We start from the raw sequence: 40,624 nt of genomic DNA, 5'->3' as shown, positions 1-40,624 counted from the left end.
CTGGCACAGGTGCCGCAGGCGCTCACGCGCCAATCCCTGCGGCGCACGCTGCAGATCCTCGACCACGACCTGCGCACGCGCTTCGCGCTGGCCGCACCGCGCATCGGCGTGCTCGGCCTCAACCCGCATGCGGGTGAAGGCGGGCATCTGGGGCGCGAGGAGATCGAGGTGATCGCGCCCGTGCTGCACGAGCTGCGCGCGCACGGACTGGACCTGCACGGCCCACTGCCGGCCGACACCGCATTCGTGCCGCAACAGCTCGCGCAGCTGGACGCGGTGCTAGCGATGTACCACGACCAGGGCCTGCCCGTGCTCAAGTACGCGGGCTTCGGTCACGCGGTCAACGTGACCCTGGGCCTGCCGTGGATCCGCACCTCGGTCGACCATGGCACCGCGCTCGACCTCGCCGGCAGCGGTCGCGCCGACCCCGGCAGCCTGTTCGCCGCGACCCGCCTCGCGCTCGATCTGGTGGCGCGGCGCAGCCGCTGAGCGCGGCCTACACCTGCCCGAGCAGGCCCTGCACCGCGAGGCTGGCCAGCGACACGGCGACCCATGCGCCGAAGCCGAGCAGGATCGGCCGCGCGCCGCTGGCGAGCATCCTGCGCAAGTCGGCCGACAGGCCGATGGCCGTCAGCGCGACGATGATGAGGAAGCCGGCGGCGAGGTGCAGCGGGGCCAGCAGGGCGGTCGGAACCAGTCCCGCCGTGCGCAGTGCCGAGGCGGCGAGGAAACCGAGGATGAACCACGGGAAGATGTGGCGCAGGCTGAACTCGGCCGCGCCGTCGTGCTTCGCCCGCGCGGCCACCACCAAGGCAAGGATCAGGCTGATCGGAATGATCAGCGTCGCGCGCGTCAGCTTGACGATCGTCGCATAGTCGCCCGCCGCATGGCTGTAGCTGTAGCCCGCCGCCACCACCGACGAGGTGTCGTTGATCGCGGTGCCGGCCCACAGCCCGAAACCGAGGTCGGACAGGTGCAGCAGGTGGCCGAGCGGCGGGAACACGAGCACGGCGACGACGTTGAACAGGAAGATCGTCGATACCGCCAGCGCGGTGTCGTGCTCGTCGGGCTTGATGATCGGCGCCACCGCGGCAATCGCCGAGCCGCCGCAGATCGCGGTGCCGACGCCGATCAGGATCTTCAGCTTGTCATGCACGCCGAGCCAGCGGCCGAGCACCCACGCGCCGAGCAACGCGACGGTCAGCGTCACCAGCGTCACCGCCAGCGATTCCAGACCCGTCGCCGCGACCTGGGTGAGACTGAGACCGAAGCCCAGCACGATGACCGACCACTGCAGCACGCGATGGCCCGCAAACGCGATGCCCGGCGTGAAGCGCGCCCGCGGCGAGGCGAGATTGCGCACGGCAATGCCGAGCACGATGCCGATCACGGGACCTCCGACCAGCGGCAGCAGGCTGCCGAGCCACCAGGCGAGCAGCGCGATGGCCAGCGTGAGCAGCAGGCCGGGCGTGCGGCCGTGCGGTTCGCAGCGGACAGCGGCGGGCTCGCGCATCGGGGGCTCCTGCATGGACCGGTGTATTGTCCGCGCCGGCACGATCGAACGAAACCGGCCACCTCGGCTGGCCGGCATCGGCCTTGCCGACCGAGCGCTGCGCCGGCGCGTCGCAGCGAGCGCGAGCGGGCCGACTGCGGCCAGGCGGGCATCGGCTACGATGCACGCATGAACGACACGCGCCACGTCCACAAGAAGCAGTTCGGCCAGCACTTCCTGCACGACGCGCAGATCGTCGCGCGCATCGTGCAGGCGATCGCAGCGCGCGCGGGCGAGCGCGTCGTCGAGATCGGGCCCGGCGATGGCGCGCTGACGCTGCCGCTGCTGCGCGCCCTCGGACGCCTGACCGCGATCGAGCTCGACCGCGACCTCGTGCCGCGCCTGCGCGCGGCGGCGCAAGGCGTGGGCGAGCTCGAGATCATCAACGCCGACGTGCTCGGAGTGGATTTCACCGCCCTGGCCGCCGGCGCCCGGCTGCGCCTGGTGGGCAACCTGCCCTACAACATCTCCTCGCCGATCCTGTTCCACTGCATCGATCATCTCGACTCGATCGGCGACATGCATTTCATGCTGCAGAAGGAAGTCGTCGACCGCATGGCTGCCGCGCCCGGCAGCAAGGTCTACGGGCGACTGTCGGTGATGCTGCAACTGGCCTGTCGCGTCGAGCCGCTGCTGCACGTGCCGCCGCAGGCGTTCCGACCACCGCCCAAGGTCGAGTCGGCAGTCGTGCGACTGCTGCCGCGGCCGCCACAGGAACGCCCCGCGGTGGATGCCCAGACGCTGGCGCAGGTGGTGCGTGCGGCGTTCGGCCAGCGTCGCAAGACGCTGGCCAATGCGCTGCATGGACTGCTCGATGCGGCGCGCATCGAGGCCGCCGGCGTCGATCCGCGGCTGCGTGCCGAGCAGTTGGCGCCGGCGGCGTTCGTGGCGCTGGCGCAGCAACGTCAGCACAACGCGGGCTGACGCCGCGCCGGCACCCGCTGCGGCCGGCCTTGCCCCTGCCCAGCGCGTCCCCGACAATCACGCCCATGAGCAACAAGAAACCCTACGACATCGCAATCTCGGTCGACAGCCAGTTCCTCGACGAGCAGTCGGTGCCGACCGAAAACCGCTACGCGTTCTCCTACACGATCACGATCGCCAACCACGGCACGGTCGGCGCGCGCCTGCTGTCGCGCCACTGGGTCATCACCGACAGCAACGGCAAGGTCCACGAAGTGCGCGGCGATGGCGTGGTCGGCGAGCAGCCGTGGATGCGTCCGGGCGGCGGCTTCGAGTACACCTCGGGTGCCGTGCTCGAAACCGAACTTGGCACGATGCGCGGCAGTTACCAGCTGATCGCCGATGATGGCACCCAGTTCGACGCAATGATCCCCGCCTTCGTACTGACCACACCGCGGACGCTGCACTGATGGCCACGTGGGCGATTGGCGACGTCCAGGGCTGCCACGACGAACTCTCCCGCCTCATCGACACGCTCGCCTTCGACCCCGCGCGCGACACGCTGTGGTTCTGCGGCGACCTCGTCAACCGCGGCGGGCAATCGCTGGCGGTCCTGCGCCTGGTGAAGTCGCTCGGCGAGCGCGCCGTGGTCGTGCTCGGCAACCACGACCTGTCATTGCTGGCGATCGCGCAGCGCCGCCGCGAGGACCAGGCGCGCGTCAACGCCGAGCTGCGCGAAGTGCTGTTCGCCGACGACCACGAGGAACTGCTGGGCTGGCTGCGCACGCGCAAGCTCGTTCATGTCGATCGCAACCTCGGCTACCTGCTCGTGCATGCCGGCCTGTTTCCGCGCTGGAGCACGCAGGAAGCCGAGTCGATCGCCGGCGAGATCGAGGACAAGCTGCACGGCGAAGGACATCGGCGTCTGCTCAAGCAGATGTTCGGCAACAAACCCGACCTGTGGAGCCCGCGCCTGCGCGGCATCGACCGCTGGCGTGCCGGCATCAACGTGTTCACGCGCATGCGTTACGTCGACCCGCGCGGCCGCATCGCGTTCGGTGCCAAGGGTCGCCCCGGCACGCAGCGCCCGGGCTTGTACCCGTGGTTCTCGGTGCCGGGCGTGGCCGAGCGTGACCTGCGCGTCGTCTGCGGCCACTGGTCCACGCTGGGCCGCTTCGCGGGCCTGGGCGTGCACGCGCTCGACACCGGCTGCGTGTGGGGCGGCCATCTCACCGCGATGCGGCTCGATGGCGAGGAGCCGCAATACGTGGCGCTCAAGTCCGACCGGCAACCGCTGCCGGGCAAGGAGATCGATTGAGCATCACCGCGTCGCTGCCGCCGACGCGCTCGTAGGCGACGAAATCGAATGGCCAGGCGTGACGCGCGTCGGCGCCATGGTGCTCGCGCGCATGCTCGCGCCAGTCGCACGCAGCGAATGGCGGAAACCAGGTGTCGGCATCGGTGACCGCGGTGTCGATCCAGGTCAGGTGCATCCGGGTCGCGCGCGGCAGCGCCAACGCATAGACCTCGCCACCGCCGATCACCGCGAGCTCGCCCGCTGGCTGGGCGAATTCGATTGCTGCATCGAGCGACGGCACCGCGACCTGGCCGTCGAACGGCGCCGCCGTGCCGCGCGTGAGCACGAGATTGGGCCGCCCTGCCAGCGCGCGTCCGATCGCGAGCGCGGTCCGGCGCCCCATCAGCACGGCCTTGCCAAGCGTGAGCGCCTTGAAGCGCCGCAGGTCGTCGGGCAGATGCCACGGCATCGCGCCGGCGCGGCCGATTGCGCGGTTGCGGTCGAGCGCCGCGATCAGCGTGATCCGCACGGGCATGCCTCGGCTCGATCGTTGCCGCCGCTCATACCGCAACCGGCGCCTTGATCGCCGGGTGCGGCGCATAGCCTTCGATGCGCACGTCCTCATGGCGGAAATCGAACACCGACTGCACCTCGGGGTTGAGCACCAGCCGCGGCAGCGCGTGCGGTGTGCGCGAGAGCTGCTCGCGCGCCTGTTCGAGATGGTTGTTGTACAGATGCGCATCGCCCAGCGTATGGATGAAATCACCCGGCGTGAGGCCGGTCACCTGCGCCACCATGTGGGTTAACAGCGCGTAACTGGCGATATTGAACGGCACGCCGAGGAAGATGTCGGCCGAGCGCTGGTAGAGCTGGCACGACAGCCGGCCTCCGGCGACATGGAACTGGAACAGCACGTGGCAGGGCTGCAGCGCCATGCGCGGCAATTCGGCCACGTTCCACGCGCTGACGATGAGACGGCGCGAGTCAGGATTGCGCCTGATCTCGTCGATCACGGCGCTGATCTGGTCGATGTGGCTGCCATCGGCCGCGCCCCAGGCCCGCCACTGCTTGCCATAGACGGGGCCCAGCTCACCGTCGGCCGCGGCCCATTCGTCCCAGATCGACACGCCGTGCTGCCTGAGCCAGCCGACATTGGTGTCGCCGCGCAGAAACCACAGCAGTTCGTAGATGATCGACTTCAGGTGCAGCTTCTTGGTGGTGACGAGCGGAAACCCGGCGGCGAGATCGAAGCGCATCTGCCAGCCGAACACGCTGCGCGTGCCGGTACCGGTGCGGTCGGCCTTGGCGACGCCGTGGTCGAGCACGTGGCGCAGCAGGTCGAGATAGGCGCGCATCAACGCCCTCCGGTTGGCTTGCCGTTGTGCTTGCCGGGTGCAGGAACGGCCGTCGCGGGCGCCAACACGGGCGCGTGGCGCGACCGCGCCAGCAGCAGCACACCGACCACCACCAGCGGCAACGACAACACCTGCCCCATCGTCAGCCAGCCGAAGGCGAGGTAGCCGAGCTGTGCGTCGGGCACGCGCACGAACTCGACCGCAAAGCGGAACACGCCATAGAGCAGGGCGAACAGGCCCGACACCGCGTAACGCGGGCGCGGTCGACGCGAATACAGCCACAACACCGTGAACAGCACGACCCCTTCGAGCAGGAATTCGTAGAGCTGCGAGGGATGGCGCGCGTAGCGATCGAGCTGGCCGCTGGCATGAAGCGCGTGCAACTGCTCGCGCGTCATGTCGATGAGCTCGGGCGCGCTCGGGAAGATCATGCCCCACGGCCGCGTGGTCGGCGCGCCCCACAGCTCGCCATTGATGAAATTGCCGAGCCGCCCGAAGCCCAGGCCGATCGGCACCAGCGGCGCGACGAAATCGATGGTGTCGAAATAGTGGATGTGGTGGCGTCGGGTCCAGATCCAGCCGGCCAGCAGCACGCCGAGCAGGCCACCGTGGAACGACATGCCACCGTCCCACACGCGCAGGATGTCGAGCGGATGCGCGAGGTATTCGCGCAGGTTGTAGAACAGCACGTAGCCAAGCCGCCCGCCGAGGATGACGCCGAGCATGACGTAGAACGCCAGGTCGCCGAACGCCTCGCGCGTCACCGGCAGGCGCCCGCTGGCGAGGCGCCGGCTGCCGAGCCACCACGCGCCGGCAAAACCGAGCAGATACATGAGACCGTACCAGTGCACCTGCACCGGACCGAGCGCGACCGCCACCGGATTGAAATCGACGAGGTAATGCATCGGTGAATTATGCCGGCAATACGCGGCAGACGAAGCCTTTGAGATAGTCGGTTTCGGCGATCGCCGGATGCACGGGATGGTCGGGCGCCTGCTGCAGGCCGATCAGCATCTGCACGTGGCGGTCGAGGTGGCGCGCGCCCTGCTGCACGCCATCGAGCAGCGCCGCACGCGGCATGTGGTGCGAGCACGAGCAGGTGATGAGGATGCCGTCGCGCGCGAGCACCTGCATGCCGAGCTCGTTGAGGCGCCGGTACGCCAGGCGCCCTTCGGCGGCATCCTTCTTGCGCTTGATGAAGGCGGGCGGATCGAGGATCACGACGTCGAAGCGCTCGCGCTCCTCGCGCAGCGCCCGCAGGTGGTCGAAGGCATCGCCGCGCACCGCGCGCACGCGGTCGGCCACGCCGTTGCGCTGCGCATTGGCATGCGTGGCCTCGACCGCACTGGCCGAGGCATCGACGCAGCAGACCTCGGCGGCGCCGGCAGCGGCGGCATGGATGCCCCAGCCGCCGAGGTAGGCGAACATGTCGAGCACGCGCTTGCCGGCGACCAACCGCGCGAGTTGGGACCGGTTCTCGCGCTGGTCGTAGAACCAGCCGGTCTTCTGGCCCTCGCGCGGATCGATGAGGAACTCGAGCTCACCCTCGCGCGCGAGCACCTCGCCGCCCGCATCGCCATGGGCGAGCTCGACGTAGGCAGGCAACTGCTCCAGCGCGCGGATGCCGGCATCGTTCTTCCACCACAACTGGCGCGGACGCAGGACCTTGAGCAGGGCCTGGGCGATCGCCTCCTTGCGCCGCTCCATGCCGGCGGTGGTGATCTGCGCCACCAGCACGTCGCCGAAGCGGTCGACCGTGAGCCCCGGCAGGCCGTCGGATTCGCCGAACACGAGCCGGTAGTACGGATGGCTGTACAGGCGCTCACGCAGCGACAGCGCCACGTTGAGCCGATGCACGATGAGCGATGCATCGATCGCGTGGTCGAGCCCACGCGCAACCAGGCGCGCCGCGATCAGCGAATTGGGATTGACGTAGCCGACCCCGAGCGCCTTGCCGCGATGATCGACGATCGCGCAGGCATCGCCGGGCGCGAACGCCGTGAGCGGCGAACGCGCCACATCGACCTCGTTGGAGAACACCCACAGGTGCCCGGCGCGCAGGCGCGCCTCCTCGCCGCGCTTGAGAACCAGGGCCGGGTATTCGATCGATTCGGTCACGGACATGCGCTGCGGACGAGGGGCGTGCACGGTAGCGCCGTCGGCGCCGCGCCACAACCGCCGCAGCGCGCCGCCCCGTCTACAGCAGCACGGGACGGTTGGGCAGTTCGTCGCTGCCGCCGCCGGTGCAGCCCGGGAAGTGGTGCTCGATCAGCGCACTGACGGCGGCAACGCCGGCCAGCGCGCCGGCCTCGTAGTGGCCGGTGCTGAAGTGCTGGCGCATGAGGTCGCACACCGCCTGCCACTGGCTGGCATCGACGCGCGCGGCAATGCCGCGGTCGGCCACGATCTCGATCGCGCGATCGGCCAGCAACACGTAGATGAGCACGCCGGTGTCGTGCTGCGTGTTCCACACGCGCAGATGCGCGAACACCTCGTGGGCGCGCTCGCGCGCACTGCGCCGGCGCCACAGCGCGGGCAGGCCCAGCGCGCCTTCGACCGCAAACACGATCTCGCCCGGCTGGCGCTGCTCGCTCGCCGCGATCGCGTGCTGGATCGCATCGAGCGTGCGCGGCGGAAAACGCCTGCGCACCGAGCCCGCATCGAACAGATGGCGCAGCGCCCGCATCACCAGCTCCCCGAGGCGCCGCCGCCGGAGAAGCCTCCGCTGGAGCCGCCACTGAATCCGCCGCCACTGAATCCGCCGCCACCGAAGCTGCCGCCACCGAAGCCGCCACCGCCAAAACTGCCGCCACCAAAACCGCCCGAGCCGCCGCGACCGGCGAAGCCGCCGCCACTGCCACTGCCGGCCAAGCCGAACACCAGGCCAAGCACGCCGAGGATCAGCGCCAATGGCAGCAGGCCGCTGAACAGCCACACCGCCACGCCGGTACCGGTGCCGACCAGCAGTGCGCGCAAACCGGTCGCCAGTCGCGCCAACACGGCGCTGAGCAGCATTGCCGCGATCCAGCCCGCGATGAAACCATTGGTGAGGCGCTGGTCGCCGTTGGCCTGCGGTTCGTCGGTCAGCGGAGGCGGCAACGGTTCGTCGTTGATGAGGCGTGTCAACGCGCCGATGGCGTCCTCGATGCCACCGTAGTAGTCGCCGGCGCGGAACTTCGGCGTGATGTACTCGCGAATGATGCGCGCAGCGGCGGCATCGGGAATCGCGCCCTCGAGATCCTGCCCGACCTCGATGCGCACGCGACGATCGTCCTTGGCCACGATCAGCAGCACGCCATCGTGCGTCCTGGCATCGCTGCGCGAGAGTTTCCAGGCGTCGGTCACGCGGATGCTGTACTGCGCGATGTCCTCAGGCGCCGTGCTCGGCACCAGCAGCACCGCCACGCGCGAACCCTTGCTCTTTTCCAGCGCCTCGAGCTGCGCCTCCAGGGCCTGCTGCTGGCGCGCGCCGAGCGTGCCGGTGAGATCGGTCACGCGCGCACCGAACGGCGGGATCGGCCGCAGCCCGTCGGCGGCGATCGCCGTGACCGAGGCCAGCAGCAGGCACAGCAAGCCGAGCAACAGACCACGCAGTGCGTGCACCGCCGCCATCTCCTGCGCGCTACGGCTGCGCCGGCGCGGGCTTGCTGAAATCGACGGTCGGCGCGGTCGATATCTGCTTTTCGTTGTCGACCGCGAAATTGGCCTTGGGCTTGTAGCCGAACACCATCGCGGTCAGGTTGGTTGGAAACGAGCGGATGTAGGTGTTGTAGTCCTGCACCACCTGGATATAGCGGTTGCGCGCCACGGTCACGCGGTTCTCGGTGCCCTCGAGCTGGGCCTGCAGGTTCTGGAACAGGCCATCGGCCTTGAGCTGCGGATAGTTCTCCGACACCGCCATCAGCCGTGACAGCGCGCTCGACAGCTCGCCCTGCGCCTGCTGGAACACCTTCATCTTGTTCTCGTCGGCGAGGTCGTCGACCGTCAGGTGGATCTGGCCGACCTTGGCCCGCGCCTCGGTGACCTGGGTGAAGACCGCTTCCTCGTGCTGCGCATAACCCTTGACCGTGTTGACGAGGTTGGGCACGAGGTCGGCACGGCGCTGGTACTGGTTGAGCACTTCGGACCAGCCGGCCTTGACCGCCTCGTCCTTGGCCTGGATCTGGTTGTAGCCACAGCCGCCAAGGCCGAGCAGCACGAAGAACAGGGTGAACAAGCCAATTGCGCGCATGATGCCTCCGCCAACGATGCCGGCCATGCCGGATGCGCGCACTGTGCGGCCGGCGGCGGCGGCATGCAAGTGAGTCCGGGCGACAGGGGATGGACCTGCGACGCCGGGCGCTGGCCGCGGCAGCGAGGCGCGCGCCGCGGCGCTCAGCCCAAGCCGCGCCCGAACAGCACCAGGCCCCAGCACAGCACCACGTTGAACATGAGCAGCAACACCGCCGCCGACCCCATGTCCTTGGCGCGCCCGGCCAGCTCGTGGAACTCGGGCGTGGTCTTGTCGACGATCGCCTCGACCGCCGAATTGAGCAGCTCCGCCGACAGCACGAGCACGAGGCTGCCGACGAGGATGGCCTTCTCGACCGCGCCGTGGCCGAGCCACAGTCCGAGCGGACACAGGATCACGAACAGGTAGCCCTCGAGCCGGAACGAGGCCTCGTGGCGCCAGGCCGCACGCAGGCCCTGCATCGACCACTTGAACGCTCGCGCGATCTGGCGCGGCCCCCTCGGCTCGGTGCTCGGCATGCCCGTGGATCTCCCCTGCCTCAATCAACGCCCGCGGCGCGCACCGCCGCGGGCAGCCCCGCACCGGCAGCGGCCGGCGGCGCGACTTGAACAAGGGCGCGCCAATCGTCGAAGATGACCCGATCGGCCGCGTGCCGCAGATCATTTTCGATCATGCCACAGGCGCCATCACTTGGGCGCAGGCGGCAGTTTTTTCGTCGGGGGGAGTACATGGACAGCAGCCACTCGCGCCGGCAGCGCGCGATGTCGACCGATCGGCCGCCCGCAGCGGCGCACGCGGTGCGCGCATGAGCCGGCGCTTCCTGCTGATTGCCGCCGGCCTGTTCGCGGTCCTGACCGCCATCGGCCTGCTCGGGCTCGATCGCCCGTTGGCCGAATCGATCCGCGCCAGCGGCCTGGAACAGGCTGCCTATTTCGCCACGCCCCTGCGCATGCTCGATACCGCCTCCGGGCTCCACACCTGGTACTGGCTGGCCGGTTGGCTGACGCTCGCGCTCGGCCTGGTCGGCATCGCGCTGCGCCGCGAGGCGCGCTGGCCGCGCGTACTCGTGCTGGCCGCGCTGGTCCAGTTCGCGACGATCGGCGCGATGATCCTCGGCAAGAACAGCTTCGGCCGGTTGCGTCCCGAGCAGGTGCTGGCCAGCGGCGACTGGTCGCAGATCTGGTTCGCCGGCGGCGGCAGCTTCCCGTCGGGCCACTCGGCGTTCTATTTCGGCCTGCTGCTGCCGATCGCAGCGGCCTGCCCGCGGCGCTGGCAGAGTGCGCTGCTGCTGTTGATTCCGCTGTTCGCGATCTGCGCGCGCCTCGACCTGGCCAAGCACTTCCTGTCCGACGTGATGGCCTCGGGCCTGCTCGCCGCACTGCTTGCACTGGTGGCGGCGACGCTGTCGCGACGCTGGCTGCCGGCGCCGGCCGTGCGCACCGCATGAACGTGGGCGCTGCGTGCAGCGCAGCACGCAGCCGCATGCCCATGCGCTACCCTTGCCTTCTTTTGCCTGCACGGAGCTGCCCATGAACAGCCTGCCTGCCCGACCGAGCCAGACGCGCTCGTTCACCACGGTGTTCCTCATCGAGATGTGGGAGCGCTTCGGTTACTACGGCATGCAGGCGCTGATCGTGTACTACATGGTGCAGCGCCTGCGCTTCGACGATGACCGCGCCAACCTCGTCTGGGGCGCGGCGGCGGCGCTGATCTACGTGGCGCCCGCGATCGGCGGCTGGATCGGCGACAAGATCCTCGGCACGCGGCGCACGATGCTGATCGGCGCCGTGATCCTCGCCATCGGCTATGCGCTGATGGTGGTGCCGACCGAGAGCGCCTGGTTCCTGTTCTGCGCGCTCGGCGTGATCGTGGTCGGCAATGGACTGTTCAAGGCCAACGCCGGCAACCTCGTGCGCAAGATCTACGAGGGTGACGACTCGCGCATCGACAGCGCGTTCACGATCTACTACATGGCCGTCAACCTCGGCGCGATGATCTCGCAGCTCCTCACGCCGTGGCTCAAGGATTACGTCAACAGCCACTACGGCAACGAGCTGGGCTGGCACGTCGCGTTCGCGGTGTGCTCGGCCGGCCTCGTGGTCGGACTGTTCAACTACCTGGCGATGCGCGCCAGCATGACCCACATCGGCTCGGCACCCGACCAGCAACCGGCCAGCGTCGGCAAGCTCGGCGCGGTACTGGCGCTGGGCGTGGCCGCGATCTTCGTCTCGGCCTACATCCTGCAGCACCAGGCGGTGGCGCGCGCCTTCGTCTACGCCGCGGCGATCGGCGTGCTCGGCATCTTCGCCTACCTGATCGCGATCGGGCGCAAGGAAGAGCGCGCCGGCCTCATCGCCGCGCTCGTGCTGACCGTGCAGACGGTGTTCTATTTCATCTTCTACCAGCAGATGTCGACCTCGCTGAACCTGTTCGCGCTGCGCAACGTCGACTGGACCTTCAAGCTGTTCGGCGCCGAGCTGTTCACGTGGTCACCGGCGCAGTTCCAGGCGCTCAACCCGATCTGGATCTTCATCCTCAGCCCGATCCTGGCCTGGTGGTACACCTGGTCGGGCAAACGCGGCCGCAACATGTCGATCGCCACCAAGTTCGCGATCGGCTTCGTCATCATCGCGCTCGGCTTCTTCATCTACGGCGCGGCCGGCAACTACGCCAATGCCGACGGCAAGGTGTCGTCATGGCTGATGGTGTGGGGCTACGGCGCGATCTCGCTCGGCGAACTGCTGGTCAGCGGACTGGGCCTGGCGATGATCGCGCGCTACGTGCCCGAGCGCATGGGCGGCTTCATGATGGGCGCCTACTTCGTCGCCTCGGGCGTGTCGCAGTATCTGGGCGGCGTGGTGGCGACCTATGCCAGCGTGCCCGAGGACATCACCGAACCGCTGCAGACGCTGCCGATCTACACCAACCTGTTCAACAAGCTCGGTGTCGCGGCCATCATCTGCACGCTGATCGCGATCGCGGTGCTGCCGCTGATGAAGAAGCTGTCGGCCGAACACAGCAGCCACGCGCAATGACCGCGCGCCGAGCAGGCGCGCTGCCGGCCGCTGCGGTTCAATCGCCGAGCGCGCGCACGAACGGCACCGTGACGCGGCGCTGACTCGCCAGCGAGGCGCGGTCGATGCGTTCGAGCCACTCCAGCAGCGTGCCTAGATCGCGCTTGCGGCGCGTGAACAACCAGTCCAGCACGGCCTCGTCGAGTTCGAGGCCGCGCTGACGCGCGCGATCGCGCAACAGCGCGCGGCGCTGCGCTTCGTCGAGCGGCTTGAGCGTGACTTGGGTGCAGGCAGCCAATCGCGACACCAGATCGGGCAATGCAATGCCGAGCTGCGCCGGCGGCGCGCTGGCCGCGAACAGCAATGCGGCGCCGTCGCTGCGACAACGGTTGTAGAGATCGAACAGCGCCTGCTCGGCAGCGGGCCGGCCGGCAATGACGTCGACATCGTCGATGGCCAACACGGCGCTGCCACCGCAGCCACGCAGCGCCAGCGTCACGTCGGGCACGCGCGCCAGCGGCAGGTACTGCGCGCTGCGCCCGGCCGCCTGCGCCGCCGCGCAGGCCGCGACCAGCAGATGGCTGCGGCCGCTGCCGAGCACACCGCCCAGGTACAGCCACGGCGCATCCGGCTCGCTGGCGAGGCGGCGCACGAGTTCAAGCGCAAGCGCATTGGCGCCGGGCACGAAACCGGCCAGGCGCTGGTGCGCGGGCCAGCGCAGCACCAGCGGCAACTGCGCATTCATGGCGCGGCGTCGGGCGTGGTGCCGGTCGCCGCGGCCGGCTGCGCGGCCGCAGCCGAAGTGACCTCGCCCGCGCCCGCCGCCGCAACAGCCTCGGCTGGCGTCGCCACCGCCGGCCGCTCGCCGTGCCGGTACAGCGCGCTGCCGGTGTAGCGTTGGTGCAGGTAGCGCAGCAGCACCATCACCACGGCCGCCACCGGCAATGCGAGCAGGATGCCGAGAAAACCGAACAGCTCGCCGCCGGCGAGCACCGCGAAGATCACCGCCACCGGATGCAGGCCGATGCGGTCACCGACCAGGCGCGGCACCAGCACGTAACCCTCCAGCGTCTGCCCGACCACGAACACGCCGAGCACGAGCATCACGTGGGTCCAGTCCTGGTACTGCACCAGCGCGGCGATCACGCCCATCAGCACGCCGGCGATCGCGCCCAGGTACGGCACGAAGCTGATGAGGCCCGCGATCATGCCGATCAGCGGCCCGACATTGATGCCGACCAGCCACAGCGCCACCCCGTAGAAGAGCCCGAGCACGATCATCACGCTGAGCTGGCCGCGCAGGAACGCGCCGAGCACCTCGTCCGATTCGCGCGCAAGCCGCGACACCACCGGCTCGACCGAGCGCGGAATGAGCTCGTGCACGCGCGCGACCAGCACGTCCCAGTCGCGCAGCAGATAGAACCCGACCACCGGAATCATCACCAGGTTGAGGCCCCAGCCGACCAGGGCCATGCCCGAACGCGACACCTGGCCGATCACGCTGGCGGCGAGCCCGCCGGCCTCCTTCCAGTGCTTCTGCAGCGCATCGAAGATGCTGCGCGTATCGAGCAGTTCGGGGGTGACGCCGAAGCGTTCCTGCACCCACGGCAAGGCATGGGTCTGCAGCCATGCCACCCACACCGGCAACTGGCCAAGGAAATTGCCGATCTGGTGCTCGATGAAGGGCACCAGCAGCAGCACCGCCGCGACCAGCACGATGCTTGCCAGCGTGAACACGAGACTGACCGCCCACGAGCGGCCGAGGCGGCGCTCGAGGCGGTCGACCAGCGGATCGAACAGGTAGGCGAACAACGCCGCCACCGCAAACGGCATCAGCACCGGCCGCAGCCAGTACAGCAGCGCGCCGAGCGCACCGAGCAGGACGAGCCACTGCCAGCGCAGGTCGCTACCGTGCTGCGGGCGGGATTCGTTCAAGGCCGGCTCCTTCGTTGCATGATCGCGCGCTGGCCCCAGACGATGACATAGTGCAGGCCACTGGCCAACGTCAGCGCCACGGTCAGCGCGACGAGTGCGGCATCGAGCTCGGGCACTTGCGCAATCCACTGCGTCAGGCGCAGCAGCGTGTACAGCACGAAGGCGATCTGCACCACCGTGGTCCACTTCGACAGCCGAGTCGGCGCGGCATCGAAGCGGCCGATCAGCGCGTGGTAGCCGATCGCGCCGACCACGATCACCAGATCACGGGCGACGATGAGCACGGTCAACCAGGCCGGGATCGCCGCCACCAGCGCCAGCGTGACGAAGGCGGCGGTCAGCAGCAGCTTGTCGGCCAGCGGATCGAGCATGCCGCCGAGCCAGCTCTGCCAGCCGAAGTGCTTGGCGAGGAAGCCGTCGAGCGCATCGCTGGCGCCGGCGATGAATGCCACCGCCAGCGCCTGCGGCCACTGCCGGTCGAGGATCAGCAGGCACAGCGGCACCACCAGCGCGATGCGCAGCAGCGTGATCAGGTTGGGCAGGTGCCGCAGCATCGCGTCATGGCACGAGAACCAGCGCCGCATCGGCGCCGGAGGGAGCGGCGCCGGCATCGACCGCGAGCACCTGCCCGGCCGCGAGCGTGTCGAGGAACGGTGCCAGACCGCCATCGAGGCTCAGCCGCATGAGCACGCCGTCGTCGTGCGCGGCGAGCGGACGACTGGCGCGCAGCCGCGGCTGGCGCGCCAGGTAACCGGCCAGGCGCAGCCAGTCGTCGACGCCGCGCAGGCCACCGATCCACACGCTCACCTCGCTCGCCGAATCGCCGCCGGCCAGCGGCGTCGAGGCACGCAGGCCCAGCCGCTGCAGTAGCGCGTCGACCGCGGCGGCGTCGAACTGCGCCACCAGCATCAGCGGCGCGGCGCCGGCTTCGGCGTGGTAGCTGTACTGGACCACGTAGCGATCGGCCTTGGCCACCGCGTTGGCGACATCCTCGCGGGCAAGGATGCCGGCGTCGCCGCTGCGTTCGATCACGACCTTGGCCAGCGCGCTGCGCAGCGCGTCGGCACGCTCGGCCTCGTCCTGCGAACGCACCGCCACGCTGCCGGTGTAGACGATCGGCGCAGCCGCCACGGCGGCGCTCGGCGCCAGCGCGCACAGGATGACGGCAAGCTGCAACAGGCGAAGCACGGACACGGGCGGCGTCGACTCGGGAAAGGACGTCGCAAGTCTGCCCAAAGCGCGCCAGCGCGTCCAATCGCGACGCCGGCCCAGCCCGCACCGATGCTAGAATGCGCGGCCGCGAACCACGCCCTTGGCCATGTCCACGCATCCCGAGCCCTTGAGCTACCGCGCCGCCGGCGTCGACATCGATGCCGGCAACGAAGTCGTCGAGCGCATCAAGCCGCTGGTCAAGCGCACCTTCCGTCCCGAGGTGATGGCCGGCCTCGGCGGCTTCGGCGCCCTGTTCGAGCTCGGCGGTCGCTACCGCGAGCCGGTGCTGGTGTCGGGCACCGATGGCGTCGGCACCAAGCTCAAGCTCGCGCAGATGCTCGGTCGCCACGACAGCATCGGCATCGACCTCGTCGGCATGTGCGTCAACGACGTGCTCGTGCAGGGGGCCGAACCGCTGTTCTTCCTCGACTACTTCGCCACCGGCAAGCTCGACGTCGCCACCACGGTGGCCGTGATCGGCGGCATCGCGCGCGGCTGCGAACTGGCCGGTTGCGCGCTGATCGGCGGCGAGACCGCCGAAATGCCCGACATGTACCCGCCGGGCGAATACGATCTGGCCGGCTTCACGGTCGGCGCGGTGGAAAAGTCCGCGCTCATCGACGGCAGCCAGATCGAAGCCGGCGACGTCATCGTCGGCATCGCCTCCAGCGGCGCACATTCCAACGGCTATTCGCTGATCCGCAAGATCGTCGCCCGTGCCGGCAACCCCTGGGACCTCGATCTCGGCGGCGTCAGCCTCGCCGATGCGCTGCTGGCGCCGACCACCCTCTACGTCAAACCGATCCTGACCCTGCTCAAGCAGTTGCCGGTGCGCGGCATGGCCCACATCACGGGCGGTGGGCTCAAGGAAAACATCATCCGCGTGGTGCCCGCAGCGCTCGGCATCGCGCTCGACGGCAGCGCGTGGAAGCGCCCCGCGCTGTTCGACTGGCTGCAGCGCGAGGGCAACGTCGCGCGTGAGGAAATGCTGCGCACATTCAACTGCGGCATCGGCTACACGCTGATCCTGCGCCGCGACCAGGCCGGCCACGCGATCGACGTGCTCGAAGGCCTGGGCCTGCCGGCGTGGACGATCGGCGTGGTCGAAGCCGCACGCGGCGACGAGCGCGTCCACATCGCATGAGCGCGGGCCAACCGCTGCGCGTGGCCGTGCTGGTGTCGGGGCGCGGCTCCAACCTGCAGGCACTGATCGACGCGCGCGACGCCGGCACGCTGCCGATCGAGCTCGTGCTGGTGGCCAGCGACAAGGTGGCAGCGCAGGGCCTGCGCCGCGCCGAAGCCGCCGGCATCGCCACGCTGGCGCTGGCGCCGCGCAGCTACCCCACGCGCGCCGCGTTCGACCGCGAGCTGTTCGCACGCATCGCCGCGCATGCGCCCGACCTCATCGTGCTGGCCGGCTTCATGCGCATCCTCGACGGTGCGGTGCTGGCGCCGTGGCAAGGCCGCATCATCAACATCCATCCCTCGCTGCTGCCGAAATATCCCGGCCTGCACACGCATGAGCGCGCGCTGGCGGCGGGCGATGCCGAGCACGGCAGCAGCGTGCACTTCGTCACCGCCGAGCTCGATGGCGGGCCGCTGATCGCGCAGGCGCGCATCGCGATCGAGTCTGGCGACACGCCCGATGCGCTCGCGCAGCGCCTGCTGCCGCACGAACACCGCCTGCTGGTGGCCTGCATCGACCTCATCGCGCGGCGCCGCCTCGCCCTGCGCGAAGGCCGCGTCATGCTCGACGGCCAAGCCTTGCCGCACCCGCTGCAACTGGCTGCCGGCGCCACGCGCCTGGCGTGAGCATGGGTTCAGGCGCCGCATCCGACACTGCCGCCTGGCCCCGTTTCCGGATGTCGCGATGAGAGTCCTGCTGTTCGCGCTCGCCTGCGTCGCCCTGCCCGCCCGCGCCGATGCGCCGGCGCCGGTACCCAAGCCGTTCCACGCCGAATACCTCACGCTGCGCAACGGCAGCGAGGTCGGCCGCACCACACTCGACCTGCGCGACAACGGCGACGGCAGCTGGACGCTGCGCAGCCATACGCGCGGCACCTCGGGACTGGCGCGCCTGGCCGGCATCGACGTCACCGAGACCTCGCGCCTGCGCTGGCGCGACGGCCGCCCCGAAGCACTCGCCTACGACTACCGCCAGGACAGCGCCCTCAAGCAGCGCACGCGCCACGCCGAATTCGACTGGAATCACGGCCAGGTGCAGGTCAGCGAAGGCGGCGAGGATCACCGCTACGCCACCGTGCCGGGCCTCATCGACCGCCAGTGCGTGACGTTGGCGCTGGCCGCCGACCTGCTGCGCGGCGCGAGCCACTTCGACTACGCCGTCGCGGTCAAGGACCGCGTCGAGGCGATGCGCTACGAACGCGGCCCGCTCGAGACCCTGCACCTGCCCGCCGGCGACTACGAGGCCCAGCTCATGCGCCGCGCCGGCGAACCCGGCGCCGACCGCAAGCGCGTCGCGCGCAGCTGGTTCGCACCCGCGCTCGGCTACCTGCCGGTGCAGATCGAGCAGACCCAGAAGAAAGGCGACACGATCACGCTGCAGTTGCTGCGTCTGGACTAGCGCCACGGCGCGGCCGATGCGGCAGACACGATGCGCAGGCGTGGAACCCGCCGGGCAGCTGGCACGCAGCTTGGGAACCCACGGTCCAGCGCCGCGCTGCAACAGTCATCCACGCCGCTGGGCTGGCGACACGACGCTTCACCGCTTCAGTCGCCGTCGTCGGCGCCGTCGGCTGGGGCGTCCGCGGGCGGCTGCTCTGGCGTGACCAACGCCAGCTGCGCGCGGTGGGCGAGGCGGGCCATCTTCGTGCGTGCCTGCCGCGAGCGCAGCGACAGGATGTCGCCGAGGATCTCGGCTTCGAGCTCGGCACGGTGGCCGGCAATCACGGCAAGCGTTTGTTTGGGCATCGCAACCGATACTCCGAACCGTTCGCAGGCTTCAGGCGGTGCCCGCCACGCTGGCGTGACGTCGCCCGGCCTGCTGCGTCGCACTCAGTTGGGCAGGCGGCGGATGTGCGCGCCAAGTCCGCCGAGCTTTTCCTCGATGTTCTCGTAGCCGCGATCGATGTGGTAGATGCGGTCGATCTGGGTGTCGCCCTCGGCGACGAGGCCGGCCAGCACGAGCGAGGCCGAGGCGCGCAGGTCGGTCGCCATCATCGGCGCGCCCGACATGCGCGGCACGCCGCGGATGATCGCGCTGTTGCCTTCGATGTGGATGTCGGCGCCGAGCCGCTGCAGTTCGAGGGCATGCATGAAGCGGTTCTCGAACACGGTCTCGGTAATCACGCCCACGCCCTCGGCCACGCAGTTGAGCGCGGTGAACTGCGCCTGCATGTCGGTCGGGAAGGCCGGATAGGGTGCGGTGGTGATGTTGACGGCGCGGGGCCGGCGTCCGCCCATGTCGAGCTCGATCCAGTCGGCGCCGGTATTGATGTGCGCACCGGCTTCCTCGAGCTTGGCCAGCACCGCGTCGAGCGTGTGCGGCCGCGCGTGCTTGGCCAGCACCTTGCCGCCGGTGATTGCGCCAGCGACGAGGAAGGTGCCGGTCTCGATGCGATCGGGCAGCACATCGTAGGTCGTACCCGACAGGCGTTCGACGCCCTCGATCACGAGCGTGGCGCTGCCGGCGCCTTCGATGCGCGCGCCCATCGCATTGAGGCAATGCGCGAGATCGACCACTTCGGGCTCCTGGGCCGCGTTTTCGATCACCGTGGTGCCCTGGGCAAGCGCGGCCGCCATCATGAGGTTCTCGGTGCCGGTGACGGTGACGAGGTCGAGGTGGATGCGCGCGCCCTTGAGTCGCTTGGCGTAGGCCTTGATGTAGCCACCCTCGACCGACACTTCGGCACCGAGCGCCTGCAGGCCCTTGAGGTGCAGGTCGACCGGCCGCGAGCCGATCGCGCAGCCGCCCGGCAACGACACCACGGCCTCGCCGAAGCGCGCCACCAGCGGGCCGAGCACGAGGATCGAGGCGCGCATCGTCTTGACGAGGTCGTAGGGCGCGAAATAGCGCCGCGCCGGCCGCGGATCGACATGGATCTTCATGCGCTCGTCGATGACGAGGTCCACGCCCATCTGGCCGAGCAGCTCCATCGTCGTGGTGACGTCGTGCAGATGCGGCACGTTGCCGATCGTGACCGGGCCGTCGGCCAGCAGCGTCGCGGCGAGGATCGGCAGCACGGCGTTCTTGGCGCCCGAGATCGTCACGTCGCCGTTGAGCGGTTGTCCGCCGTTGATGAGGATTTTGGCCATTGCAGGGCAGGAACCGGTATTGGGTGGGGAAAGGCGGCGACGGCAACACGGGGTGGACGGCGCGGCGGCTGCCCGTTGCGCCGATGCCGGCGTCAGGGCCGGGCCGCCGCCTCGGCAGGGGTCAAGGCACGCACCGACAGCGCATGGATCGCGCCGCCCATGAGATCGCCGAGCGTCGCGTAGACCATGCGGTGGCGCGCGAGCGGCAACTTGCCCTCGAACGCCGCGCTGACCACGCGCGCCTCGAAGTGCACGCCGTCCTCGCCGCGCACCTCGACCTGCGCATCGGGCAGTCCCTGCGCGATGAGACTGTGAATGACGGAACTGTCCATTTGGGGCACTTTTGCGGGCCGGTGGGAGGCGATTGCGCAACGCGCTGGCCGGCAGGTCGGCGCCGGCGCTGCCCCGGCGGCCGGGCCGCGGGGGAACAGGTTACAATCGCAAGCTGCCAATGGTACCCAATTTCGACACCCGCACGAAAGCAAGGACGCACACCCTGCGCTGACATGAACGCCACCCACCCCAACACGCCCACGGGCGGCCACAGCCTGCTCGACGCCACCGCCCTCATCGCCAGCGCGCAGGCCGTGATCGACATCGAGGCGCAGGCGATCGGCGCGCTGCGCGGGCGCATCGGCGCCGACTTCCTGCGTGCCTGCCAGCTCATGTTCGACTGCAATGGCCGCGTGGTGGTGTCGGGCATGGGCAAATCGGGCCATGTCGCGCGCAAGATCGCGGCTACCATGGCCTCGACCGGCACGCCGGCGTTCTTCGTGCATCCGGGCGAGGCCAGCCATGGCGACCTCGGCATGATCACGCGCAAGGATGTGGTGCTGGCGCTGTCCAATTCGGGCGAAACCGACGAACTGCTCATGATCGTGCCGCCGATCAAGCGCCAGGGCATTGCCCTGGTGGCGATGACCGGCAACCGCGACTCCTCGCTGGCGCGCCTGGCCGACGTGCATCTGGACACCAGCGTGCCGGCCGAAGCCTGCCCGCTCGGCCTCGCCCCGACCTCGAGCACGACCGCAGCGCTGGTCATGGGCGACGCGCTCGCGATCGCGCTGCTCGAAGCGCGCGGCTTCACCAACGAGGATTTCGCACGCTCGCACCCGGCCGGCAGCCTCGGCCGCCAGCTGCTGCTCAAGATCAGCGACGTCATGCACACGGGCGAGCAGATGCCGTGCGTCCATGCACGGGCGAGTCTCAGCGAGGCGCTGGTCGAGATGACGCGCAAGGGCCTGGGCATGACCGCGATCGTCGACGACGAGGGGCGTCTGGCCGGCGTGTTCACCGACGGCGACCTGCGCCGCGCGGTCGACGACGATGACATCGACCTGCGCAATACCGCTGTCACGCGGCTCATGACCGCGCGGCCCAAGACGATCAGTGCCGACCGGCTTGCGGTCGAAGCCGCCCAGCTGATGGAAGCACACAAGATCCACGCCCTGCTGGTGGTCGATGCCGAGCAGCGCCTGGTTGGCGCACTCAACATCCACGACCTGCTGCGGGCGAGGGTCGTCTGAGCATCGTGATGGGTGGTCGGGCATCCGTGATCGGACATGGCGCCACGGTCGGCGCGGCCGGCAGCGCGGCAGGAATGCCTCGCAAGATGGCGCCCGTGGCGCCGAAGCGGCGCTGACCGGGCAGCCACGGCCAGACACCACTCACCCATCTCCAAGCACGGCCATCCGGTTTCCACCATGCTCCCGACCGACCTTCCCGCCGACCTCAAACAACGCGCCGCGGCCATCCGCCTGGCGGTGTTCGACGTCGATGGCGTGCTGACCGATGGCAAGCTCGTCTACGGCGCCGATGGTCACGAGCGCAAGGCCTTCCACGTCCATGACGGGCTCGGCATCAAGCGCCTGCTCGCCAACGGCATCGAGGTGGCCGTGATCACGGCGCGGCTCAGCCCGATCGTCACCGAGCGCATGGCCGAGCTCGGCGTGGTCCACGTCTACCAGGACCAGAAGGACAAGCGCGCCTGCCTGCAGCGGCTCATGGCGGCGCTGCGGCTGCAGCCGGCGCAGGTCGCCTACACCGGCGACGACCTGCCCGATCTGGCGCCGATGTGCGCGGTGGGCCTGGCCATCGCGGTTGCCAACGCGCATCCGTGGCTGGGCGAGCGTGCGCACTGGCGCACGCGCCACGCCGGCGGCGACGGCGCTGCACGCGAGGTCTGCGACCTGCTGCTCGCCGCGCAGGGCAAGGCTGCGGCCGAACTGGCCGCCTTCCTCGGCTGACGACTGCGATGGAGCGCCGCTACTGGCTCGTGCTCGGCGTGCTCGCGGTGAGCGCGACGCTCACCCAGTATCTGGTGTGGCTCAATCGCGACCGCACCAATGCGCAGACCTTCGCCGGCCCACCGCGCTCGGACTACACCCTGACCGACTTCACGCTCGATGCGCTCGACACCGAGGGCCAGCGCACGTTCCAGGTCAGTGGACCGGCCCTTGCGCGGCGCGGCGACAGCGACGGCTCGATCTACGTGGCGAGCCCGCAGTACCTGCTCGTCGACGGCAGCGGCAAGCCCTGGCACGGCCGCTCCGACAGCGCCTGGGTCGACAAGACCGGCGAGCTGATGAAACTGCAGGGCGCGGTGGAGCTGCATCGCGCCGCCGAGGGGACGGACGGCCCGCTCGACATCACCGGCCACGACCTCAGCGCCTGGCCGCGCGAACGGCGCGTGGCCAGCGACGCTGCCGTCACGATCAGCGAACCGGGCTCTATACTCAGCGGCATCGGAATGCGCGGTGACCTCAATGCCAAGACCCTCGAACTCCTCGCCGACGTCCACGCGGTCGTGCAGCCCGCGCGCAAGCAGGCGCGCTGAACCGGCCCGCCTGCTGCTGGTCGCCTGCGCGCTTGCCACCACGCTGGCGGCCGCGCGCAGCGACGACCGCGAGCAGCCACTCGACATCCGCGCCAATCATTCGCAGATCGTGCAGTCGTCGGCCACGGCGCCCGGCGTGACCACGTTCACCGGCAACGTGCGCATGACGCGCGGCACGATGCAGGCCACTGCCGCGCAGGCCAAGCTCTACCAGCACCCGGCCAAGGCCAAGGACGCGCAGGGCCGCGACGTGTCCAACGAGGTGCAACGCGTCGTCCTCACCGGCAAGCCGGCCCATCTGGAAGAAGTCGGCGACGACGGCGACCGCGTGACGAGCGAGGCCGAACGCATCGACTACGACGCCGATACCGGCGTGGTCGTGCTCGACGGCAACGTCAGCGTGGTGCGGCAGGGCCACAGCGAGTTCCATGGCCAGCACATGACCTACAACACGCAGACCGGCGCGATGGAAAGCGGCGACGCCAACGGCAGCGCCCCCGTGCATGTGATCATCCAGCCCAAGGCCAAACCCGCGCCCAAGCCGGCCGCTGCGGCAACGCCCGCCGGCGACGCCTGATGCTGAGCGCCAGCGGCCTGCGCAAGAGCTTCCGCGCGCGCGCGGTCGTGCGCGATTTCTCGTTCATGCTCGCGGAAGGCGAGATCGTCGGCCTGCTCGGTCCCAACGGCGCCGGCAAGACCACCTCGTTCTACATGATCGTCGGCCTGGTCGGCGCCGATGCAGGCTCGGTCCGCATCGACGAGCGCGACGTGACCACGCTGCCGATGCACGCGCGCGCGCGCCTGGGGCTGGGTTACCTGCCGCAGGAGCCGTCGGTGTTCCGCCGCCTCAGCGTCGCCGACAACATCCTGGCCATCCTCGAACTGCGCAGCGACCTCGACGGCGCGGCACGGCGACTGGAACTGGACCGGCTGCTCGACGAACTGCAGATCGGCCATATTGCGACGCAGCAAGGCGTCAGCCTGTCCGGCGGCGAACGCCGCCGGGTCGAGATCGCACGCGCGCTGGCGGCGCGTCCGCGCTTCATGCTGCTCGATGAGCCGTTCGCCGGCATCGACCCGATCTCGGTGCTCGACATCCAGCGCATCGTGCGCCAGCTCAAGCAGCGCGGCATCGGCATCCTCATCACCGACCACAACGTGCGCGAGACGCTCGGCATCTGCGAGCGCGCCTACATCATGAACGAGGGCGCCGTGCTGGCCCAGGGGGCTCCCGCCGAGCTGCTGGCCAACGATGCGGTGCGCGAGGTCTACCTGGGCCACGAATTCCGCATGTGACGCCCTGCCGCGGGCGGCATCGCCGCCCCGTGCAGCAAGTGCTGCCCTCGCGCCCGCTTTGGCGCTAGGATGAATCTCAATGACAGCCAACGCCGCATGAAACCCGCCCTCCAATTGCGTCTGGGCCAGAGCTTGGCACTGACGCCACAGTTGCAGCAGGCCATCCGCCTGTTGCAGTTGTCGCGCCCGGAGCTCGAGCTGGAACTCAATGCGGCGCTCGAAGCCAATCCGCTGCTCGAGACCGAGGAGCCCGACGCGGACGAAGCCGAGCTCGAAGGGCTGGATGACTACGCCACCGAGGCGAGCCAGGACGAAACCGGCGACGACGCCGTGGAAGCGTACGACGAGGTACGCGCCGAAGAACCGCTCGACCTCGACCGCGGCGACTACCGCAGCAACAGCGGGCCGGGCGAGGACGGCGCGCTGCCGCAGGATGCGGCACCCGAGGACCTGCGCGATCACCTGCTGTGGCAGCTCAACCTCACGCCGATGCCGGAGCGCGATCGCGCGATCGCCACCGCCATCATCGATGCCATCGACGACGATGGGTACCTGGTGGAGAGCGACGAGGCACTGTGCAGCGCGGTCGCCGCGCTGCATGCGGTCACCGCCGCCGAGGTCGAAGCCGTGCGCCGCCGCGTGCAGCAGTTCGACCCGCTCGGCGTGGGCAGCCGCAACCTCGCCGAATGCCTCACGGTGCAGCTCGGCGCGCTCGAGCACGACACGCCGGGCCTGCCGCTGGCAAAGACCCTCGTCGGCGAGCACCTCGAACTGCTCGCGCGCAAGGACCGCGCGCAGATGTGCCAGCTGCTGCATGTCGGCGACGCGGACTTCGACACCGCGCTGGCGCTGGTGCGCTCGCTGTCACCCAAGCCCGGCGCCGGCCATGCCACCGGCAAGGCCGAGTACGTCGCGCCCGACGCCTATGCGCGCAAGATCGGCGGCCGCTGGCAGGTCGTGCTGGCCAGCGACTGCCAGCCTCGGCTGGGCATCAACGAGCACTATGCCGGCCTCATCGCCAAGGCGCAGCGCGACGATGCCAGCTACCTCAAGGGCCAGTTGCAGGAAGCGCGCTGGCTCATCAAGAGCCTCAAGACGCGCGCCGAAACGATGCTCAAGGTGGCGCGCGCGATCGTCAGCGCGCAGGAAGCCTTCCTCGAATTCGGCCCCGAGGCGATGCGCCCGCTCGTGCTGCGCGACGTGGCCGAGGAACTGGGCATGCACGAGTCGACGATCAGCCGCGTGACCACGCGCAAGTACCTGCACACGCCGCGCGGCACCTTCGAGTTCAAGCAGTTCTTCTCCAGCGGCGTCACCACCAGCGATGGCGGCGTGGCTTCGGCCACCGCGATCCAGGCCATGATCCGCAAGCTCATCGACGAGGAACGGCCGTCGCAGCCGCTGTCCGACCAGGGCCTGACCGTTGAACTCAACCGCCGCGGCATCAATGTGGCCCGACGTACCGTGGCCAAGTATCGGGAGGCGCTCAACATTCCATCGTCCAACGACCGCAGCCGCATCGGCGCGCGCTGAACCGCGTCGATCGCGCCACCGCCATCGAGCCGCGCCCGCTCAAGGAGGGAACCGCAAACCCAAACCGCGTGTCGAAACCCATGGACCGCGCCGATCGCCATCCCGGCGAGCCGTGCGGCAGGTATGACCGGCAGCACCGATGCTGTCGCCTTGCGAGGAAATGAGCCATGCAGATCAACGTCAAAGGTCGTCAAGTCGAAGTCACCCCCGCGCTGCGCGACTACGCGCAAGCCAAGTTCGAACGGGTCACGCGGGTGTTCGACCAGCTGCATGATGTTTCCGTGGTGCTCGGCGTGGAGAAACTCCTGCACAAGGTCGAAGTGACGATGCAACTGTCGGGCAAGACCCTGCATGCCGACGCCACTGCGCACGACATGTATGCCGCGATCGACGTGCTGGTCGACAAGGTCGAAACGCAACTGCGCAAGCACAAGGAAAAGATCACCGACCACAAGGCCGACGCGGTGCGCTCCACGCGCTACGCCTGAAACACCGCGCCACCACGGTCGCTGTGCCCGCAGTCCGGCCCTCGCAGGGCCTGGACTGCGGGCCCGATGAGCCGGATCGCCGCGCGATCGGCTGCACGCGCCGCGGACGCCTGCCGCGCACAGCCTGCTAGACTGGCCGGGTTGCCCGCTGCTGCAGACCGCGCCACCGCACATGCCCTTTCTCGATCTGCTCCCCGTGGAACGGGTCCGTACGGATCTGCTGCCCCGCGACAAGAACGACCTCATCGACCAGCTCGCCGCGCTGCTGGCCAACGGTACCGACGTGACCGCCGTGCGCGATGCGTTGCGCGCGCGAGAGCGGCTCGGCGGCACCGGGCTCGGCCATGGCGTGGCGATCCCGCACGGTCGCAGCAGTGCCGTCGAGCATGCCAGCGCCGCCTTCGTGCGTCTGGCCACCCCGATCGACTTCGGCGCCGACGATGGCGTGCCGGTCGATCTCGTCGCGGTGCTGCTGGTGCCGGCCCATTTCACCGACCAGCACCTCAAGCTGCTGGCCGAACTGGCCGAGCTGTTCTCCAACGCCGCCGTCACCAGCGAACTGCGCAGCGCGCCCGATGCCGCCGCGCTGCGCGAGGCGCTGCAGAAAGGGCTGCGGGCCTAGCTCGAGCGCGCCCGGCACCACCACCGCGCGCCGTCCCTGCGCCGCCTGCGGGCCGCGCCACGGGGCAACCACCGCCACGCCGCGCCGGTTCGACCGGCCCTGCCCTGCCATGTGACGCGATCGGCGCTGCCCCGTACACTGGCGGCAACCAGCCGCCGTTGCGACACTCCATGGCCAACCACCGCCCACCGCAGAGCCGCGCCCCATGGACCGCCTGACCGCCCGCCAGCTGTTCGACGCGATCGGTGCCCGCTTCGACCTGCGCTGGGTCGCCGGCATGCGCGGCGAGGAGCGCGCCATCGAGATCGACAGTTCGATGGATCGGCGGCCGTCGATGGTCGGCTACCTCAACATCATCTATCCCAACAAGGTGCAGATCATCGGCACCGAGGAACTGCGCTACCTCGACGCGCTCGAAGCGCGCCAGCGCTGGGAGACGGTGCAGAAGATCTTCGCCTCCAAACCCACCGCGCTGCTCGTGACCAAGGACCAGGCGATCCCGTCGGACCTGCGCGAGAGTGCCGAGGAAAGCCACACCCCGCTGTGGATCAGCCCCAAGCGCGGCCACGAACTGCTCACCTACCTGCAATACCAGCTCGCGCGCATGCTGGCGCGGCACACCACCCTGCACGGCGTACTGATGGAGGTGTACTCGATCGGCGTGCTCATCACCGGCGAGAGTGGCACCGGCAAGAGCGAGCTCGCACTCGAACTGCTCACGCGCGGCCATCGCCTGGTGGCCGACGACGCACCCGAGTTCACGCTGATCGCCCCCGACGTGATCGACGGCACCTGCCCGGAGATGCTGCGCGACCTGCTCGAAGTGCGTGGCCTGGGGGTGCTCAACGTGCGCGAGATGTTCGGCCATACCGCCGTCAAGCCATCCAAGTACCTGCGCCTGATCGTGCACCTGGAGCCGCAGCGGCTCGATGCCCCGCCGAGCGATCCGATGATGCGCCTGACCGGGGATGTCGGCTATCGCGAGGTGCTCGACGTGGCGGTGCCGCAGATCGTGATTCCGGTGGCCCCCGGCCGCAACATCGCCGTGCTGTGCGAGGCCGCCGTGCGCAGCCATCTGCTCAAGAGCAAGGGCTTCGATCCGGCGCAGACCTTCATCGACCGCCAGGCGCACCAGATGCGCCGCCTGCCGCCATGGTAGACGCCACCACCACGGCCGCGCGCGACGACGCGCGCCAACTCATCATCGTCAGCGGCCTGTCGGGCTCGGGCAAGAGCGTGGCGCTGCGCACGCTCGAGGATCTGGGCTACTACTGCGTCGACAACCTGCCCGCGGCCCTGATCCCGGCGCTGGCCGAGGCCGGCGCGCCGGGACGCCTGGCGGTGGGCGTCGACGTACGCAACCGCGCCGACCAGCGCGATCGGCTGCCGCACGTGCTCGGCGAGCTGGCGCGCCTGGGTGTGGCCTATCGGCTCATCTTCCTCGACGCCGCCGACGAGGTGCTGATCAAGCGCTATGCCGAGACGCGGCGCCGCCATCCGCTGTCGGAACAGGGACTGAGCCTGGCCGAGGCCCTGCTCGAGGAGCGCCGCCAGCTGCGACCGCTGGTGGCGCTGGCCGATCACGTGGTCGACACCAGCCAGCTCAACGTGCACCAGCTGCGCCGCATGGTGATCGCCGAGATGGATCTCACGCCCGGCATCATGACCTTGCTGTTCGAGTCCTTCGCCTATCGCCGCGGCGTGCCCCCCGAGGCCGACTTCGTGTTCGACGCGCGCAACCTGCCCAACCCGCATTGGGACGCACAGCTGCGCCCGCTGTCGGGGCGTGATGCGCCGGTCCGCGACTGGCTGCAGGCACGGCCCGACGTGGTGGCCTACGCCAACGACCTCGAATCGCTGCTGCAGCGCTGGCTGCCGGGCTTCGACAGCGACGGCCGCAGCTACGTGACGATCTGCATTGGCTGCACCGGCGGCCGGCATCGCTCGGTGTACCTGGCCGAGCACCTCGCCGAGCGTTGCCGCGGCGAGCGTCGCCAGGTCCTGACGTATCATCGTGAGCTGTCGTGACAGGTAGGCTGGCATGAGCGTTGGCGTGTTGTTGATGACCCACGAATCGATGGGGGCGGCGCTGGTCAACGCCGCGCGCCATGTGCTCGGCCGCCTGCCGCTGCCGCTGCAGGTGCAGGAAGTCGGCGCCGGCGACGATCCCGAGCAGCGACTGCGCGCGGCAGCCGCCAGCGCGCGCGAGCTCGACCACGGCGATGGCGTGCTCGTGCTGTCGGACATCTACGGCGCCACCCCGTGCAACATCGCCCAGCGCCTGCCGCAACTGGGCGTGCACATGCGCTGCGTGTCGGGACTGAACTTGCCGATGCTGCTGCGTGTCCTGAACTACCCCGAACAATCCCTCGACGAACTGGCCCAGACGGCAGCCCACGGCGGCCGCGGCGGCATCGTCGTCGATCACCCTTGAATCCCTTGCCAACACGATTCCACGGAGCCATGGTCGAACAGGACATTGTCATCACCAACAAGCTCGGGCTGCATGCGCGCGCCTCGGCCAAACTCGTGCAGGCGCTGCATGGTTTCCAGGCCAGCGCCTTCATCACCTGCCGCGGCAAGGAGGTCAACGCCAAGAGCATCATGGGGGTGATGATGCTGGCGGCGGGGCTGGGCGCGCCGCTGCGGCTGCGCGCCGACGGCCCCGACGAAGCCGATGCGATGGCGGCGATGATCGACCTGTTCGAACGCAAGTTCGACGAGGGCCAGTAGCAAGCCACGGCCATTGGCGGCAGGCCGTTGCCGCCACCCCTGAATGAACCACGCCGCGCGCGGAGCGCCGCGGTGCCGACCACAAGGAAAACGCTCGCGTGCGACTCGTACTGACCGGCAGCGGTGCTTCTCGCGGCATGGCCCTGGGTCGCGCGCGCCTGCAGCAGCCCAGCCGCTATCTCGTCGACGAGCGGCCGCTGCCCGCGGACGAGGTCGAAGCGGAGGTCGAGCGGCTCAAGCGCGCGATCGAGATTGCCCGCGACGAACTCGCCGCGCTGCGCGACAAGCTGCATGGCTCGATGGCGCGCGAGGTGGCCGAATTCATCGACGCGCACAGCCTCATGCTGGCCGATCGCGAACTCACCAGCGGCATCTACGAACTGGTCCGCCAGGGCCGCTACCGCGCCAGTGCCGCGCTCAAGCTGCAGCGTGACCGCCTCGTCGCCGTGTTCGAGGCGATGGACGATCCCTACCTGCGCAGCCGCAAGGAAGACATCGAGCACGTGATCGCCCGCGTGCAGGCCGGCCTGCTGCGCGAGGCAAGCAGCGAGGAGCGCAAGCTCGCCGCGCGCGTGGGCGAAATCCTTGTCAGCGACAGCGTGGCGCCGGCCGAACTGGTGCCGCTGGCCGAGCATGGCGTGCTCGGCGTCGTGCAGACCGCCGGCAGCCGCGTCTCGCACGGCGCGATCCTTGCACGCTCACTGCACCTGCCGATGGTGGTCGCCGCGCACGATGCGCTGGGCGCGATCCAGGACGATGATCTCGTCCTCATCGACGGCGAAGCCGGTGAAGTCATCGTCCACCCGGCGGCGCCTGACCTGGCGCGCTACCGCGCCTGGCAGCGTGACAGCCTGCAGCGCAGCAAGCAGCTCGCCCTGCTCGCCGACCGCGACACGCGCACGCGCGACGGCGTCGCGATCGCGCTGTACGCCAATGCCGAATCGGCCACCGACATTGCGCTCGCGCGCGCCAGCGGCGCTGCCGGCATCGGCCTGTACCGCACCGAATTCCTGTTCATGCAGCGGCGCGAACCACCGAGCGAGGACGAGCAGTTCCAGGCCTATTGCGATGTCGTGCTCGGCATGGGCGGCCTGCCGGTGACGATCCGCACGCTCGATCTGGGCGCCGACAAGGCCGATGCCAGCGGCCTCACGCTCGACGATGAGGACAACCCCGCACTGGGCGTGCGTGGCGTGCGCCTGTCGCTGCGCCATCCCCAGCTCATGCGCACGCAACTGCGCGCGATCCTGCGCGCGTCGGCGTTCGGCCCGGTCCGCGTGCTGGTGCCGATGGTATGCGCAGCCGAGGAAATGTCGCAGATGCGCGTGCTGCTGCGCGACTGCGCACGCGACCTGCGCAGCGCCGGGCACGAGATCGCCGACAACGTCGAGCTCGGCGCCATGATCGAAGTGCCGGCGGCCGCGATCGCGCTGCCGAGCATGATCCGCAAGCTCGATTTCGTTGCCATCGGCACCAACGATCTCGTGCAGTACACGCTGGCGATCGACCGCAACAACGACCACCTGGCCGACCTGTATGACCCACTCCACCCGGCCGTGTTGCGCCTGCTCGCGCAGACGATCACCACTGCCCAGCGCGCCGGCAAGCGCGTGAGCCTGTGCGGCGAGATGGCCGGTGATCGTCGCTACACCGCGCTGCTGCTCGCGCTCGGCCTCACCGACTTCAGCATGCACCCTGGCGTGCTGCTCGAAGTGCGTGAACTCATCGCCACGCTCGACCGTGGCGAGCTGCGCAAGCACACCGCCGCATTGCTGCGGGCGCCGACCCGCGAGCGCATCGAGCGCGTGATCACACGCATGCACGCGCCCTGACCGGCCGGCGCATGATCGCTGCCACCTCACGCAGGCCCGTCGATCGACGCCGGCTCGCCAACCCGAGCGCAGCCTGCGCGCCCGCGGCCCCGAATCATCGGCGCCCGATCTGCAGATGCCACTGGCGCTGAGCCTCGATGCTGTTCAACTCATTCCACTTCGTGGCGTTCTTTCTCGTGGTGCTGGCGCTCAACCAGACCCTGCGGGCGTGGCCGTTCGCGCAGAAGCTCATGTTGCTGGCGGCGAGCTATTACTTTTATGGCCAATGGCAGTGGCACTACCTTCTGCTGGTGTGGTTTTCCACACTCGTCGACTACGCGATCGGCCTGCGCCTGCCACACACGCCGCGGCCACGGCGCCTGGTCGTCCTGAGCGTGATCGTCAACCTCGGCTTTCTCGCTGTCTTCAAGTACGCGAACTGGCTCATCGCCACGGTCAACGACGGCGCGCAGGCCTTGGGCAGCGTCTGGCACCTCACACCGATCGACCTGTTGTTGCCGGTCGGTATCTCCTTCTACACCTTCCAGAGCCTGTCCTACACCATCGACGTGTACCGGCGCGAACTGCCGCCGCGCCGCAACCTGCTCGATTACGCGCTCGCAGTGGCTTTTTTCCCGCAGATCGAAGCCGGGCCGATCGTGCGTGCACGCGAGTTCCTCGCCGAACTCGACGGCGAACAGCGGGTCGGGTTGGCCGACATCCGCCGTGCGCTGGTGCTGATCGCGCTCGGCTACGTCAAGAAGATCGTCCTCGCAGACAACCTTGCCCTGCTGGTCGACCCGGTGTTCGACACACCGCTCGCGCACGGCTTCTGGGATTGCCTGCTCGCGGTGTACGCGTTCGCATTCCAGATCTATTGCGACTTTTCGGGCTACACCGACATCGCGATCGGATGCGCGCTGTTGCTCGGCATCCGCTTTCCACCCAACTTCGACTATCCCTACGCCGCGCGCAGCCTGCAGGAGTTCTGGCACCGTTGGCACATGACGCTGTCGCGCTGGCTGCGTGACTACCTCTACATTCCGCTGGGCGGCAATCGCAAGGGACATGGCCGAACCTACGCGAACCTCATGCTGACGATGCTGCTGGGCGGCCTGTGGCATGGCGCCAGTTGGAACTTCGTTATCTGGGGCGGGCTCCACGGGGCGTACCTGGCAGGAGAGCGTGCGTGGCCGGCCAACTTGGCCATCCCGCTGCCACGCGCGATGGCCGTCGCGCTGCGCGTACTCATCACGTTCCACCTCACCTGCCTGGCCTGGGTGTTCTTCCGCGCACGTGATCTTGACCTCGCCATCGACATGCTCGGACGGCTGGCACAACCGCAATGGCGCGCGTTCGCGCTCGACGCGCAGGGCACCACGGCCGCGCTGCTCGTCGGCCTGTTCGCGGCCCAGCAGCTCGGCGCGCACCTGCGCTACAAGGAGCGCATCGCCGCCCACGATGGCCTGCTCGTCATCATGCTGGGCCTGGTGATGGCGGCGCTGATCCTGTTCGCACCGAGCCACAGTGCGCCGTTCATCTACTTCCAGTTCTGACATGCGGACCCGCCTGCGCCAACTTGCGTTCCTCCTGTTCGCCCCGTTCGCAGTGCTGCTGGCGGTCGAAGCTGCATTCCACAGCGGGCTGTACGAACGCTGGGCCCAACCGTCCAGCCATGCCGGCACCAGCGTGCGGCTCAAACAGGCACTGCTGATGCCGCTGGCAAGACACATCGACTTCGTCACGCTGGGCAGCTCCCGACCGCAGTTCGGCCTCGACCATGCCGCTTGGCGACAGCGCGCGGCACAGCATGGCTACGTGCACGCCAACCTGACGATGCCCGGCACGCACTGGATGACGATCGAAGTGCTGCGGCGCTGGCTCGTCCGCACGCACCCGGAAGTCCGAGGCGCCGTCATCGCCATGTCGATCCAGGACTTCAACAATCCCGGCAATGGCAGCTACGAGCTCGGCATCGTGCAGCCGTTCCGCGAACTGGCCGATACGGCGTGGATCGCCAACCACGTCGCATTCGACGCACACGACGCCGCAACCTGGGGCGTCTACTCGGCGATGGCGCAGTGGCGCAGCGACCTGCGCGCGTTCCTTGCCAACCCAAAGCAGCGCCTTGATTCGATCGCCTGGTTCATCACCAACATGACGCCTGAGCGGATCCTGTTCGAGAACGCCGCGCCGCATGCCGACGCTTGCCGGCACGGGATCGCGAGCCTCGACGCCTGCGCCGCACTGGAGCAGGCGACCGACGAAACCGGCCGCGCGCTCGCCCGCCAGTGCCGCGAACTGCAGGCGATGGCCACCTATCGCCCCAACTACGTCGCAATGCTGCGCGGCGCGGCGGTGCCCGAGCCCGTGTCGCGGGCGCGCGCGATGGTTCGCGCACAGCTCGGGGCGAGCACTTGGCCGCAGCCCACGGTCGTGCTGCTCATGCCTGCGCCGTCGGTGTGGCAACGCGAGGTGCTCGGCAACGGCCTGCACGCATGGGCACTGGACGTATTGCAGCCGCTGGTCGATGAAGGTCGCATCCACGTGCTCGACGCCACCGACCTGCTCGCCGATGGTGCGGACGAGTGCGCGAACTACTTCGACTTCTACCACCAGAGCAGTCAGGGGCGTGCGAAGCTCGATGCGTGGCTCGAACCGCGCCTCGCACCACTGCTGTACGGCGCGCCATCGACGGGCCGCTGAGTCGCATCGCCGACGCGATCAACTGGCCGCGGTGACGTCAGGAGCGCGGCACCGGTCGCGCTCAAGCGGGCGACTTGGCTGCTGCACGACCCGCCTGCTGCTCGGCCAGCGTCAGCGCCACCTTGTCGCGCAGGTACACGGGCAGTGCCTGCTCGGGCGGCACGCCCTGCCCGGCGCGCAGCAGCGGCGCGGCAAGCACGGCGACATCGGCTGCTTGCGGATGGCACGCGGCATCGGCCCAGCGTGGCGCCGCCGGCAGGCGTTCGCGCAACGCCGGCGCATAGGTCGCCCAGCCGCTGCCGATCACGTTCCAGGCCGGCGCGCGCGGCAGCTCGAGCTCGGCGGCACGACCGACGCTCTCGGCGCCAAGTGCAGTCACGAGCCCGTCGCTGCCGCGGCGGAATGTGCCGGCGTAGATCTCGCCCATGCGCGCGTCGATGACGGCAAGGATGGCCGCATCGTCGGGCGGCGCCTGCAGCGCGAGCGCGGCAAGCGAGGACACCGGCACCACGGCGATGTCGAGTGCGAGCGCGATTCCTTGCGCCGCGGCGATCGCCAGGCGCACGCCCGTGAACGCGCCGGGGCCGCGTCCGACCGCGACGCCATCGAGCGCGCTGCGCGCCAGGCCCGCCTCGGCCAGCACCGCGTCGCACATCGGCAGCAGCAGCTCGGCATGGCGGCGCGGCGCCAACTCGCTGCGCGCGATGATGCGTTCGCCGCAGAGCAGGGCCACCGAGCAGCTCTCGGTGGCGGTTTCGATCGCGAGCAGGTTCATGCGCCGATTCTAGCAAGCGGTGGCCGGCTCACCGCTCGGACTGGCGATACCAGTCGACCTTGCGCGTCAGCAGCATCACCGCTGCCAACGCCGCCAGCAGCGCGAGTGCGCCCATCAGCAGCGCATAGTCCTCGCTGGAGATGAGGCCATACAGCAGAAGGTAGACGAGGCCGATGAGCCCGCCCAGGCCAAGGCCGATGCGCCGCTGCCGCAGCACCGAGGCCGCGTAGCCGCCAAGCACCACCGCGATCGTGGTCGCGGCCACGGCATAGGCGGCGGCGAAGCCGACATGCTCGGACAGCGCCAGCAGCAGCACGTAGAACATGCACAGCGCCGCCCCGACCAGCAGGTACTGCAGGGGATGCAGGCGCAAGCCGCGCAGAACCTCGAACAGGAAGAACGCGGTGAAGGTGAAGACCACGAACAGCACGCCGTACTTGCCGGCCCGCGTGTTGCGCTGGTACGGATTGGCCGTGCGCAGCAGGCTGACGCCGAAGTCGCCGCCGGGCGCCGCGAGCGTCGCGGTGCCATCGTCGACCCAGTGCTGCGGCAATCGGCGATTGAGGTCCAGCACCTGCCAGTCGGCATTGAACCCGGCCGCATCGACCTCACGCCGGGCCGGCAGGAAGTCGCCATCGAATCCGGGATCGGACCATGCGCCCTCGATGTGGGCCGTCGTCTTGCGCGCGAGTGGCACCACGCTCAAGCGCTCGCTGCCGGCCAGCGTCAGCTCGAACGAGAACGGCAGTTTGGGCTGTGATGCCACGCGCGCCAACTCGGGGAACGGCAGCATGATCGCGGCCGACCCGGCCACGCCGCCCGCGCTCGGCCCGAACTCGCGCTCGAGGGCGCCGATGCGCGCAGGCGAGGCCCGGCGGATGCCGTGCACGTCGGCGATCGGCACCCGCAACTGCGCGCGCTGCCACTGCGGCTCGCCGCCATCGCGCGCGAACACGGCAAGATCGGCGCCGCTGAAGTGGCCCTCGACTTTCAGCTCAGCCAGATAGACCACGCTGGTGTACAGGCCGTAGCTGCGCAGTTCGGGCTGCAGCCGCGCGTGCAGCACCAGCTCCTCGGGCAGAACGTAGTGCATGTCCTCGACACGGCGCATGGTCCGCGCGGCGGTCTCGCCGGCCGCGGCAGTCGACGCCGGCGCCAGCGTCTCGATCGTGCGCTGCACCGGCACCACGACGACCGCACCGGCCACCGCTTGCGCATCACCCCAGCGCAGCGCGATCTGGCGAGCGGCGTCGGCGGCGCGCGCGGCGCGCTCCTGCACGAGGCCCTCGACCTGGGCGAGCGGAATCAGCATGAGCAGTACGAGCACGCCGATGCCGAGCACCTTGAAGCCCACGTTGCCGGAAAGAGTCAGGTTCATGCCGGGTTCTCATGACGGGGTCGGCGCATTGCAACGGCGCCGGCGGGCATGGTGCGGCGCGCGATCGGGCCGTTTGCGGCCAAGTCGGGCGCTGCCGCGGGCAGCGCCTGCCGCCGCCGCGCTGTCCTATGATCGACGTTCCGACCACGGGAGCCAGATTGATGAACGTCCAGGACAAGCGCATCGCCATCACCGGCGCCTTCGGCGCGCTCGGCAGCGCCGTGGCGATGGCCGCGCGCGCGGCCGGCGCCAGCGTCGCCGCCATCGACCACGCCGCCGACATGCCGCAGGCCTTGCGCGATGCCGGCATCCACGCCATCGGCGGCGTCGACCTCGGCGATGCGGCGACGGCGCAGCGCGCGATCGATGCTGCCGCCAGCTCGCTCGGCGGCCTCGATGCGCTCGTCAACATCGCCGGCACGTTCCGCTGGCAAACGCTCGACGGCGGCGACCTCGATACCTGGGACTTGCTCTACCGGGTCAACCTGCGCACCGCGGTCGCGGCCAGCAAGGCCGCCCTGCCGCATCTGCGCCGCAGCGCCGCCGGCCGCATCATCAACATCGGCGCCAATGCGGCGCACAAGGCCGCCGCCGGCATGGGCGCCTATGCCGCCTCGAAGGCCGGCGTTGCACGCCTCACCGAGGCGCTGGCCGAAGAGCTCAAGGACAGCCGCATCACCGTCAATGCCGTGCTGCCGAGCATCCTCGACACGCCGCCGAACCGCCGCGACATGCCCGACGCCGATTTCGCGCGGTGGGTGCAACCGGCCCAGCTCGCTGCCGTGATCCTGTTCCTCGTCTCCGACCAGTCCAGCGCCATCACGGGAGCGCTGCTGCCGGTGACCGGGCGCGTGTAGCGTTCCAGGCGGCGTCGCTGCACGCTCGATTGGGATTTGCGTCGCGGAGTTGCGTTGTGGTGCGTGCCGCCTCCCAACCCGTCGAGCGAGTCATGCCAGCATCGTTGCGCACCACCACGCGACACCTGCCGCACCGGCCACTGCCGCGGGCCATCGTCGGCGTCTGTCTGGGCGCATTGGGCCCGACGCTGGCGACGGCCGCCGCCATCGTCGTCACGAGTCCCGGCGACCGCGCGCCGACGGCGCCGAACACCTGCACCTTGCGCCAGGCGATCCTGTCGATGAACGCAGGCATGGCGATCGGCGGCTGCAGCAACACCGGCGAAAGATTCGGCAATCGCGATCGCATCACGTTCGCCCGGTCGGCGCTCACCGACCCGCTGTGGCCCGGCACGATCGTGCTGGCCGACAGTGCCGACACCACCGGCAACGTCGGCGGCACGCTGCTGGTCACGGCCGGGGACCTGACGATCGACGGCAGCCAATGGCGCGGCGGACATGCCAACCAGTTCGCCAATGGCGTGACCATCGCGCGACGCAGCAGCGCCAGCAACCCGTTCGGCATCCTGCGCAACATCGCCCCCGCTGGCAGCCGGCTCAGGCTCAATGGCATGTCGCTCCGCAATGGCAAGGCTCTGCCGGCCCTATGCGGCGGCCTCGGCGACGGTGGCGGCATCTGCTCGCTCGCCGCCGACCTGACACTGATCGACAGCTACATCAGCGACAACACCGCCGACAACGGCGGCGGCATCGCATCCAATGCCGGCACGACGACGCTGACGAACTGCGAGTTCAACAACAACGTGGCCTACCGTGGCGGCGCAGTGCTGTCCCGATCGGGTCGCCTGACGATCACCGGCAGCAGGTTCACCGGCAACGGGGCCTGGACGGTATCGCGCGGCGGCGCGATCAGCGCCGAGGCGGAATTGACCCTGGTGGCCAGCACCATCAGCGGCAATAGCGGCAAGCGAGGCGCCGCGTTGCATGTCGGCGGCACGGCGCAGATTGCCGGTACCGTGGTGGACAACAACGCGTCCTACTACTTCTGCGGCGGCCTGTACGTGGCAGATGGCGGCATCGCCACGGTGACCGCCAGCACCTTCCACCACAACTTCGCGCGCTACGACGGCGGCGCGATCTGCGTGGCCGGCACCCTCAACGCGAGCAATGTCACCATCACGGGCAACTCGGTCTACGGCGGTGGTGGCGGCATCACCCTCTGGGGCAGCGGCATGCTGTACCTGGATCATCTGACGGTAGCCCAGAATCAGGCGAACGGCAGCGGCGGCGGTATCAGCCACCGTGCCGCGCCAGCATGGACCGGCAGCGCCACGATCGACGGCTCGATCATCTCGGGCAATATCCAAGGCGCGGGATCGGATCTGAACCTCGGCAGTCAATGGAGCGGTACGTCCAATCTGATTGCCAGCTCCGATGCCCGGCTTGGCCCCCTGCAGGACAACGGCGGCGCCACTCCGACGATGCTGCCCGGCCCCGACAGCGCCGCGCTCGATGCGATCGCGCCGCAGGATTGCACGCTGGCGGTCGACCAGCGTGGCGTCGCGCGTCCACAGGGTGCCGGCTGCGACATCGGTGCGGTCGAAGTGGTCACCGACTCGATCTTTGCCAATGGTTTCGACGCGACGCCTTGACGGCGTGGTTGCAGTGGCAGCGGCCCGAAGCGCAGTGGCGGCGGTGCCGCGCCCGCCCGCGCGAGGCGCCGCGCCAGTTCGTGCAGGTGGCAGGTCGGCACCGCCGCAAACGCATGGTGCTCGGCGTGGTGGAACATGCCCAGGCTGAGTCGTGCCAGCACCGGCGAGCGCGTGCTCGCCGCCGCGCCGTGGGCCGCGTGTCGATCACCGCGATGCACCATCCAGGCTCCCGGCAGTGCCGCGATCAGGTTGGCCAGGTAAAACCACACCCATACACGCTGCCACGGCCCGGCATCGCTGCTCCACACCCAGCCATGCAGCAGGGCGCAAAGCACGAGTTCAGCGCCGATCCACCGCCGTTGCCGCGCCGAACCGCGCCGCCAGCCGGCACGGTGCACTGCAAACGGGTACAGCGGGGCATGCAGCAACGCGCTCCACAGGTCGCGTCGCGCGATGGCACCTTCGACATCATCGGCGGCGAGGCAGGCTCGGTGATGATGTCGGTGGGTCACCGCCATCGCGTGCAGCGAACCCCCGAGCAGCAGGCTGAGCAGGCCCAGCACCACGTCATTGGCGGCTCCGCGCAGACCGATCGCATGGTGGATCGCACCGTGGGTGAGGCGCAGGCTGGCCAGAAAGGTCGCCGCGCAGGCGAGCGCGGTGACGGCCCAGTGCGCATGCATCGCCGTGAACAGGGCCAGCGCGAGAGCCGCACCGGGCAGCATCAGCTCGCGCAGCGTCTCCCAGCGGCTCATCGCCACCAGATCACGCCACGGCACTTGGGCTCGGTGCAGCTCAGTCATCGGCGTGGTCCTGGCGCTGGCGCCGGCGCAGGCCCGGACGATGCGCCGTGAACAGGCGATAGATGCGCTCGAACAGCCGCCGCGCGCGATCGCTGCGACGCAGCGCCCAAGCCAGGTGGCGCCACGCGGGCAAGCGCTGCCACAGCAGCAGGTGGGCGTCCAGGCCGATCTGCAACGCACCGTTTTCGTCGCGCACGTGGAGCAAGGCCAGCGCGGCGGTCAGATCGAAGTCCTCCTCGCGCAGCACCTCGGGTCCGACCGCCAGGTTGCGCCAGCACACCGCATCGGGCGCGACCAGGCGCCGGTACAGCGCCACCTCGCGCCCGCACAGCGGACACTGCCCGTCGTAGTACACCGTGATCGCCGCCATCGTCGCCTCCGTGGTTGCCGCTGCCGCAGCATGGAGGTGGCGCGCGGCGCGCGCTTCCGGTTTGGTCAAGGCGGAACAGATTCCGGCGTGCACGCCGGCCGATCAATCACTTGCCCAGTTGCAACTGGATCATTGCGGAACCTTCAGCAACGCTCGCCGCGCTGCGCCGCCTGGCGACGATAACGGCCCGGCACCTCGCCGGTGATCTCGCGGAACGCCGCATAGAAGGTCGATTGCGAGGTGAAGCCGACCGCCAGCCCGACCGCCAGCACCGACGCCGTCGGTTCGGCCAGCAGCATGCGCCGCGCGGCCTCCACGCGATGACCTCGCACGTAACGGGCGAAACCGAACTGGAACTGGGTGTTGATGAGCTCCGACAGTTGATGCGGCGTCAGCTCGACCAGGGCCGCCAGGCTGGACAGGCTGAGGTTCTCATCGAGCCAGGCCCGGTCCTGCTCCATCACGCGGCGCAGGCGTGCGAGCGCCGCCTCGCGGTCGACCCGCGTGAGCGTGGAAACCGCGTACGCGCCTGCCACCGCCTCGGCGGCGCGCGCAGGCAGATCGGGGAAGCGCAGCAGCAGGTACAAGGCCGCAAACAGGCCGGCGCCGATGAGGATCGCGTAGGCGACGCGAAACCAGTGCAGGCCAATCCAGGGCGCAGCCAGGCCGCAGACCAGTACCAGCAACGCGATCAATGCTTGGGCGATGAAAACGCCGCGTTCGAGGCGGAAGCGCCGGCGCTGCTCGCGCAGTCGATGCGCGAGCAGCGCAAGCCAGGCCGCATACCCCGCGCCACAGGCAAACGCGAGCGGCAGCGCCACTGCACCCGGCAGCAGCCATGCGCACAGGACCGGCAGCAACGCCAGCGCGTGCCATGCTCGCGCATGGTCGCGCGGCTGCAGAACGCCGCGGAAGAACAGCAGGAACGATCCTGCGGCGACGAACAGGCCGGCCACGTACAGGGACGACGGCCCCGCCGCCACCGGCTGC

At 69.5% G+C, this 40,624-nt stretch carries 48 protein-coding genes (1 of these 48 running past the window's edge); 27 read left to right on the top strand and 21 right to left on the bottom strand.

Annotated elements, in window-relative coordinates; translation table 11 throughout:
* The coding region (locus KF903_RS08650; RefSeq protein ID WP_291213681.1) for a 4-hydroxythreonine-4-phosphate dehydrogenase PdxA at positions 1–489 on the top strand (489 nt) is incomplete at its 5' end.
* Positions 490–496: 7 nt separating this feature from the next.
* On the opposite strand, the gene KF903_RS08645 is transcribed toward KF903_RS08650, so the two are convergent.
* Positions 497–1,513 (bottom strand): YeiH family protein, encoded by a 1,017-nt coding sequence (locus KF903_RS08645; RefSeq protein WP_291213679.1) that lies wholly within the window; start codon positions 1,511–1,513, stop codon positions 497–499.
* 168 nt (positions 1,514–1,681) lie between these two features.
* On the opposite strand from KF903_RS08645, the gene rsmA reads away from it, so the two are divergent.
* The 3 genes from rsmA (at position 1,682) to KF903_RS08630 (ending at position 3,773) form a co-directional block, all read left to right on the top strand.
* A complete protein-coding gene (gene rsmA, locus KF903_RS08640) occupies positions 1,682–2,476 on the top strand; it encodes a 16S rRNA (adenine(1518)-N(6)/adenine(1519)-N(6))-dimethyltransferase RsmA (RefSeq protein WP_291213677.1) in 795 nt (264 codons plus the stop codon).
* Between the two features lie 65 nt (positions 2,477–2,541).
* Positions 2,542–2,925: a Co2+/Mg2+ efflux protein ApaG gene (gene apaG / locus KF903_RS08635; protein WP_291213675.1), complete on the top strand. Its 384-nt coding sequence runs from the start codon at positions 2,542–2,544 to the stop codon at positions 2,923–2,925.
* On the top strand, positions 2,925–3,773 hold the full coding sequence (locus KF903_RS08630; protein ID WP_291213673.1) for a symmetrical bis(5'-nucleosyl)-tetraphosphatase: 849 nt from the start codon (positions 2,925–2,927) through the stop codon (positions 3,771–3,773). Before apaG ends, KF903_RS08630 begins: the two co-directional genes overlap by 1 nt.
* Here KF903_RS08630 and KF903_RS08625 read toward each other — a convergent pair.
* The 9 genes from KF903_RS08625 to KF903_RS08585 all read right to left on the bottom strand — a co-directional run bounded on the left by KF903_RS08625 (position 3,730) and on the right by KF903_RS08585 (position 10,011).
* The gene (locus KF903_RS08625) at positions 3,730–4,281 is read right to left on the bottom strand and encodes a dihydrofolate reductase (protein WP_291213685.1); all 552 of its coding nucleotides are present in this window, start codon (positions 4,279–4,281) and stop codon (positions 3,730–3,732) included. The two genes, KF903_RS08630 and KF903_RS08625, sit on opposite strands and share 44 nt — an antisense overlap.
* Positions 4,282–4,312: 31 nt before the next feature.
* Entirely contained in the window at positions 4,313–5,107 is a 795-nt protein-coding gene (locus KF903_RS08620; protein WP_291213671.1) for a thymidylate synthase, read from the bottom strand.
* On the bottom strand, positions 5,107–6,012 hold the full coding sequence (lgt, locus tag KF903_RS08615; RefSeq protein ID WP_291213669.1) for a prolipoprotein diacylglyceryl transferase: 906 nt from the start codon (positions 6,010–6,012) through the stop codon (positions 5,107–5,109). Before lgt ends, KF903_RS08620 begins: the two co-directional genes overlap by 1 nt.
* A gap of 7 nt (positions 6,013–6,019) precedes the next feature.
* Positions 6,020–7,213, bottom strand: a complete 1,194-nt coding sequence (locus KF903_RS08610) for a class I SAM-dependent rRNA methyltransferase (protein ID WP_345777752.1) — start codon at positions 7,211–7,213, stop codon at positions 6,020–6,022.
* A 91-nt stretch (positions 7,214–7,304) separates the two neighbouring features.
* Positions 7,305–7,793 (bottom strand): TPM domain-containing protein, encoded by a 489-nt coding sequence (locus KF903_RS08605; protein ID WP_291213665.1) that lies wholly within the window; start codon positions 7,791–7,793, stop codon positions 7,305–7,307.
* Positions 7,793–8,719, bottom strand: coding sequence for a TPM domain-containing protein (locus tag KF903_RS08600; protein WP_291213663.1), 927 nt, complete (start codon positions 8,717–8,719; stop codon positions 7,793–7,795). Before KF903_RS08600 ends, KF903_RS08605 begins: the two co-directional genes overlap by 1 nt.
* 10 nt (positions 8,720–8,729) lie before the next feature.
* A complete protein-coding gene (locus KF903_RS08595; protein ID WP_291213661.1) occupies positions 8,730–9,338 on the bottom strand; it encodes a LemA family protein in 609 nt (202 codons plus the stop codon).
* A gap of 143 nt (positions 9,339–9,481) precedes the next feature.
* Positions 9,482–9,856 (bottom strand): diacylglycerol kinase, encoded by a 375-nt coding sequence (locus KF903_RS08590; protein WP_291213659.1) that lies wholly within the window; start codon positions 9,854–9,856, stop codon positions 9,482–9,484.
* Between the two features lie 20 nt (positions 9,857–9,876).
* Complete coding sequence (locus KF903_RS08585) at positions 9,877–10,011, bottom strand: hypothetical protein (RefSeq protein WP_291213657.1); 135 nt, start codon at positions 10,009–10,011, stop codon at positions 9,877–9,879.
* Between the two features lie 132 nt (positions 10,012–10,143).
* On the opposite strand from KF903_RS08585, the gene KF903_RS08580 reads away from it, so the two are divergent.
* The gene (locus tag KF903_RS08580) at positions 10,144–10,785 is read left to right on the top strand and encodes a phosphatase PAP2 family protein (RefSeq protein ID WP_291213655.1); all 642 of its coding nucleotides are present in this window, start codon (positions 10,144–10,146) and stop codon (positions 10,783–10,785) included.
* Positions 10,786–10,867: 82 nt separating this feature from the next.
* Complete coding sequence (locus tag KF903_RS08575) at positions 10,868–12,373, top strand: oligopeptide:H+ symporter (RefSeq protein WP_291213653.1); 1,506 nt, start codon at positions 10,868–10,870, stop codon at positions 12,371–12,373.
* A gap of 37 nt (positions 12,374–12,410) precedes the next feature.
* Here KF903_RS08575 and hda read toward each other — a convergent pair whose 3' ends face one another.
* From hda to KF903_RS08555, 4 genes are read right to left on the bottom strand one after another with little or no spacing between them, the layout of a single operon-like run.
* Positions 12,411–13,097 carry a DnaA regulatory inactivator Hda gene (gene hda / locus KF903_RS08570; RefSeq protein ID WP_291213651.1) on the bottom strand — a complete coding sequence of 229 codons (687 nt, stop codon included), beginning with the start codon at positions 13,095–13,097 and terminating at the stop codon, positions 12,411–12,413.
* Positions 13,094–14,287 (bottom strand): AI-2E family transporter, encoded by a 1,194-nt coding sequence (locus KF903_RS08565; protein WP_291213649.1) that lies wholly within the window; start codon positions 14,285–14,287, stop codon positions 13,094–13,096. The genes hda and KF903_RS08565 overlap by 4 nt, the downstream gene beginning before the upstream one ends.
* The gene (locus KF903_RS08560; RefSeq protein ID WP_291213647.1) at positions 14,284–14,841 is read right to left on the bottom strand and encodes a CDP-alcohol phosphatidyltransferase family protein; all 558 of its coding nucleotides are present in this window, start codon (positions 14,839–14,841) and stop codon (positions 14,284–14,286) included. The genes KF903_RS08565 and KF903_RS08560 overlap by 4 nt, the downstream gene beginning before the upstream one ends.
* Before the next feature lie 4 nt (positions 14,842–14,845).
* Positions 14,846–15,481 (bottom strand): DUF2066 domain-containing protein, encoded by a 636-nt coding sequence (locus tag KF903_RS08555; RefSeq protein ID WP_291213645.1) that lies wholly within the window; start codon positions 15,479–15,481, stop codon positions 14,846–14,848.
* Positions 15,482–15,605: 124 nt separating this feature from the next.
* On the opposite strand from KF903_RS08555, the gene purM reads away from it, so the two are divergent.
* The 3 genes from purM to KF903_RS08540 are packed head-to-tail and all read left to right on the top strand — an operon-like array spanning position 15,606 to position 18,083.
* The gene (gene purM, locus KF903_RS08550) at positions 15,606–16,643 is read left to right on the top strand and encodes a phosphoribosylformylglycinamidine cyclo-ligase (protein WP_291213643.1); all 1,038 of its coding nucleotides are present in this window, start codon (positions 15,606–15,608) and stop codon (positions 16,641–16,643) included.
* Positions 16,640–17,311, top strand: coding sequence for a phosphoribosylglycinamide formyltransferase (purN, locus tag KF903_RS08545; protein WP_291213641.1), 672 nt, complete (start codon positions 16,640–16,642; stop codon positions 17,309–17,311). The genes purM and purN overlap by 4 nt, the downstream gene beginning before the upstream one ends.
* Positions 17,312–17,369: 58 nt before the next feature.
* On the top strand, positions 17,370–18,083 hold the full coding sequence (locus KF903_RS08540; protein ID WP_291213640.1) for a DUF3108 domain-containing protein: 714 nt from the start codon (positions 17,370–17,372) through the stop codon (positions 18,081–18,083).
* A 146-nt stretch (positions 18,084–18,229) separates the two neighbouring features.
* Here KF903_RS08540 and KF903_RS08535 read toward each other — a convergent pair whose 3' ends face one another.
* From KF903_RS08535 to KF903_RS08525, 3 genes are all read right to left on the bottom strand, one after another.
* A complete protein-coding gene (locus tag KF903_RS08535; RefSeq protein ID WP_291213638.1) occupies positions 18,230–18,430 on the bottom strand; it encodes a hypothetical protein in 201 nt (66 codons plus the stop codon).
* 84 nt (positions 18,431–18,514) lie between these two features.
* Complete coding sequence (gene murA / locus KF903_RS08530; protein WP_291213636.1) at positions 18,515–19,774, bottom strand: UDP-N-acetylglucosamine 1-carboxyvinyltransferase; 1,260 nt, start codon at positions 19,772–19,774, stop codon at positions 18,515–18,517.
* Positions 19,775–19,866: 92 nt separating this feature from the next.
* Positions 19,867–20,106: a BolA/IbaG family iron-sulfur metabolism protein gene (locus tag KF903_RS08525; protein ID WP_291213635.1), complete on the bottom strand. Its 240-nt coding sequence runs from the start codon at positions 20,104–20,106 to the stop codon at positions 19,867–19,869.
* A 174-nt stretch (positions 20,107–20,280) separates the two neighbouring features.
* Between KF903_RS08525 and KF903_RS08520 the strand changes: the two genes are divergently transcribed.
* The 15 genes from KF903_RS08520 (at position 20,281) to KF903_RS08450 (ending at position 33,799) form a co-directional block, all read left to right on the top strand.
* Entirely contained in the window at positions 20,281–21,300 is a 1,020-nt protein-coding gene (locus KF903_RS08520; RefSeq protein WP_291213633.1) for a KpsF/GutQ family sugar-phosphate isomerase, read from the top strand.
* A 177-nt stretch (positions 21,301–21,477) separates the two neighbouring features.
* A complete protein-coding gene (locus KF903_RS08515; RefSeq protein ID WP_291213631.1) occupies positions 21,478–22,020 on the top strand; it encodes an HAD hydrolase family protein in 543 nt (180 codons plus the stop codon).
* 8 nt (positions 22,021–22,028) lie between these two features.
* Entirely contained in the window at positions 22,029–22,610 is a 582-nt protein-coding gene (lptC, locus tag KF903_RS08510) for an LPS export ABC transporter periplasmic protein LptC (RefSeq protein WP_291213629.1), read from the top strand.
* Positions 22,540–23,187, top strand: a complete 648-nt coding sequence (gene lptA, locus KF903_RS08505) for a lipopolysaccharide transport periplasmic protein LptA (protein WP_291213627.1) — start codon at positions 22,540–22,542, stop codon at positions 23,185–23,187. Before lptC ends, lptA begins: the two co-directional genes overlap by 71 nt.
* Entirely contained in the window at positions 23,187–23,906 is a 720-nt protein-coding gene (gene lptB / locus KF903_RS08500; protein ID WP_291213625.1) for an LPS export ABC transporter ATP-binding protein, read from the top strand. The genes lptA and lptB overlap by 1 nt, the downstream gene beginning before the upstream one ends.
* A 96-nt stretch (positions 23,907–24,002) precedes the next feature.
* A complete protein-coding gene (locus KF903_RS08495) occupies positions 24,003–25,439 on the top strand; it encodes an RNA polymerase factor sigma-54 (RefSeq protein ID WP_291213623.1) in 1,437 nt (478 codons plus the stop codon).
* Positions 25,440–25,606: 167 nt separating this feature from the next.
* Complete coding sequence (raiA, locus tag KF903_RS08490) at positions 25,607–25,927, top strand: ribosome-associated translation inhibitor RaiA (RefSeq protein WP_291213621.1); 321 nt, start codon at positions 25,607–25,609, stop codon at positions 25,925–25,927.
* A 172-nt stretch (positions 25,928–26,099) separates the two neighbouring features.
* Complete coding sequence (locus KF903_RS08485) at positions 26,100–26,549, top strand: PTS sugar transporter subunit IIA (protein ID WP_291213619.1); 450 nt, start codon at positions 26,100–26,102, stop codon at positions 26,547–26,549.
* A 205-nt stretch (positions 26,550–26,754) separates the two neighbouring features.
* Complete coding sequence (gene hprK / locus KF903_RS08480) at positions 26,755–27,708, top strand: HPr(Ser) kinase/phosphatase (RefSeq protein ID WP_291213617.1); 954 nt, start codon at positions 26,755–26,757, stop codon at positions 27,706–27,708.
* Complete coding sequence (rapZ, locus tag KF903_RS08475) at positions 27,702–28,577, top strand: RNase adapter RapZ (protein ID WP_291213615.1); 876 nt, start codon at positions 27,702–27,704, stop codon at positions 28,575–28,577. The genes hprK and rapZ overlap by 7 nt, the downstream gene beginning before the upstream one ends.
* A 13-nt stretch (positions 28,578–28,590) precedes the next feature.
* A complete protein-coding gene (locus KF903_RS08470; protein WP_291213613.1) occupies positions 28,591–28,983 on the top strand; it encodes a PTS sugar transporter subunit IIA in 393 nt (130 codons plus the stop codon).
* A 29-nt stretch (positions 28,984–29,012) separates the two neighbouring features.
* Positions 29,013–29,282, top strand: coding sequence for an HPr family phosphocarrier protein (locus tag KF903_RS08465; protein ID WP_291213611.1), 270 nt, complete (start codon positions 29,013–29,015; stop codon positions 29,280–29,282).
* 98 nt (positions 29,283–29,380) lie between these two features.
* Complete coding sequence (ptsP, locus tag KF903_RS08460) at positions 29,381–31,114, top strand: phosphoenolpyruvate--protein phosphotransferase (RefSeq protein ID WP_291213609.1); 1,734 nt, start codon at positions 29,381–29,383, stop codon at positions 31,112–31,114.
* A gap of 137 nt (positions 31,115–31,251) precedes the next feature.
* Entirely contained in the window at positions 31,252–32,649 is a 1,398-nt protein-coding gene (locus KF903_RS08455) for an MBOAT family O-acyltransferase (RefSeq protein ID WP_291213606.1), read from the top strand.
* 1 nt (position 32,650) lies between these two features.
* Complete coding sequence (locus tag KF903_RS08450; RefSeq protein WP_291213604.1) at positions 32,651–33,799, top strand: hypothetical protein; 1,149 nt, start codon at positions 32,651–32,653, stop codon at positions 33,797–33,799.
* A 61-nt stretch (positions 33,800–33,860) separates the two neighbouring features.
* Here the strand turns inward: KF903_RS08450 and tsaB are convergent, their stop codons facing one another.
* Together tsaB and creD are read right to left on the bottom strand one after the other, a co-directional pair.
* Positions 33,861–34,574 (bottom strand): tRNA (adenosine(37)-N6)-threonylcarbamoyltransferase complex dimerization subunit type 1 TsaB, encoded by a 714-nt coding sequence (gene tsaB / locus KF903_RS08445; protein ID WP_291213601.1) that lies wholly within the window; start codon positions 34,572–34,574, stop codon positions 33,861–33,863.
* A 28-nt stretch (positions 34,575–34,602) separates the two neighbouring features.
* Entirely contained in the window at positions 34,603–35,952 is a 1,350-nt protein-coding gene (gene creD / locus KF903_RS08440; protein ID WP_291213599.1) for a cell envelope integrity protein CreD, read from the bottom strand.
* 161 nt (positions 35,953–36,113) lie between these two features.
* Here creD and KF903_RS08435 point away from each other — a divergent pair, with 161 nt between their 5' ends.
* The 3 genes from KF903_RS08435 (at position 36,114) to KF903_RS08425 (ending at position 39,315) form a co-directional block, all read left to right on the top strand.
* Positions 36,114–36,809: an SDR family NAD(P)-dependent oxidoreductase gene (locus tag KF903_RS08435; RefSeq protein ID WP_291213597.1), complete on the top strand. Its 696-nt coding sequence runs from the start codon at positions 36,114–36,116 to the stop codon at positions 36,807–36,809.
* A 92-nt stretch (positions 36,810–36,901) separates the two neighbouring features.
* Entirely contained in the window at positions 36,902–38,461 is a 1,560-nt protein-coding gene (locus tag KF903_RS08430; protein WP_291213595.1) for a right-handed parallel beta-helix repeat-containing protein, read from the top strand.
* On the top strand, positions 38,458–39,315 hold the full coding sequence (locus KF903_RS08425) for a hypothetical protein (protein ID WP_291213593.1): 858 nt from the start codon (positions 38,458–38,460) through the stop codon (positions 39,313–39,315). The genes KF903_RS08430 and KF903_RS08425 overlap by 4 nt, the downstream gene beginning before the upstream one ends.
* Here KF903_RS08425 and KF903_RS08420 read toward each other — a convergent pair.
* Entirely contained in the window at positions 39,257–39,634 is a 378-nt protein-coding gene (locus KF903_RS08420) for a DUF393 domain-containing protein (RefSeq protein ID WP_291213591.1), read from the bottom strand. The genes KF903_RS08425 and KF903_RS08420 overlap by 59 nt on opposite strands.
* Positions 39,635–39,777: 143 nt before the next feature.
* Positions 39,778–40,624, bottom strand: the 3' portion of a protein-coding gene (locus tag KF903_RS08415) for a helix-turn-helix domain-containing protein (protein WP_291213589.1). It continues 179 nt past the right edge of the window; the window shows 847 of its 1,026 coding nt (coding positions 180–1,026); its start codon lies off the right edge, out of view; its stop codon occupies positions 39,778–39,780.

Source organism: Dokdonella sp. (assembly GCF_019634845.1).
Lineage (GTDB): Bacteria > Pseudomonadota > Gammaproteobacteria > Xanthomonadales > Rhodanobacteraceae > Dokdonella_A.
The sequence above is the reverse complement of the archived record's forward strand: the minus strand, read 5'-3'. Positions and strand labels throughout refer to the sequence as shown.

Excerpts from the sequence above, each read along its gene's own strand:
- KF903_RS08630 (WP_291213673.1), top strand. The coding sequence starts at position 2,925 with ATGGCCACGTGGGCGATTGGCGACGTCCAGGGCTGCCACGACGAACTC.
- KF903_RS08465 (WP_291213611.1), top strand. The coding sequence starts at position 29,013 with ATGGTCGAACAGGACATTGTCATCACCAACAAGCTCGGGCTGCATGCG.
- creD (WP_291213599.1), bottom strand. The coding sequence starts at position 35,952 with ATGAACCTGACTCTTTCCGGCAACGTGGGCTTCAAGGTGCTCGGCATC.
- KF903_RS08575 (WP_291213653.1), top strand. The coding sequence starts at position 10,868 with ATGAACAGCCTGCCTGCCCGACCGAGCCAGACGCGCTCGTTCACCACG.
- murA (WP_291213636.1), bottom strand. The coding sequence starts at position 19,774 with ATGGCCAAAATCCTCATCAACGGCGGACAACCGCTCAACGGCGACGTG.
- lptA (WP_291213627.1), top strand. The coding sequence starts at position 22,540 with ATGCCAAGACCCTCGAACTCCTCGCCGACGTCCACGCGGTCGTGCAGC.
- KF903_RS08595 (WP_291213661.1), bottom strand. The coding sequence starts at position 9,338 with ATGCGCGCAATTGGCTTGTTCACCCTGTTCTTCGTGCTGCTCGGCCTT.
- KF903_RS08605 (WP_291213665.1), bottom strand. The coding sequence starts at position 7,793 with ATGCGGGCGCTGCGCCATCTGTTCGATGCGGGCTCGGTGCGCAGGCGT.
- KF903_RS08600 (WP_291213663.1), bottom strand. The coding sequence starts at position 8,719 with ATGGCGGCGGTGCACGCACTGCGTGGTCTGTTGCTCGGCTTGCTGTGC.
- KF903_RS08645 (WP_291213679.1), bottom strand. The coding sequence starts at position 1,513 with ATGCGCGAGCCCGCCGCTGTCCGCTGCGAACCGCACGGCCGCACGCCC.
- purN (WP_291213641.1), top strand. The coding sequence starts at position 16,640 with ATGAGCGCGGGCCAACCGCTGCGCGTGGCCGTGCTGGTGTCGGGGCGC.
- KF903_RS08620 (WP_291213671.1), bottom strand. The coding sequence starts at position 5,107 with ATGCGCGCCTATCTCGACCTGCTGCGCCACGTGCTCGACCACGGCGTC.
- KF903_RS08540 (WP_291213640.1), top strand. The coding sequence starts at position 17,370 with ATGAGAGTCCTGCTGTTCGCGCTCGCCTGCGTCGCCCTGCCCGCCCGC.
- raiA (WP_291213621.1), top strand. The coding sequence starts at position 25,607 with ATGCAGATCAACGTCAAAGGTCGTCAAGTCGAAGTCACCCCCGCGCTG.
- KF903_RS08580 (WP_291213655.1), top strand. The coding sequence starts at position 10,144 with ATGAGCCGGCGCTTCCTGCTGATTGCCGCCGGCCTGTTCGCGGTCCTG.
- KF903_RS08470 (WP_291213613.1), top strand. The coding sequence starts at position 28,591 with ATGAGCGTTGGCGTGTTGTTGATGACCCACGAATCGATGGGGGCGGCG.
- KF903_RS08515 (WP_291213631.1), top strand. The coding sequence starts at position 21,478 with ATGCTCCCGACCGACCTTCCCGCCGACCTCAAACAACGCGCCGCGGCC.
- KF903_RS08435 (WP_291213597.1), top strand. The coding sequence starts at position 36,114 with ATGAACGTCCAGGACAAGCGCATCGCCATCACCGGCGCCTTCGGCGCG.
- tsaB (WP_291213601.1), bottom strand. The coding sequence starts at position 34,574 with ATGAACCTGCTCGCGATCGAAACCGCCACCGAGAGCTGCTCGGTGGCC.
- KF903_RS08420 (WP_291213591.1), bottom strand. The coding sequence starts at position 39,634 with ATGGCGGCGATCACGGTGTACTACGACGGGCAGTGTCCGCTGTGCGGG.
- apaG (WP_291213675.1), top strand. The coding sequence starts at position 2,542 with ATGAGCAACAAGAAACCCTACGACATCGCAATCTCGGTCGACAGCCAG.
- lgt (WP_291213669.1), bottom strand. The coding sequence starts at position 6,012 with ATGCATTACCTCGTCGATTTCAATCCGGTGGCGGTCGCGCTCGGTCCG.
- KF903_RS08495 (WP_291213623.1), top strand. The coding sequence starts at position 24,003 with ATGAAACCCGCCCTCCAATTGCGTCTGGGCCAGAGCTTGGCACTGACG.
- rsmA (WP_291213677.1), top strand. The coding sequence starts at position 1,682 with ATGAACGACACGCGCCACGTCCACAAGAAGCAGTTCGGCCAGCACTTC.
- rapZ (WP_291213615.1), top strand. The coding sequence starts at position 27,702 with ATGGTAGACGCCACCACCACGGCCGCGCGCGACGACGCGCGCCAACTC.
- KF903_RS08590 (WP_291213659.1), bottom strand. The coding sequence starts at position 9,856 with ATGCCGAGCACCGAGCCGAGGGGGCCGCGCCAGATCGCGCGAGCGTTC.
- hprK (WP_291213617.1), top strand. The coding sequence starts at position 26,755 with ATGGACCGCCTGACCGCCCGCCAGCTGTTCGACGCGATCGGTGCCCGC.
- KF903_RS08585 (WP_291213657.1), bottom strand. The coding sequence starts at position 10,011 with ATGATCGAAAATGATCTGCGGCACGCGGCCGATCGGGTCATCTTCGAC.
- KF903_RS08450 (WP_291213604.1), top strand. The coding sequence starts at position 32,651 with ATGCGGACCCGCCTGCGCCAACTTGCGTTCCTCCTGTTCGCCCCGTTC.
- KF903_RS08560 (WP_291213647.1), bottom strand. The coding sequence starts at position 14,841 with ATGCTGCGGCACCTGCCCAACCTGATCACGCTGCTGCGCATCGCGCTG.
- lptC (WP_291213629.1), top strand. The coding sequence starts at position 22,029 with ATGGAGCGCCGCTACTGGCTCGTGCTCGGCGTGCTCGCGGTGAGCGCG.
- KF903_RS08485 (WP_291213619.1), top strand. The coding sequence starts at position 26,100 with ATGCCCTTTCTCGATCTGCTCCCCGTGGAACGGGTCCGTACGGATCTG.
- hda (WP_291213651.1), bottom strand. The coding sequence starts at position 13,097 with ATGAATGCGCAGTTGCCGCTGGTGCTGCGCTGGCCCGCGCACCAGCGC.
- lptB (WP_291213625.1), top strand. The coding sequence starts at position 23,187 with ATGCTGAGCGCCAGCGGCCTGCGCAAGAGCTTCCGCGCGCGCGCGGTC.
- KF903_RS08430 (WP_291213595.1), top strand. The coding sequence starts at position 36,902 with ATGCCAGCATCGTTGCGCACCACCACGCGACACCTGCCGCACCGGCCA.
- KF903_RS08535 (WP_291213638.1), bottom strand. The coding sequence starts at position 18,430 with ATGCCCAAACAAACGCTTGCCGTGATTGCCGGCCACCGTGCCGAGCTC.
- KF903_RS08455 (WP_291213606.1), top strand. The coding sequence starts at position 31,252 with ATGCTGTTCAACTCATTCCACTTCGTGGCGTTCTTTCTCGTGGTGCTG.
- KF903_RS08520 (WP_291213633.1), top strand. The coding sequence starts at position 20,281 with ATGAACGCCACCCACCCCAACACGCCCACGGGCGGCCACAGCCTGCTC.
- purM (WP_291213643.1), top strand. The coding sequence starts at position 15,606 with ATGTCCACGCATCCCGAGCCCTTGAGCTACCGCGCCGCCGGCGTCGAC.
- KF903_RS08525 (WP_291213635.1), bottom strand. The coding sequence starts at position 20,106 with ATGGACAGTTCCGTCATTCACAGTCTCATCGCGCAGGGACTGCCCGAT.